This is a genomic window from Mucilaginibacter polytrichastri, from assembly GCF_001911425.1.
In the GTDB taxonomy this organism is placed as follows: domain Bacteria; phylum Bacteroidota; class Bacteroidia; order Sphingobacteriales; family Sphingobacteriaceae; genus Mucilaginibacter; species Mucilaginibacter polytrichastri.
The window spans coordinates 2,684,794-2,742,464 of sequence record NZ_MPPL01000001.1 but is presented as its reverse complement, the minus strand read 5'-3'; the positions used below and the strand labels follow the sequence as shown (position 1 = coordinate 2,742,464).

40 protein-coding genes (1 of these 40 running past the window's edge) are annotated in these 57,671 nt (G+C 39.5%); 29 read left to right on the top strand and 11 right to left on the bottom strand.

Features of this window, described 5'->3' with window-relative positions; all coding sequences use genetic code 11:
* Nucleotides 1-2,023, bottom strand: the 5' portion of a protein-coding gene (locus tag RG47T_RS11690) for a SusC/RagA family TonB-linked outer membrane protein (protein ID WP_074489637.1). Its footprint begins 1,223 nt before the window's first position; only the first 2,023 of its 3,246 coding nucleotides appear in the window; its start codon is at nt 2,021-2,023; its stop codon lies off the left edge, out of view.
* Nucleotides 2,024-2,420: 397 nt separating this feature from the next.
* On the opposite strand from RG47T_RS11690, the gene RG47T_RS11685 reads away from it, so the two are divergent.
* From RG47T_RS11685 to RG47T_RS11655, 7 genes are all read left to right on the top strand, one after another.
* Nucleotides 2,421-3,455 carry a LacI family DNA-binding transcriptional regulator gene (locus RG47T_RS11685; RefSeq protein ID WP_074489636.1) on the top strand — a complete coding sequence of 345 codons (1,035 nt, stop codon included), beginning with the start codon at nt 2,421-2,423 and terminating at the stop codon, nt 3,453-3,455.
* 148 nt (nt 3,456-3,603) lie between these two features.
* Nucleotides 3,604-6,507 (top strand): triple tyrosine motif-containing protein, encoded by a 2,904-nt coding sequence (locus tag RG47T_RS11680; protein ID WP_074489635.1) that lies wholly within the window; start codon nt 3,604-3,606, stop codon nt 6,505-6,507.
* Nucleotides 6,508-6,752: 245 nt separating this feature from the next.
* On the top strand, nt 6,753-9,779 hold the full coding sequence (locus RG47T_RS11675) for a SusC/RagA family TonB-linked outer membrane protein (RefSeq protein WP_074489634.1): 3,027 nt from the start codon (nt 6,753-6,755) through the stop codon (nt 9,777-9,779).
* Between the two features lie 19 nt (nt 9,780-9,798).
* Entirely contained in the window at nt 9,799-11,268 is a 1,470-nt protein-coding gene (locus RG47T_RS11670) for a RagB/SusD family nutrient uptake outer membrane protein (RefSeq protein WP_074489633.1), read from the top strand.
* Between the two features lie 69 nt (nt 11,269-11,337).
* Nucleotides 11,338-12,693, top strand: a complete 1,356-nt coding sequence (locus tag RG47T_RS11665; protein ID WP_083627388.1) for a glucoamylase family protein — start codon at nt 11,338-11,340, stop codon at nt 12,691-12,693.
* Nucleotides 12,694-12,729: 36 nt separating this feature from the next.
* Nucleotides 12,730-15,003 (top strand): beta-glucosidase BglX, encoded by a 2,274-nt coding sequence (gene bglX / locus RG47T_RS11660; RefSeq protein WP_074489632.1) that lies wholly within the window; start codon nt 12,730-12,732, stop codon nt 15,001-15,003.
* An 18-nt stretch (nt 15,004-15,021) separates the two neighbouring features.
* Nucleotides 15,022-15,843 (top strand): alpha/beta fold hydrolase, encoded by an 822-nt coding sequence (locus RG47T_RS11655; protein WP_074489631.1) that lies wholly within the window; start codon nt 15,022-15,024, stop codon nt 15,841-15,843.
* Between the two features lie 13 nt (nt 15,844-15,856).
* Here RG47T_RS11655 and RG47T_RS11650 read toward each other — a convergent pair whose 3' ends face one another.
* Nucleotides 15,857-18,661 (bottom strand): S8 family peptidase, encoded by a 2,805-nt coding sequence (locus tag RG47T_RS11650; RefSeq protein WP_074489630.1) that lies wholly within the window; start codon nt 18,659-18,661, stop codon nt 15,857-15,859.
* An 89-nt stretch (nt 18,662-18,750) separates the two neighbouring features.
* Nucleotides 18,751-19,581 (bottom strand): M57 family metalloprotease, encoded by an 831-nt coding sequence (locus tag RG47T_RS11645; RefSeq protein ID WP_074489629.1) that lies wholly within the window; start codon nt 19,579-19,581, stop codon nt 18,751-18,753.
* 978 nt (nt 19,582-20,559) lie between these two features.
* On the opposite strand from RG47T_RS11645, the gene RG47T_RS11640 reads away from it, so the two are divergent.
* The 20 genes from RG47T_RS11640 to RG47T_RS11540 all read left to right on the top strand — a co-directional run bounded on the left by RG47T_RS11640 (nt 20,560) and on the right by RG47T_RS11540 (nt 44,892).
* Entirely contained in the window at nt 20,560-23,175 is a 2,616-nt protein-coding gene (locus RG47T_RS11640; RefSeq protein WP_074489628.1) for an SLBB domain-containing protein, read from the top strand.
* Nucleotides 23,176-23,213: 38 nt separating this feature from the next.
* On the top strand, nt 23,214-24,338 hold the full coding sequence (locus tag RG47T_RS11635) for a Wzz/FepE/Etk N-terminal domain-containing protein (protein ID WP_074489627.1): 1,125 nt from the start codon (nt 23,214-23,216) through the stop codon (nt 24,336-24,338).
* A 34-nt stretch (nt 24,339-24,372) separates the two neighbouring features.
* Nucleotides 24,373-25,731 (top strand): lipopolysaccharide biosynthesis protein, encoded by a 1,359-nt coding sequence (locus RG47T_RS11630; RefSeq protein WP_171972521.1) that lies wholly within the window; start codon nt 24,373-24,375, stop codon nt 25,729-25,731.
* A gap of 10 nt (nt 25,732-25,741) precedes the next feature.
* Nucleotides 25,742-26,368: an acyltransferase gene (locus RG47T_RS26715; protein ID WP_083627386.1), complete on the top strand. Its 627-nt coding sequence runs from the start codon at nt 25,742-25,744 to the stop codon at nt 26,366-26,368.
* 14 nt (nt 26,369-26,382) lie between these two features.
* Nucleotides 26,383-27,135, top strand: a complete 753-nt coding sequence (locus tag RG47T_RS11620; protein WP_074489625.1) for a glycosyltransferase family 2 protein — start codon at nt 26,383-26,385, stop codon at nt 27,133-27,135.
* Nucleotides 27,136-27,369: 234 nt separating this feature from the next.
* Nucleotides 27,370-28,434: an O-antigen polymerase gene (locus tag RG47T_RS11610; protein ID WP_074489623.1), complete on the top strand. Its 1,065-nt coding sequence runs from the start codon at nt 27,370-27,372 to the stop codon at nt 28,432-28,434.
* 14 nt (nt 28,435-28,448) lie between these two features.
* The gene (locus RG47T_RS11605) at nt 28,449-29,276 is read left to right on the top strand and encodes a glycosyltransferase family 2 protein (RefSeq protein WP_074489622.1); all 828 of its coding nucleotides are present in this window, start codon (nt 28,449-28,451) and stop codon (nt 29,274-29,276) included.
* 78 nt (nt 29,277-29,354) lie between these two features.
* Nucleotides 29,355-30,548, top strand: a complete 1,194-nt coding sequence (locus RG47T_RS11600) for a glycosyltransferase family 9 protein (protein WP_074489621.1) — start codon at nt 29,355-29,357, stop codon at nt 30,546-30,548.
* Complete coding sequence (locus tag RG47T_RS11595) at nt 30,514-31,113, top strand: acyltransferase (protein ID WP_216351046.1); 600 nt, start codon at nt 30,514-30,516, stop codon at nt 31,111-31,113. The genes RG47T_RS11600 and RG47T_RS11595 overlap by 35 nt, the downstream gene beginning before the upstream one ends.
* Nucleotides 31,110-32,243 (top strand): NAD-dependent epimerase/dehydratase family protein, encoded by a 1,134-nt coding sequence (locus tag RG47T_RS11590; protein ID WP_074489620.1) that lies wholly within the window; start codon nt 31,110-31,112, stop codon nt 32,241-32,243. The genes RG47T_RS11595 and RG47T_RS11590 overlap by 4 nt, the downstream gene beginning before the upstream one ends.
* Nucleotides 32,243-33,244: a WaaS/CpsH family glycosyltransferase gene (locus RG47T_RS11585; protein WP_074489619.1), complete on the top strand. Its 1,002-nt coding sequence runs from the start codon at nt 32,243-32,245 to the stop codon at nt 33,242-33,244. Before RG47T_RS11590 ends, RG47T_RS11585 begins: the two co-directional genes overlap by 1 nt.
* A 97-nt stretch (nt 33,245-33,341) precedes the next feature.
* Nucleotides 33,342-34,301: a D-glycero-beta-D-manno-heptose-7-phosphate kinase gene (rfaE1, locus tag RG47T_RS11580; protein WP_074489618.1), complete on the top strand. Its 960-nt coding sequence runs from the start codon at nt 33,342-33,344 to the stop codon at nt 34,299-34,301.
* 19 nt (nt 34,302-34,320) lie between these two features.
* Entirely contained in the window at nt 34,321-34,884 is a 564-nt protein-coding gene (locus RG47T_RS11575) for a D-sedoheptulose 7-phosphate isomerase (RefSeq protein WP_074489617.1), read from the top strand.
* A 176-nt stretch (nt 34,885-35,060) separates the two neighbouring features.
* Nucleotides 35,061-36,410, top strand: coding sequence for a sugar transferase (locus RG47T_RS11570; protein ID WP_074489616.1), 1,350 nt, complete (start codon nt 35,061-35,063; stop codon nt 36,408-36,410).
* A gap of 164 nt (nt 36,411-36,574) precedes the next feature.
* Complete coding sequence (locus tag RG47T_RS11565) at nt 36,575-37,264, top strand: hypothetical protein (RefSeq protein ID WP_074489615.1); 690 nt, start codon at nt 36,575-36,577, stop codon at nt 37,262-37,264.
* Nucleotides 37,261-38,955: a capsule assembly Wzi family protein gene (locus RG47T_RS11560; protein WP_074489612.1), complete on the top strand. Its 1,695-nt coding sequence runs from the start codon at nt 37,261-37,263 to the stop codon at nt 38,953-38,955. Before RG47T_RS11565 ends, RG47T_RS11560 begins: the two co-directional genes overlap by 4 nt.
* A 7-nt stretch (nt 38,956-38,962) precedes the next feature.
* Complete coding sequence (locus RG47T_RS11555; RefSeq protein ID WP_074489614.1) at nt 38,963-40,678, top strand: capsule assembly Wzi family protein; 1,716 nt, start codon at nt 38,963-38,965, stop codon at nt 40,676-40,678.
* A gap of 269 nt (nt 40,679-40,947) precedes the next feature.
* On the top strand, nt 40,948-41,487 hold the full coding sequence (locus RG47T_RS11550) for a hypothetical protein (protein WP_171972519.1): 540 nt from the start codon (nt 40,948-40,950) through the stop codon (nt 41,485-41,487).
* On the top strand, nt 41,484-43,178 hold the full coding sequence (locus tag RG47T_RS11545; protein WP_074489612.1) for a capsule assembly Wzi family protein: 1,695 nt from the start codon (nt 41,484-41,486) through the stop codon (nt 43,176-43,178). The genes RG47T_RS11550 and RG47T_RS11545 overlap by 4 nt, the downstream gene beginning before the upstream one ends.
* Nucleotides 43,179-43,185: 7 nt before the next feature.
* Nucleotides 43,186-44,892, top strand: a complete 1,707-nt coding sequence (locus RG47T_RS11540) for a capsule assembly Wzi family protein (protein WP_074489611.1) — start codon at nt 43,186-43,188, stop codon at nt 44,890-44,892.
* Here RG47T_RS11540 and RG47T_RS11535 read toward each other — a convergent pair.
* The 4 genes from RG47T_RS11535 to RG47T_RS11520 all read right to left on the bottom strand — a co-directional run bounded on the left by RG47T_RS11535 (nt 44,882) and on the right by RG47T_RS11520 (nt 51,206).
* Nucleotides 44,882-45,955: a hypothetical protein gene (locus tag RG47T_RS11535; RefSeq protein ID WP_074489610.1), complete on the bottom strand. Its 1,074-nt coding sequence runs from the start codon at nt 45,953-45,955 to the stop codon at nt 44,882-44,884. The genes RG47T_RS11540 and RG47T_RS11535 overlap by 11 nt on opposite strands.
* 2 nt (nt 45,956-45,957) lie before the next feature.
* Nucleotides 45,958-48,282, bottom strand: a complete 2,325-nt coding sequence (locus RG47T_RS11530; RefSeq protein ID WP_074489609.1) for an SLBB domain-containing protein — start codon at nt 48,280-48,282, stop codon at nt 45,958-45,960.
* Between the two features lie 52 nt (nt 48,283-48,334).
* Nucleotides 48,335-49,984, bottom strand: coding sequence for a capsule assembly Wzi family protein (locus tag RG47T_RS11525; RefSeq protein ID WP_074489608.1), 1,650 nt, complete (start codon nt 49,982-49,984; stop codon nt 48,335-48,337).
* Nucleotides 49,985-50,111: 127 nt separating this feature from the next.
* Nucleotides 50,112-51,206: a glycosyltransferase family 4 protein gene (locus RG47T_RS11520; RefSeq protein WP_074489607.1), complete on the bottom strand. Its 1,095-nt coding sequence runs from the start codon at nt 51,204-51,206 to the stop codon at nt 50,112-50,114.
* A gap of 383 nt (nt 51,207-51,589) precedes the next feature.
* Here RG47T_RS11520 and RG47T_RS11515 point away from each other — a divergent pair, with 383 nt between their 5' ends.
* Together RG47T_RS11515 and RG47T_RS11510 are read left to right on the top strand one after the other, a co-directional pair.
* Complete coding sequence (locus RG47T_RS11515; protein ID WP_074489606.1) at nt 51,590-52,543, top strand: SDR family oxidoreductase; 954 nt, start codon at nt 51,590-51,592, stop codon at nt 52,541-52,543.
* Between the two features lies 1 nt (nt 52,544).
* Complete coding sequence (locus RG47T_RS11510) at nt 52,545-53,645, top strand: glycosyltransferase (RefSeq protein WP_074489605.1); 1,101 nt, start codon at nt 52,545-52,547, stop codon at nt 53,643-53,645.
* A 1-nt stretch (nt 53,646) separates the two neighbouring features.
* Here RG47T_RS11510 and RG47T_RS11505 read toward each other — a convergent pair whose 3' ends face one another.
* From RG47T_RS11505 to RG47T_RS11490, 4 genes are all read right to left on the bottom strand, one after another.
* Complete coding sequence (locus tag RG47T_RS11505) at nt 53,647-54,774, bottom strand: glycosyltransferase family 4 protein (RefSeq protein WP_074489604.1); 1,128 nt, start codon at nt 54,772-54,774, stop codon at nt 53,647-53,649.
* Nucleotides 54,774-55,475, bottom strand: a complete 702-nt coding sequence (locus RG47T_RS11500; RefSeq protein WP_074489603.1) for an acyltransferase — start codon at nt 55,473-55,475, stop codon at nt 54,774-54,776. The genes RG47T_RS11505 and RG47T_RS11500 overlap by 1 nt, the downstream gene beginning before the upstream one ends.
* Nucleotides 55,465-56,775, bottom strand: coding sequence for an O-antigen ligase family protein (locus tag RG47T_RS11495; protein ID WP_139235753.1), 1,311 nt, complete (start codon nt 56,773-56,775; stop codon nt 55,465-55,467). The genes RG47T_RS11500 and RG47T_RS11495 overlap by 11 nt, the downstream gene beginning before the upstream one ends.
* 99 nt (nt 56,776-56,874) lie before the next feature.
* Nucleotides 56,875-57,671, bottom strand: a 797-nt coding sequence (locus tag RG47T_RS11490; protein ID WP_171972601.1) for a glycosyltransferase, incomplete at its 5' end; no start/stop codon positions are given.

The window sequence follows — 57,671 nt, the reverse complement described above, 5'->3', positions numbered from 1 at the left end:
ATAAAGCATTAGCGTTAAAAGCAGGTTCGAACAGGTAATCATTGATGCGGTTATTACCAGATGTACCATAGCTTAACCGTAATTTCAGATCAGACAGAGCCTTGAACTCTTTCATAAAGTTTTCGTCTGAGATACGCCATGCCAGTGATCCCGAAGGGAAGTACCCCCATTGGCGGCCGGGTGCAAATTTCGATGAACCGTCTGCACGTAAGGTAAATGATGCATAATATTTTTTATCGAAATCGTAATTAGCCCTGCCAAAGAACGATAGTAAGTGGCTGGTTGCATAGGTTTGCAGCGGGTAGGTTGGCACAATGGTACCCAGGTTAAACTGGTTTAAAGCCGTAACCGGGTCGATACCAATCGGGAATAATTTAAACTGGTTGTTAGTGCTTTCGGTGTGCAGGTTATAAAATTCGTTTCCTAAAATTACATTAATGCTATGATGCTTTGAGTTTGCAGCAGCGTTGTTAAATGTGATTACATTAGATAGATCTAGCGTATTGGTATTGCTGGTTACCGTACCTGCCAGGGGCTGGCCGCTGCCGTTAATGCGCGAGTTAAAGGTGATCACATCATCAAACGCATTTTGTTTCTGGTTATTAAAATCTAGACCGAGGGTTGTTTTAAAAGCAAAGTACTTGTTAAAGGTATAATTTAAGTAACCGTTAAAATTGGTTACGTTTTGGTAGTTTTTGCGGTACTGCGCATTGGCATTGGCAATAGGGTTAAGTATCCCCAGGTTATTGCCGGCCTGGTTGGTTTCATCGAGGTAGGCAGGGTCAATGCCGTCATCCGGTACACCGGGAAGGTTGAAGGGCCTGTACTTTACACTGTTACGCAGGTTGTTGTAAGAGGAGCTTCCTGCGTTTGATGTACCTGCCCCGTCAACAATCTGTGCGCTATAGCGGGCATTGAAGCCTATTTTAAGATGGTCTGATGCGGTATGATCGAACCTGAAATTAATGAGGTTACGGGTATAGTTAGAGTTAAGTACGGTACCCTCGTGCTGGTCGTTGGTAAAGCTTACGTTAAACTGGGTAGTTGCCGAGCCGCCTGTAATACTTATGTTATGTTGCTGTTGTATGGCGTTGCGGCCCAGCGCTTTCTTTTGCCAATCTACAAACGGGACGCTTTTAAAGCGCGAAAGCGAATCAAAGCTACGGCCATAATCTTTTATAAACTGGGTACTATCGGCACTTGGGCTAAAGCGGTTACGCTCGTACTGGTAAACCACAAAATCATAAGGGTTCATTACCTTTAGTTCGTTAGCCAACTGGCTAACCCCAAAATAGCCATTGTAGTTAACCACGGTACGTTGCTGATGGCCACCTTTTGTTGAAATAATAACAACACCATTGGCACCACGGGCTCCATAGATAGCGGTAGAGGCTGCATCTTTTAAAACATCGATAGATTCGATATCCTGCGGCGAAATGCTGTTGAGGCCGTTTTCAACCTGTACGCCATCAATAATATAAAGCGGGGAGTTATCTTGTGTAATAGAACCGCCGCCACGTACGCGGATCCGGATATCAGCATCCGGCGAACCTTCAGATTGTGTAATTTGTACGCCTGCTAAACGGCCTGCAAGCGCCTGGCCGGCAGAAGCCACCGGGATATCTTTTAATTGTTTGGCTGTTACTGACGATACAGAACCGGTAAGGTCGCGGCGTTTAACGGTAGCAAATCCTACGGCAACAACTTCGTTAAGTTGTTGTGAGTCTGACGACAGCGGCACACTTATATTAGTTTGGGTAGCACTAACTGTAATTTCGCGTGTTTTGTAACCAACGTAGCGGATAATAAGTATCGTGTTACCTTCTGATGGTACGTTTAATTTAAATTTACCGTTCACATCAGTTTGTCCCCCTTGCGAAGTGCCTTTGATTAAAACGGTAGCACCAACAATTGGGTCGTTACCTTCTTTATCAAGCACTTGCCCGGTTATTTGCCGGTTTTGAGCCAATGCCGTTGCCGAGAGCAACAACATAAAGCAAATCTGGAGTAAAGTTTTAGTCATAATTTGGTTTTAGTTGGCGGTTAATTTAGGTTTTACTAGGCTGCATAACAGTCCATTACGAATTGATTTGGCATAGCCATTACAAAGCGTGCAGATGCTGGTATTTTATAATTGGTTTCGGGGCAAATAAACTCCTTGGGAGTTATTTTCTTTTGCCTGTTATTGGTTTTATAGAAACAAGATTAACTACTACCATTAAATAAAAAAAGGATATTGGAGATAAAAACTATGCAATCGTTCCCGGAAACGATTGCATAAAAAAATGGAGCATGCTATTTTGATAATTTCTTTGAGCCTAAGGATTTAAGATGCTAGAAGGTTTGCTGATTTTATGCATATACAACCTGGAGCTATAATTCAAATATTAGTAAATTAGAACTACATTAGCCCTCAAATTATGTTTCAATCTTATACCATTAAGGATATTGCAAAAGCGCTTGGCCTGTCAACATCAACAGTATCAAGGGCTTTAAACGGCAGTTATGAAATTGGCACCGAAACCAAGAAACTGGTTTTAGAGTATGCCGAAAAAATAAACTACCGGCCTAATCCTATTGCGCTAAGCCTGAAAGATCAAAAAAGCCACTCGTTGGGTGTAGTAGTTGCAGAGGTAGCCAATACTTATTTTTCGCAAGCCATAAATGGTATCGAGTCAATTGCTTATAACAGGGGCTATCATGTAATTATTACCCAAACGCATGAGTCGGCCGCGCGCGAAACAGCTAACGTACAACACTTACTGTCGCGCCATGTGGATGGGCTGCTGGTTTCGCTCTCGTCAGAAACAACAGATCTTACCCAATATAAATACCTGCATGAAAAAGGTTTCCCTATTGTGTTTTTTGATAGGGTGGCTGCAGATATTGATACCCATAAGGTAACTGCTGATAACTATAAAGGATCATTTGAAGCTACGGTGCATTTAATTGAGGCTGGCTTTACCCAAATAGCGCATCTTACCAATTCGGCAAACCTTATTATTAGCCAAAAAAGGTTGGAGGGTTATAAAGATGCGCTGGAAAAGCACAACATCGTTTATCGCCCCGAACTGATTAAACATTGCAACCACGGCGGTATGATACAGGATGAGGTAGAATGTGCTGTTAAGGAATTGATTGCTTTACAAGATCGCCCTGACGCCATTTTTATTGCTAGCGACAGGTTAACAACCAGTTGTTTAGCCATATTGAAAAAGCTAAAACTAAAGGTGCCCAAAGATATTGCTATATCGGGCTTTACAAATTCGGACGTGGCCGAGCTGTTTGACCCGCCTTTGACGGTGGTGCGCCAACCGGCGTTTCAGATAGGCCAAATTGCAACCGAGATGCTCATTAAGGTAATAGAAAGCAAAAGGCCTGTAACCGAATTTATTACCGAAACTATTGATACCGAACTCATCAAAAGAGCTTCAACCGTGAAGCATCAATCCTAATATTAAGTAAGGGTTAAATATCAATCCATTAGTTAACTGGCACTGGCCTTATTAAGGTTTGTATGCTATATTATTACGCTATGTTATCCGTTATAACTTATAGTTTTTAATTTTGCTGGTAATAACTAACTACTGATACCCCCGATCTATGCTTAATAAAGCACTTTTGTTTTACAGCTTTGTACTGCTTATAATTTTACCTGCATCTCTTAAAGCCGCCAACATCAAGATAAAAAGTGTTGGGGCGGCATATGTACAAAACTATTATAAAAGCAGCTACCAGGCAGGTAACCAAAATTGGTCTGTAACCAAAGACGAGCATGGCATTATGTATTTTGGTAACTCGGAGGGACTGCTCTCTTACGACGGGCGCTCATGGCAGCTTTATCATATGCCCAACCGGCTTATTGTACGCTCGGTTTCTGCTGATGGCAAAGGCAGGGTATACGTAGGGGGCTTTGGCGAATTTGGCTATTGGCAAAACAATACCAAAGGCTTTTTAACCTATAATTCCCTCATTAAACTGCTTCCTAAAAATCTTATCCCAACAGAAGAGATCTGGAAAATATATGTGGATGGTAACCGGGTTATTTTTCAAGGCTTTGGTGCTATTTATATTTACGCTGATGGTAAAATTACAATTATAAAAGCTCCTCACCAATCATACCTGTTTCTATTTAAAATAAATCACAGGTTTATTGTAGAACAGTCTGGCTACGGGTTGTTTGAGTTGAAGGGAAATCAACTTATTTATTTACCCAACAGTAGTAGCATAGGCAAAAGCGGCGTGCTTTCTATATTACCATATCAACAAAACAGCCTTTTAATAGGTACCGCTAAAGACGGTTTGTTTATGTACAATGGTGTAACAGCTACGCCGTTTAAAAGTGATGCCAACGATTTCCTGAAAACCTACCAGCTTAATAATGGCAGCCTTATTCAAAATAAATACTATGCCTATGGTACTATATTAAATGGTGTAATTATTATTGATAGCAACGGCAAAATTGTACAGCATATTAATAAGCTCAGCGGTTTACAAAATAATACGGTATTGGGTTTGTATACCGATAGCGACCAAAACCTGTGGGCCAGTTTAGATAACGGGATTGACCGTATTGAACTAAACTCCCCCTTGTATTTTTACGAGGATAAAACCGGCAAATTCGGTACTGTATATTCCAGCATTATATTTGATAACAAGATTTACCTGGGCACCAATCAGGGCCTTTTTTACAGCGATTGGAACTCGGCACCCAATAACCCTTTTAAAACATTTGATTTTAAAATGATAGCAGGCTCGCAAGGGCAGGTTTGGGATCTTTCATTGATAGATGGCCGCTTGCTTTGCGGGCATAATAATGGCACTTATGAAGTTAGCGGTAATACCATAAAACGTATCTCAAGCGAAAGCGGCGGCTGGACCATTAAGAAACTGGGGAAAGACTATTTAATACAGGGCACCTACACCGGTTTGGCTATTTACAAAAAGGATGCAGCCAATAATTGGGTATTTGATCATAAGATAGAGAACTACAACCAGCCATCAACTTATGTTGAACAGGACAGCGAAGGTTATCTGTGGATCAGCCATGCTTATAAAGGGGTTTATAAGATTAAACTGAGCGACGATTTAAAAAAGGCTGTAACGGTTAAATATTATGATACCCGTTACGGGTTGCCAAGCAGTTATCATGTAAATATCTTCAGTCTCAACAAAAGCATTGTATTTTCGTCAGACTCGGGTTTTTATTATTATGATAATATTGCCGACCGATTTTACAAATATGACCGGCTAAACAAATTGCTGGGATCATTTGCAACCTCTAACAAAATTATACCCGCATTTGGTAAAAAATACTGGTTTATTAACCACGGGCATGTTGCTCTTACAGATTTTTCTATTTCCGGTAAATTAAAGATAGACTCGAGCCGCTTTAGCATCCTTAACGGGCAAATGGTGCAGCATTACGAAAACATCAGCCGGATTAATGACCTGTTGTATTTAATAAGTATTGATAATGGGTTTGTGATATTTAATGCAGAGGATGCTGAGACACCATCAAAAACAGAACTGCCCAAAGTGGTAATCCGCCAGTTAGAGAATATCAGCAGCAACATAATAATGCTGACAGAGAATGCCTACCTGCTGAAGAATATAGAGATCCCATATAATGATAACAGTATCCGGATCAATTATAGTATTCCGTTTTATAAGCAGGCCAACGTTAGGTTTCAATATTATTTAGAAGGCTATTCTGCTAAATGGTCGGCTTGGAGCAGCGAAAGTCAGAAAGATTTTACCAACCTGGGGGCGGGTACTTATACATTTAAAGTAAGGGCTTTAATTAACGGTACCGATATTTCAGAAATCACTTCGGCCAAAATTACTATTCTGGCTCCATGGTATGCCACCGGGATTGCCTACGTATGTTATTTGCTATTGCTGATACCGGCTTACTATATAGTGCGCTATATCTACCGGCAAAAGTTAAGACGGCACCAAAACCATATTCAGCAAATTTATATCAGGGACAAGCAAGAAGCCATTAAACAGGAAACCCTGCTTAAGGAACAGGAGATTATACGGATTAAAAATGAGCAATTGCAGACCGACCTGGAAAGTAAAAACCGGGAGTTGTCTAACTCTACCATGAACATTGTTTATAAAAATGAATTGCTTCAAAAAATTAGTGAAGAGATTGCAGAATTAAAAGATGATAAAGGCCGGAAATTATCGCCCGAGCAGATGCGGAAAATTCAAAAGGTTATTGATGAAGGCATGAATGACGAGCGCGACTGGAATCTTTTTGAGAACAGTTTTAACGAGGCTCACGAAAATTTCTTTAAGAAAATTAAGACCCAATATCCCGATCTGGTACCCAATGATCTGAAGCTTTGTGCCTACTTAAGGATGAATATGAGCAGTAAGGAAATTGCTTCTTTACTCAATATTTCTTTAAGGGGAGTAGAGATTCGACGCTACAGATTGCGCAAAAAGCTCTCCATAGAACATGATAAGAACCTCTCAGAATTTTTAATAGAGCTTTAATACTACATCATTACCTCTCATAGGTGCCAAACCATCTTGCTCAGTCAAAAGCCATAGTGTAGTATTTACATTAAGTTAACATTGGCTTTAATGTATTGATATTTAGAAACTTAATATGAATTTAATTTTGCTTTGAGCAAGTTTAAATAAGTGATGTAGTAATGTAGCATACAAGAATTGGTTGAAATCAAATTTTCCTTCACAAGTTTGTTACCTAAATCCAATACATACACTTAATAAAACTTATGAAGAGAATTTTTACAATCTCAAGGTTGGTATTACTGTGTTTACTTTTTTCAACTGTGGCATTTGCACAAAATGTAACAGTAAAAGGTAAAGTAACAGATGCAACCACTGGCGAAACCTTGCCAGGTGTAAGTGTTGCCATTCAGGGAACGACAACAGGAGCACAAACAGATGCTAACGGTGCCTATACTATTAGTGTACCGGGCAACGCTACTTTAACATTTACATTTATTGGTTATGCCAAGCAACAGATAGCTGTTGCAGGTAAACCTGTTATTGATGTTAAAATGGCTACACAAATAAACGAGCTGCAACAAGTAATAGTTGTTGGTTACGGTACACAAAGAAAACTGGATGTTACCGGCTCTGTAGCACAGGTAAAAGGCGAGGAGCTTTCTAAACAGCCAGACCCTAACCCGGTAAGTGCATTACAGGGTAAAGTTGCCGGTGTACAAATTACCAACTCGGGTACGCCGGGGGCATCTCCGCAAATTACCATTCGTGGCCTGGGTACTATATATGGCAGCACAAGCCCATTATATGTGGTTGATGGCGTATGGTTTGATGATATCAATTTCTTAAACTCAAGTGATATTGAGAGCATGAGCATTTTAAAAGATGCTTCGAGTGAAGCTATTTACGGTATCAGGGCTGCAAATGGCGTAGTGCTAATCACTACCAAAAAAGGTAAAGGCAAAACCACTGTTAATTACAATGGCTATGTGGGGGTGCAAAAAGCAACCAACCTGGTAAAAATGGCAGATGCATCGCAATATGCGCAATTAGTTAACGAATTAAACGGTACAAATACATTTACAGATCCGGCTAGCCTGGGTAAAGGTACAGATTGGTTTAAAGTAATTTTGCGAAATGCTATAACCTACAACAATAACGTATCTATCAGCGGAAGTACAGAAAAATCATCATACAATCTTTCTATAGGTTACCTTAATCAAGCCGGAACGGTAAAAACGAATTCTTATGATCGTTTAACAGTTCGTTTGCAACAAGATTTACAGGCTTACAAGTTTTTAAAAATTGGTTACAACACGATATTCCAGGGTAGTAATTCTAAAGATGTACCTACGGATATTATTTATAAAGCTTATGCGGCAGCACCGGTAGTGCCTGTATATAATGCAGATGGCACCTACGGCGACCCGGCTAATTACCCAATTGGTAACTCGCCAACCAACCCACAGGCGCAATTGGATAACTTTAACCAGCGCACACAGGATTATCGTTTTAACGGTAATATGTTTGGTGAGTTAAAATTTAATGATCACCTTACTTTCCGCACCAGCTTTGGTGGTGATGTAGAACAAAATGAGGTACGTACCTACATACCACAATATGCGGCTACGCAATTCCAATACAATACCACAAGCGATTTAACTTTAACTAAAACCCAAACCCGCAACTGGATCTGGGAAAACACGCTGACTTACGATCAAACCTTTAACAAGGATCATAAATTAACCTTTTTATTAGGCCAAACTGCACAGCACAACTATAATTACTACCAAACTTCAACCGTGCAAAACGCGCCAAATGCAACCGCCAATTATTATATAGCATCTGGTACGTCATCAACAGCAACAGTTACTGATAACGGTGCCATTACAAATTCCAGCTCTTACTTTGCACGGGCTAATTACTCGTTCAAGAGTAAATACTTACTAAACGCTTCATTGCGTGCCGATGGTTCTTCTGCATTCAGCAGCGATCAGCGTTGGGGATATTTTCCATCATTGGGTGCCGGTTGGGTAATCAGCAATGAGGACTTTATGAAAAACCAGCACGTATTTGATAACTTAAAATTGCGTGGCAGCTGGGGTAAAATAGGAAATGCTTCAATTCCTGCCAATATTTACACCGGTACTGTTTCACGTACAGGCGATTTAACCGGCGTTTATGGACAATCTAATGGCGTATATGGTTCTGGCGCTAATATTACTACCATTACTAACCCTACCCTGTACTGGGAAAAGGGTGTAGGTACAGATTTTGGACTTGAAGGAGGGTTGTTTGATAACAGGCTGACTTTTGAAGTTGATTATTATAGCCGTAAAACCGAAAAGGCAATTTTTAACGTACCTGTTTTAGCTTCATTAGGTACTACCAATGGTGCTATTATTACCAATCAGGGAACTTTTAGAAACCAGGGATGGGAATTTTCTGCAGGCTGGAAAGGCAATACCGGTAAAGATTTTTCATACAGCATTAACGGTAACTTCAGCATAAACAATAATAAAGTACTTGGTGTATTAACCGGCAATAATATTGTTTACGCAGGTAATGGTGCTACAGGTGGTGCTACTACCAGCATCATTCAGGCTGGCTTACCAATGGGGGTATTTTATGGTTATAAAGTAACAGGCATATTCCAAAATGCGGCACAGGTTGCTTCATCGGCACAGAAAGACGCCAGCCCGGGCGACTTTATTTATAAAGACGTAAACGGTGATGGTGCCATTGACGGTAAAGACCGCGTAGTACTGGGCAACCCTAACCCCAAATTTATGTTTGGTTTAAATACCACATTTAGCTACAAGGCTTTTGATTTAACGGTAGATATCCAGGGGCAGGCTAAGGCAAGCGTTTACAACGCAAACAAAGGTTTGCGCTATGGTTCCGAAAATTATACAGAAAATTTTTACAATAACCGCTGGCATGGCGAAGGTACTTCAAATACTTACCCATCTGCCAATATAGGTGGTGGCAGCAACTACTATCCAAACAGCTGGTATGTAGAAAATGCAAGCTATGTACGGTTACGTAACCTGCAATTAGGTTATAACCTGCCGGCATCTGTAATTAACAAATTGCATGTACAACGTTTCAGAATTTATGCTAACGCACAAAATGCTGTTAACATATTCGGCTACAAAGGGTTCAATCCGGAGATTGGCAGAACTGCCAGTTCTGTATCATCAAACTCGGCTAACCCAACTACCGCAGGTATTGATAATGGCGTATACCCGCTGTATGCAACTTACAACCTTGGCGTAAACGTTACATTTTAACATAAAAAATATTTGAGTTATGTTTAATAACACTTACAGTAAAACGATAACCGCAGCGTTGCTTGTGGTGCTTATATCAGCGCAAAGCTGTAAAAAAAGCTTTTTAGAAGTGCCGGTTCAGGGCCAAACAACAAGTTCAACCTTTTTCACTACAGAGGCTGATGCTACTGCAGCAGTTAACTCTATTTATGGCGGCCTGCGTTCATTCGGCCAGGTTGCATTTTCTCCGCTTGCCTTAGAGAGCATACCATCAGACGATGCTGAAAAGGGCAGTACAGTTGGTGATGCCACTTTCATGAACCTGTACGATACTTACACCGTAACCGCAACCGAAGGTCAGCTGGATGGTTTTTGGTCGGCACTATATATCCAGATTAACCTGAGTAACCAGGTATTGGATAATGTGCCTAAGATCACCATGGATGCTACACTTAAATCACGCTACCTGGCAGAAGCTAAATTTGTACGTGCTTATTGCTACTTTAGGTTAGTACGTGCATTTGGTGGTGTTGTATTGCGTTTACATGTACCAACCAGCAGCGATCAGTACAATGTGCAAAGAAGCACAGCTGCACAGGTGTACACAGCTATTGAGCAGGATTTGACCGATGCTGCTGCTATATTACCTGCTACTTATAGTGGTTCTGATATTGGCCGTGCTACCAAAGGTGCAGCGTTATCATTACATGCTAAGGTAGCTATGTACCAAAAAAAATGGACTGATGTTTTTGCATACACTAACCAGGTAATGGCTTTGGGTTATTCACTATTCCCAAATTTTGAGCAGGAGTTCAGAATAGCTAATGAAAACAGCAGCGAATCTGTTTTTGAAATCCAGTGTGCAAGTATCTCTTCTATTGCGGATGCTTCAAACAGCCAGTTTTCACAAGTGCAAGGTGCACGCCAAACAGGCGGTGGCTGGGGCTTCAATGTGCCAACCAGCGACCTGTCTAACGCTTTTGAAGCAGGTGACCCACGCAGGGATGCAACTATTTTGTACCGTGGCGAAACTACGCCCGAAGGAGACCTTGTACTTACCAGTAACCCTAACCCTATGTATAACCAAAAATCGTATGTGCCTTTTACCGTGCCGTTTATTAGTAACGAAGGTGAGGCGCAAAATATAAGGGTGATTCGTTATGCTGATGTTTTGTTAATGAATGCCGAAGCTGCTAACGAGCTGGGCAACACTGCACAGGCATTAGCATCATTAGAGGTAGTAAGGGCGCGTGCAAGAGCTGGCAATCCGGCAATTCTTCCAAAGGTTACTACCACAGATCAAACGGCATTACGTACTGCTATCTGGAACGAAAGGAGATATGAGTTGGCTATGGAGTCTGACCGTTATTTCGATGTTATTCGCCAGGGACGTGGTACTGCTGTTTTCGGGCCTAAAGGCTGGAAAGCAAACAAGAATGAAGTTTGGCCGATCCCTCAGGACGAGATTGATTTAAGCCAGGGTCTTTTAACCCAAAACCCGGGTTATTAATAAGGTTTTTTATAGAGCCGGAAGTCTGAGTTTCAGCTTCCGGCTTTTTTATTAAAACGGGAACATCGTATGAAAAAAATATTCTTTGGAGGGCTGGTGCTCGCTGTTGCTTTAAGCAGCTACAGTCAGGCACAAAAAAAAGCACAGTCTATCCAATCAGATGCCATTAAGCCGGTAGGGGTTGTTAAAAACCTGTCAGACAGTGCCCTGCTTGATGTGGTGCAGCGCCAAACATTCCGTTACTTCTGGGATTTTGGCCACCCGGTTAGCGGGCTTGCGCGCGAGCGTAGTAATGATGCCTTTGAAACAGGGGGCAATGTAGTCACCATTGGTGGTTCCGGCTTTGGTGTGATGGGTATTGTGGTAGCTACCGAAAGAAAATGGATCACCCGCGAACAGGCGGTTGATCGTATGCTTAAGATAGTAAACTTTTTGTACAAGGCCGATGCTTTCCATGGGGCTTTCCCGCATTGGCTGGATGGTGCAACCGGTAAGGTAATCCGTTTTGGGCGTAAAGATGATGGGGCCGACCTGGTTGAAACATCATACCTGTTTCAGGGATTATTAACCGCCCGACAATATTACTCGGGCAATACGCCTAAAGAAACAGACCTGCGGAACAAGATCAACTGGATGTGGAACGACATTGAGTGGAACTGGTTTACCCGTGATGGCCGCGATGCTATCTACTGGCACTGGTCGCCCAATAATGGCTGGGCCATGAACTTCCCAATCCACGGATTTAATGAGTGTTTGATAACTTATATCCTTGCAGCATCCGGCGAGAGATACCCGGTTACAGCCGATGTTTATCACCGGGGCTGGGCGCAGAGCGATTTCTTTAAAAACGGTAAAACGTTTTATGGGTATAAACTGCCCCTGGGGTTTGATTATGGGGGGCCATTATTTTATTCACAGTACTCTTTCCTGGGCTTAAATCCTAAAGGATTAAAAGATCGTTATGCCAATTATTGGGAGCAAAACCTCAATCAAACATTAATAAACCATGCCTATTGCCTGGATAACCCCAAACACTTTAAAGGTTATGGTGCCGATTCATGGGGATTAACTGCCAGTGACATTAAGGATGGCTACGACGCGGCTTCGCCTACTAACGACAGGGGTTTTATTGCACCAACTGCAGCCATATCAGCATTTCCATACACCCCCGAATTTTCTATGAAAGCCTTACGCCATTTTTATTATGACCTGGGCGATAAAATGTGGGGCGAATATGGTTTTGTTGATGCCTTTAGCGAAAGCGAGAACTGGTACGCCAAATCATATCTGGCTATAGATCAGGGGCCCGAAATTGTAATGATCGAAAACTACCGCAGCGGTTTGTTATGGAAACTATTTATGAGCTGCCCCGAAGTACAAGGCGGGCTCAAAAAACTTGATTTTGAATATACCGGAAGCCGTTAGCCTGCTTCTGAATAAACTACTATATCGCATACTATTATGAAATTATCTAAAGCTATTGCAGTATCGTGTTTGGTGGCTTTTGCTTTTACAGCAACAGCACAAAAGCCACATGATCCTAAAATGGATGCCTACGTCAGTAACCTGATGAGCAAAATGACCATCGATGAAAAGATTGGTCAGTTAAACCTGCCCGCTATCGGGTTTGATATTACCGGCCCGGTGTTAAGTCAGGGTGTGGAAGAGAAGATCCAGCAGGGCCTGGTTGGCGGTGTATTTAATACCTACACGCCGGCAGCTGTACGTAAGTTACAGGCTTATGCCATTACCAAAACGCGTTTAAAAATTCCTTTGTTGTTTGGCTATGATGTAATACATGGCCATAAAACCATATTCCCAATTCCGCTTGGCTTATCATCAAGCTGGGATCTGCCATTGATAGAGCAAACAGCCCGTGCCGCTGCTGATGAAGCTTCGGCAGATGGTTTAAACTGGGTGTTTTCGCCAATGGTTGATATCACCCGCGATCCGCGCTGGGGCCGTGTGTCTGAAGGTGGGGGCGAGGATACCTGGCTGGGTTCGCAAATAGCTAAAGCAATGGTTAAAGGTTATCAGGGTAAGAGCTTTGATACCAATGATGTGGTAATGGCATGCGTTAAGCACTTTGCCCTATACGGAGCTGTCGAGGCTGGCCGCGACTATAACGTGGTTGATATGAGCGACCGCAGAATGTTTGAAACTTATTTGCCAACCTACAAAGCCGCTGTTGATGCAGGGGCTGCCACGGTAATGAGTTCGTTTAATGAAATTAACGGCGTACCTGCCGCTGCCAACAGGTGGTTATTAACCGATGTTTTACGCAAACAATGGGGTTTTGATGGTATGGTAGCTACAGATTATACCGCCATTATGGAACTGATGCAGCACGGCGTAGGTAATGAAGAGCAGGTTGCTAAACTGGCCCTCGAAGCCGGTAACGATATGGATATGGTAAGCGAAATTTTCCTGAAACGTCTGAAACAACTGGTGGACGAAAAGAAGATGAATGTAAGCTATATCGACCAGGCTTGCCGCCGGGTACTGGAGGCCAAGTATAAGCTGGGTTTATTTGCAAACCCCTATAAGTTTGTGAGTGAGCAACGCGCCAAAACACAAATTATGAATGCGGATAAACTGCAATTGGCTAAAGAAGCTGCAGAAAAAAGCATGGTGTTGCTAAAAAATCAGAACAATGTATTGCCGCTTAAGCAAGGTAGTAACATTGCCTTTATTGGGCCCTTGGTAAAAGATCAGCGCGATTTGATTGGTAACTGGAGCGGTGCCGGTGATTGGAAAAAAGCCATCAGCGTTTGGGATGCACTGCAAAAGCAATATCCGTCTAACACTTTTACTTATGCTAAGGGTTGTAATATCTTAGATAATCAGGCGCTTATAGATAAACTAAACCCGCATGATGCTCAAATTGTACTGGATAGCAAAACACCCCAGCAATTAATAGACGAAGCAGTGAGTGCTGCCAACAAAGCCAATGTAGCAGTTGTGTTTTTAGGCGAAGCATTCGGGATGACGGGTGAAGCGGCAAGCCGTAGTGATATCAGCCTGCCAGCCAATCAGGTTGCTTTACTAAAAGCGTTAAAAGCTACCGGTAAACCAATTGTGTTGGTGCTGATGAATGGTCGCCCGCTTACCTTACCTTGGGAGGATGCCAATATGGATGCCATATTGGAAACCTGGTATGGTGGTACCAAAGCAGGCGATGCTATTGCTGATGTATTGTTCGGTAAATACAACCCTTCTGGTAAATTGAGTATGACTTTCCCACGCAGCGTAGGGCAGATCCCGATTTATTACAGTGCTAAAAATACCGGCCGCCCAATTGATGAGCAGCAAAAGTATACGTCTAAATACCTGGACATTCCAAATACGCCCTTGTATCCTTTTGGTTATGGTTTAAGTTATACTACCTTTAGCTATAGTGCTGTAAAGCTGGATAAAACCACTATAAATGCTGATAGCAAATTAACTGCAACTGTTACCATAACCAATACAGGTAAAATGGCCGGGCAGGAAACTGTAGAATTATACGTACGGGATATGATAGGTTCGGTAACCCGCCCGCTTAAAGAGTTAAAGGGTTTTCAAAAGGTATTTTTACAGCCTGGAGAATCTAAAACTATCAGCTTTAACATCGGTACAGATGATCTGAAGTTTTACGACATCAATATGAAGTATACTTACGAACCAGGCGACTTTAAACTGTTTATCGGTACAAGTTCGCAAGATGTTAAGGAAGCCGATTTTAAGGTGGAATAATCTCATTTATTAGCGCATATGGAGTTCAAAAAACTTATTTCATTTAGTATTTTGTTGCTTATTGCTGGTTTTGCTTTTGGGCAGGATACAACTACAATTAATTATGGCAATAATATCAGTGCTGGTAAGTACTATCAGATTCGCGGCATTAAAATGTATGCTGAAGTTTATGGTAAAGGCAAACCGCTATTAATGATTCACGGTAATGGCGGCAGTATTAATGCGTTTGCTAAAAATATCCCATACTTTGCTCAAAAATACAAGGTTATTGTTGCCGATAGCCGGGCACATGGAAACTCGGCGGATCTTCGTGATTCGCTGAGTTTTGAAATGATGGCTGATGATTATGCGGCACTATTAACCGCTATGCATATTGATTCGGCTTATGTAATCGGCTGGAGCGATGGCGGCATCAATGCTTTGTTGTTAGCGATGCGCCACCCGGATAAGGTGATTAAACTGGCCTCGACCGGCGCCAACCTATGGCCGGATTCTACCGCGCTAATACCTTCCTTATGGAAAGAAGAGCAACAGGAATACCTGGCTAAAAAAGACGCGGTATTTAAAACAGCCAAAGAAAAAAACGACCGTAAAATTTTTATGCTCGACTGGCTGCAACCTAATGTCGACTTAAAAGCATTAAAAGCCATCAAATGCCCGGCACTCATTATATCAGGAGATCATGATGTAATTACTTTGCAGCATACTGTACTCATATACCAAAACATTACCAAAGCGTATTTATGGGTATTACCCAACTCTGGTCATGGTACCTTGGTTGAGCATACCGACGATTTTAATACAAAGGTGGATGCCTTTTTTAAGGCGAACCAGTTTTAACAGGGCTAATAACTCAGATCTTAATCAATTTGCCCTTGTAAAGTATTTTTCCGTTTAAAGAGATCACATAAACATATACCCCTGGCATCACATTTAGGGGTATTTTGTTTTGCAGCTCGGTGATGCTTTTATCAAAACTTACCCGGCCATTTATATCATAAAGCTTAAAATCGTAATTATTAATATCGCCGCTAAGTATGGTAAGTTGTGTACTAACCGGGTTAGGATAAACAGTAAACTGGCTGCTTTGTAAAAATATAATACTGGCTATATCCGAGTATATGATCTGGTTGTCGCCGGTAGTAAGTGTGGCCCGGTAATACTGGATACCTTTTTTAGGGTTAGCATCTGTAAAATTGTAAGCAAGGGCAGTACTTGTTATTGGGGTTGTGCCCAATGTGGTGTATAAATCTGGTCCGGTCATTTTTTCCCATGCAATGCTTTTTAAGTTTACTATGCTGCCTATTTGTAAATTGAGCAATATGGTATTGTTTGCCAAATTGGCCAGCAATGTTTTAATGTAACAGCCCACGCCCTGGTTATTGGCATCAATTGTATAACTTTTAATGCCTTCAAAGCCATCGCCTATTGCACTAACAGCAAAGTATGAAGTTGATTGCTGCTGAATGGGGATAATAACAGTTGTGTCTGTAGTTGTGGTTAGTTGTTGTAGTGAGTTATTTTTTATAGTGTAAATGTTATAACCTTTGCTGCCCGGCTGCAGGGCCCAGTGGAGCAAAGTACCCGTAGTGCAGTTATAGCCAACATTTAGGTTTAACGGCTTTGACAGGCTAAATTCTTTACTCATCTGCGGCTGCCCGTTAATATCCATTTTAAGTATAGCGGTGGTAAAAACATCGGGCGTGGTCCATGTATAATAATTGTTCTTCAGGGTAATATCACTTACCGGCTTCCAGGTAGCACCATGATCGTAGCTTACACTTAACTTGCCAGATGAGGTATTGAATGAGTTTTGCCAGCGGATATAATTATCATCATCTGCAAATAGAGCGTTGTTGCCCGATGGATAAATCCATTCAAAATGATCGGCAATAATTGCCTGATATGCTGCGTAGAATGTTTGTGTACCTGCAGGGATATTACTCCCTTTTACATGTAAAATATAATTACCGGCAATTGGGTTTTGCAGGGTTATTTGTTCGGTATTGTTTATGGCATCTCTTTGCCTTTGTGCCGGTTTGGCTAAGGAGTCTGCTGCCGGGTAAATGCTTAATGCCCATGGTAATACTATTTCGCCTGCCGGTGTGGTAACGGTAAGGTCGAGATCGTTAATTAATGCTGTGGGCGCATTTAGTGCAGCAGGTAAATCATTCCAGGCCAGGGATATTTTAAACGTACTGCAACCGGCAGGCACAGTTATGGTATAATCCATTTGTTGCTGGTTGCTCACCGTGCCTTTTACAAACCGCACCTCATTGATGGTACGTAATGCTTCCAGCGCATTTAATTTGCCGTATCCTGTTTTATAATCAACATTAGGGGCACCAATATCATCGGCAGAATTAATTAGTACACTTTTTATGAGTGCAGCAGAAGGTAGTTGATGAAATTGTTTTTGATAAGACTGTTGCAATAGCGCCACCGTGCCCGATACCAGGGCAGCAGCCCCCGAAGTACCGTCTTCGCCATCGGCAACCAGTTCTGGTTTAATACGCCCGTCATAGGCAGGGCCTGCCGAGCTAAGGTCCTCGGGCAGGTTAGTGCGGCCTGTACCGCCTACAACCAATACATTTTTGGCCTGTTTAAAGCTGCCCGAAAGATTGGCAAAGCCGGCAATGCCATTGTACAAACCTGTTTCGGGTGTCGAAGTCCCCACGTTTCCGGATGAAAATACATGGATGATAGAATCATTTTCGTTAATCTGCTTATCGTAAGCAACGGCTTCGGTGCCATAATAATTTTCGATGCCGGTGCCGTACGAATGGTTTTGTACGCTGATGTGATAGGATTTAAAGGTAGCAATACTATCGGGCATCAGGTTTGCAAAATTTGATGAAGTGAACCTTGCTTTGGGTGCCGCGCCTGATCCTTTAATATAGGAGTTGCCGTTGCCGCCTATTAAAGTAGCCATAGTAGTGGCATGGCCTGATGTTATGCCCGCTGTGGGGAACGAGTTAAATGAGCGGCCCAGCAAGTCGAGGTCATCATCATATTTATCTTCTTTAACGCTTACATTAATACCGGTTCCATTAATATCGGCATAGCTGTCTGCTATAGCCCCAATGTTATTTGCACCGAGGTCAATATCACTAATGGCTAGTTCTTCGTGTGGTTTACGTGCGGTATTTGCAAAAGTAATGTAAGGTTGCTGTAGCAAACCGGCTAAATTTTGGAACCCTATATTTATTGTAATTACATTACCCGCCTGTGTGGTAATGTTGCCATATATTTTAATATCGTTTATAACAGAATCTGTTTTTGTGTTTACTGCCACTTCAATAATGGCATTGCTACCGGGGTGTTTTTGCCAAAGCTGCAATAGGTTATCACTTGCTTTCCATGATGCATTTGCGGGTGCTATACTTATTGTATTTTCATTTGGTAAAATAGCATTGGTAGATGAAACTATGTAATGATTGTACGATATCCTTTTTACCAGATGCGCGTTTTTAACATTGAAATATTTAGGCTCTTTAAATTTAACCAGGTAATAATTGAGTTTATTACTGCTTTGCAGTTTGTTAATAGATGTAGCTTGATAAATATTGCTAATTATCTTATCAGAAATAACTTTTTGCGCCCAGGCGAGCTTACAATAGCATATGAAAATAATAAGGAATAGTATTTTTTTAATCATATATCGCTATTCATAAATAAAGGGGAGTATGTAACTCCCCTTTATGGTATAACTACTTAATTTGATCAATAGGAAGTAGCAAGTACAATTTAGTATAAATAATTTAATGCAATTTTATCATTGGCATTAAATGTGCGGTCGCTGCCATTAGAGCAGGCTAACATCCATGAACCAGAATCTGCAGTTGAAGGAGTGCCCGGAATTAGCACTGCACCAACATTTGAAGCACCTTCGTTAGTAGCAGTACCACCACAGCTAAACGCCCGGTTCATGTAATCAGTGTGTCGGAAACCAATGCAGTGGCCCATTTCGTGTTGAATAACCGAGGTTACATAACCCAGGTTTGGATTGCTGCCATAGGCTTGCGCATTAGTATTCATTTGGATTTGGCTATAAGGGTTACCAGCCGAAGTAGGGAAGCCAGATGAACCTAATGTAATGTAGCCACCGCTTGGCCCCTCATTAAAACCAATGATCTGGATATTGCCACCGCTGCTAACTATCTGAAATTTAAGTGTTAAGTTAAGCGCATTGTAACGGGCAACGGCGTTGGCTGCTGCAGTTGCATATACAGTAGGTAAATTTGATACCGAAACAGTAACGGTTCGGGGGAGGCTTTTTACCACATTGGTGGTTCGGTACTGTTCTGTTTCGGCAATTCTTAAATTGGGGCTTGTACTAGCTTCTGCGAAATTTGCCGGGGTTAATAAGATGTCATCTTCTACGAGGTAGTTATCACCTTGTTTATGAACATCTGTAGTGCTAAAACCCAAATCAGAGATACTTTTCAATACGTCTGCAGAGATAGGATCTGCTGTGGCTGCTTTTTCGGCAGTTTGATTACTTTTTGTACAGGCGAACAAGATAGAGGTTACACATACTGCGCATAACCCAACTTTGAGTAATAATTGTTTTTTCATGCTAAAGTTTAGTTTGTATTTAATATTATTAATTAATAAATATTAGCTGGCCAGCTTCATTATTTATTAATTTTTACGAAAGTTGTAAAGGGAATGTTACATAATTATTTAGCAAAAATTAATTTTACTAAATAATAGGCAATAATGATAGTTGTAATTAATAAAGCTCGAAATAATAGTTTTTTATACCTGTTAATTACCAGAGGTGTGTTTAAGAAAAAAATTAAATGAAAGAGTTGTTATCAAGTACATTTCTAGCTATTTATCTGTTTACCATGACCAGCTTTATAACTCTGGTACTAAGTATGAAATGGTTATGTTTAGCGCAATTAAACTGCCCGATATAACTGGGCTTTATAAGAAAGATATACATGCAATTTCATTGAGTAGTCTGGTTCCATAATTAATTTCGCTGAAAATTATAGCAGTTCTTCTTTTAAGTGTGGCTTAATCTAAGGTTGACCAAAACTGATAAATATTAAATTAAAAGAAAAATGTCTCGAGCACATTTTGCTCTGTAAAATCGGGCATCAGCACATCTTTTATCCTTAACGATAAATCATTTGTACTCAAATTATAAAATGCATGTAATGAACAATTAAGCTGTAAGGATTAACAATAACAGACTTATAAAAATGCTGTTTAATATGCTTTATTTAATGCATTATAGTACAGCAGCATCTTATCCACCACGCACCTTTGTGTATTTGAATATAAATATTTCTGTATATTCGCCTCTAATATCAATAATGAAATTGCCTAAATGAAAATCAAAATAGCTGGAGATATTGCTGGGACGGATAAATTACTTTGCTTTAAAACCAATATTAAATTTGGTACAAAACACATACCTGCTTTTACTGTTGTGAGTCAGCATTAATAATTAACAATCGTTTTTTTTTGAATAATTTTAACAACTATTTAGCTGTTGGCGAATAGCTTAATAAATTTTAACAGCATATAAGCACATCTTAATATATGAATTTTAAAAGAGCCATTACAGCGCTTGTATTTTTCCTGGCAATAATAATTTCTCAAACTGCTTTTTCTCAAACCAACATGGCTGATGTTAAGGTTGATGATTTAACAGATGCACAAGTACGGCAGCTGATGCAAAAGGCCAACTCGGTAGGTTACACAGATGATGCGCAAATTGCCCAAATGGCCATTGCACAAGGTATGAGCCCAGATGAAGCCCAAAAGTTAACGGTGCGAATTGATAAAATTAAAAAGGATGACGGCAATAAGGATAATGGCACATCATCCAAAAATAATAACAATAAACAGCTTCAGAATAGTAATTACAGCACTCGTTCTTATAATAACTATGCAGATTCAACAGATACTTCGGGCGTAAGCAAACGGAATTATGATGATGACCGCAAAAAGCAAATGCGTGATGCATTTGGAAATTTGATCCCCAAAATATTTGGTGAGGACTTATTTAAAAACAGCAAAGTAAGCTTTGAGCCGAATTTAAGGATGGCTACACCTAAAAGTTATGTTATTGGGCCAGATGATGAGCTGCTGATAGATTTAACCGGAGATAATGAAGCTAATTATACTTTAAAAGTAACACCCGAAGGTACTATCCGTTTGCAATATGTTGGTTTAGTATCTGTTGGCGGGTTAACCATTGAAGACGCTACTGCAAAAATTAGAGCAGCGATGTCTAAAACCTATCCGGGATTAAGAAGCGGCAGGAGTAATATTTCGGTAAATCTTGGAAATATCAGGAGCATAAAGGTTACCATAATCGGCGAATCTTTAAGGCCTGGTTCATACACTTTATCTTCATTGTCAACAGTTTTCAACGCGCTTTATGCATCTGGCGGCCCTAACAAAAATGGTTCGTTCAGAAAAATACAGGTGATTAGAAACAGTAAGGTAGTAGCAAACGTAGATGTTTACGATTTTCTTTTAAAGGGTATCCAAAAAAATATAAGGTTACAAGACCAGGATGTTATTAATATACCGGTTTATGATGTACGTGTAGAAGCCAGCGGAGAAGTTAAACGGCCGGCTTTATACGAAGCTTTAAAAACAGAATCGTTACAAGATATCATCAATTTTGCAGGCGGCTTTACCAGCCAGGCATATACTGCTAATGTTAAGGTGTTACAAAACACAAGTAAAGAACGTAAGATAGTTGATGTTAATGCAGATCAATTTACTACTTATAAGCCTGTGAACGGAGATAAATATCTGGTTGAAAAAATTCTGGACCGTTTTGCAAACCGGGTAGAAATTTCGGGCGCTGTATTTCGTCCCGGGCGATATGAGTTGGAAAAGGGCATGACTTTGAGAAAGCTGATTGAAAAAGCAGACGGTTTAAAGGAAGATGCATTTTTAAACAGGGGCTATGTATCAAGGCTTAACCTTGATAATTCACCAGCCCTGCTTTCTTTCGATGTAGATAAGGTTGTAAAAGGCACCCAGGCAGATATCCCTTTGCAAAGAGAAGATAAGGTTACTATCTCTTCAATATTTGATCTGCGCGATGAATACCAGGTAGAAATTAAGGGAGAAGTTAGAAACCCGGGCACATTTAAATACGGCGAGAATATGAATCTCGAAGCACTTATACAGATGGCTGGTGGGTTAAACGAAGGCGCTACACCAAACAGGATCGAGATTTCACGCAGGATTAAGAATAGCGATGCCATGTCGGTATCAGCCATTACAGCACAGATATTTACAGTTAACGTAGATCAGAACCTGAAATTAGTTGGTGAGCCATTTATACTTCAGCCTTTTGATATTGTATCTGTAAGAGGCTCTGAAGGGTACCAGGTGCAAAAAATAGTTAAAATAGAAGGCGAAGTATTATATCCGGGTACTTATACCATACAGCGTAAAGATGAAAAGATATCTGACATTTTAAAAAGAGCAGGTGGGCTAACTGCAATGGCTTTTCCGGCGGGAGGATCTTTAAGACGGCCTGGGCGAGAAATACCTAAAGAGAAAAGGAATAGAGACGATAACAACGGGTATAATAACAACAATAATAACGTTATCGGGAATTATACCAGCAATAATAAAGACAGGAATGGGGTTGACAAATCCAGAGAAGATCAGGAAAAATTACTAAATCTTAGGCGTTTACAAGAGGCCCAGGGGGTGAAGGATACAACAACTCTGCAACAAGATTCTTTAACTTTAAAAAGTGATTTCGTAGGTATTGATCTTGTTCGGATCTTAGAAAAACCAGCATCAAGATATAATTTATTGGTAGAAGATGGCGATGTTATTACCGTACCTAAAGAACTTCAAACGATAAGGGTATCTGGTGAGATTTTAAAGCCTATTAATATCGTTTACAAATCCGGCAAAAGCATGGGTGAGTATATCAATGAATCTGGTGGGTTTACATATAATGCCAGTAAAAAAGATGCCTATGTAGTTTATGCTAATGGGGCTATAAAATCAACAAAGAAGTTTTTGTTTTTTTATGACTATCCGACTATTAAACCAGGTGCGGAAATTTTTGTACCCAAGCACGCCCCAAGAGAAAAGGTTGGTATTCAGGGTATCGTAGGTATATCATCGGCATTGGCTTCCCTGGCTGTTATCATTGTAACGTTGCTTAAGTAATTTAATAGGTATAATTTTTTGCTGTAAAGCATAACCACATGAGTTCAGAAAATTCATTAAATAAAAATTTGCAAGTACCTAATAATGAGCCCAATGAGGTGTCATTAAAAGATATATTTTTAAAGGTAAGGCAGTTCAATAAATATTTATTATCAAAATGGAAAATCTTGATCCTTGCTATTATTATAGGGTGTGTATTAGGATTTGTTTATTCACAAGTTAAAAAGCCTATATATACTGCAACCACTACTTTTGTTTTAGAAGAGGGAGAAAAAGGTGGAGGTTTGTTGAGCCAATATGGAGGTTTGGCGTCAATGGTAGGGATGGGCAGTGCCGACGGAAGTGGAGGGATTTTTCAGGGTGACAATATTATTCAACTATACCAATCCCGCTCCATGGTTCAGAAAGCTTTGTTGAGTAACATTTCGATCAATGGTAAAACGCAATTGTTGATTGATCGATATATTGATATGAAACGATTAAGGGATGAATGGGCCAATTCCTCTATTCGAGAGCTTAAAAATATAAATTTTAATATCGGGACTGGAAACTTAACGCGCCTTCAAGATAGTATTCTGGGTGATGCGGTAAAGGAAATTAACAAAAATCATCTGTTTGTAAATAAGCCAGATAAAAAGTTAAGTATTATAATCGTTCAGGTTAAAGCAATTGACGAAATATTTGCAGCACAGTTTAATAATCAAATTGTAAAAACAGTAAATGATTTTTACATTCAAACTAAATCAGGGAAGGCGTTACAAAATCTAGCCATTTTACAGCACCAAACAGATTCGGTAAAAGCTGTATTAAATTCGGCTATTTACCAGGCTGCAGCTATTAATGATGCTACTCCTAATTTAAATATTACGAGACAGGTGTTGAGAACTCCGGTTCAGCGTTCACAATTCAATGCAGATGCCAATAAAGCCATATTAAGTCAATTAGTACAAAATCTGGAGCTTGCCAAAATTTCCTTAAGAAAGGATACGCCATTAATACAGGTAATTGATACCCCTATATATCCATTAGATAAAGAAAAGCTGGGTAAAATAAAAGCAATTGTATTAGGTGGTTTTTTTGGATGCTTTATTGTAGTAATGGTTTTATTATTGGCTAAGCTTTATAAAAAAATTAAAGTCTTAACCGATACAAAGCAAAACTAACGATACCTTTTTTTATGTTAAGTGTAAAAGCATTGTGAATATTATAGTAAAAATAAAATCTTATTTTTCGGAAGGTCACGAACGATCTATCATAGCTAAAAAAAATATTGCATTTTCATTTTTATTAAAAGGCATTGGTATTATTATAGGGTTGGTTTTAATACCAATGACTATTAAATACGTTAACGAGAGTCAGTACGGAATATGGCTTACTTTAAGTTCGTTAGTAAATTGGATGAATTTCTTTGATGTTGGCTTGGGTAATGGTCTTAAAAATAAAATTTCTCAAACAAACGCTTTGGGGCAATACAAAGCTTCAAGAATTTATATAAGTTCTACTTATGCATTACTGGCAATAATATCAATATTAATTTTCTTGATGTTTTTGTTTATTAATCAGTTTATCAATTGGAATCTAATATTAAATGTCTCCATAAACTCGGTTAAAAATTTAAATCAGATTATTGTCTTCATAGTCGGTTTTTTTTGTATCCAATTTATTTTACAAATTGTAAATGTTGTTTTAACAGCAGTTCATGCAACCTCAAAAGTTTCGCTTATTACTTTAATCTCACAAATAGTGAGTTTAATAATTATATTCTTGCTTACCAAGTACACACAAGGCTCTTTATTATACCTTATAATTGCTTTGAGTGGTGTGCCGTTATTGGTACAAATTATAGCCAGCATTTGGTATTATAATCATAAGTACAAATACATAGCGCCGAGTATCAAACTGATAAACATTAGCTTGGCCAAAGATATATTAACAATTGGAGGATACTTTTTTTTAATACAAATAGGTGCACTTATATTGTTTGAAACAGATAATATAGTAATTACACAATTATTTGGCCCTAAAGAGGTTACAACTTTTAATATTGCTTATAAATTGTTTGCAATATTGGTTAATGTTTTTACGATAGTAATTACGCCTTTTTGGAGTTCTTTTACAGATGCCTATACAATAAATGATTTCGTTTGGATTAAGGGGATATTTAGAAAAATGTATATTTATTGGGGTATAACCGTAGTTATAGCCATCGTTTTATGGATAGTATCTCCATTTTTATACAAATTATGGCTTGGTAGTACATTAGTAAATATTCCATTTATCCTTTCGGCATCTATGGTGTTGTATGTAGCAGGTTTTTGTTGGTTAATGATACATTGTTATTTGCTAAACGGTATTGGTAAAATTAAGCTGCAATTATATTTATATATAATAAGTACAATTGTAAACATACCATTAGCTATATTTTTAGGTAAAACTATTGGCATTGCCGGCGTTACATTATCTAATGTTTTTGTTTTCTTTTACATGGATATTATTTTATACGTTCAATGCAAAAAGATATTAAATAATTCCGCCTCAGGAATCTGGGCTAAGTAATTTTTTTGCAATGAAAAGAATATACAAAATATGTAGAAAAATATATCTGGATATTGAAACCTGGTGTACATATAAAATAAGAAGCCTTTGCAAAAAAATTTACTATCCTTTTATTTTTAATGCGCAAGAGATCGAATACATAACAATACCTATAATAAGAGGTAAATTAAAGATTAATAATTATGGCAGATGTGTATTAGGTACAAATTTGGTGTTTAATAGTTCTTTCGTTTCTAACCCAATGGGGCTGAGTAAGCAATGTACTATATATGTTTCAAAAACTGGTTATTTGTCAATTGATAATGGTTCTGGTTTTTCTGGCGTGTCTATATATTGTTCCAATAAAATAATAATAGGAAAAAATTTATTTTGTGGTGGCAACGTTAGTATTTGGGACACTGATTTTCATTCGTTAAATTATAAATTAAGAAGAGAACACGATGAAAACTCTATTATATCATTACCAATTGAAATTGGTAATGATGTTTTTATAGGTGCTAATTCCATTATATTAAAAGGTGTAATTATTGGAGACAAAAGCATCATTGGCGCGGGTAGCGTGGTAACCAAAAAAATACCTGCCTATGAAATATGGGCAGGTAACCCTGCAAAATTTATTAAAAAGATAATTGATTGATATAAAAAAACGAAATGGCCAACATTAATAAACAGGATTTTTTACCTGACATGCCTGTAATTAGTATTATTTCAGTAGTGTATAATGCTGAAGAATTTTTAGAGCAAACACTTTTAAGTATTGTTAAGCAAACGTACCGGAATATTGAATTAATTATTATCGACGGTGGCTCAACTGATGGTACCCTTGATATTATAAAGCGGTATGAGAAACATATTTCTTATTGGGTTAGTGAGCCGGATAAAGGTATATATGATGCTATGAATAAGGCTACTGAAGTAGTGACCGGCGATTGGGTGAATTTTGTTGGAGCCGGTGATATTTTATTAAATGTATTACACAAGGTTGTAGAAAGACTAAAAGATAATAATAAAATATATTATGGAGATGTTTACAGAAATGATATTCTGAAAGTTTTTAATGGCAGGTTTACCGGTTTTAGATTTAGCCGAGTAGCTATTTGCCATCAGGCAATATTATATCCAGCTAAAGTTTATAAAAAATATAAATATGATCTTCTGTATCGCAGTAATAGCGACCATCACTTAAATATCTTGTTATACGGCGATAAAGATTACAAATGGGAGTATTTTCCAATAGTAATTTGTGTTTACGAAGGCGGTGGCTATTCTGCCATAAACAAAGATTTTCACTTTATTAAAAACAGAATAAAAATTGTGAAAGAGAACATGCCCTTTATTGTTTACTTGTATGCGTATGCGAGAAATTTAGTGTTTAAATTACGGAACAAGCAGTATTATAAGTAAATGGATTGGTTAAGTTTTGGATTATTATTAAATGATAATATCGGCTTGTACCTTTGGTCATTATTAGGGTCGGCTATATTATACTTTTTAGTTTTCCGAAGAATGATATTATCCATTTTGGATCCTATTGTGTTTAGTATAATTTTTTCTTCATTCGGATTTTCTGTAGTTATATTTTTGTATTTCACTCATAGTATAGAATCCAAATATCTAATTAACTACATTCTCACCCAATTGGCATTTATAGGAGGATTCTTCACTTTTAAACAGTTAAAAAAGGATAAAATAGTAGCACCTTACCAGACAATTGTATTCGAAGGTGAAAAACTTTTTTTAAGAATAACTTTTTTTGTTTGTTCATTGCTATATATTATAATCCAGTTGATCAGTTATAAAGTAATTGGCGTGCCATTATTATTGGGTACCCATATTGATCTTTACAACAATGCAGGCGGCTGGGGGGTGTTAGGGAGGATAATTGATGTTTTTAAGCCATTATCTATTTTTCTTTTGATTTACTTTTTATTTGAAAAAAGCACTTCTTCTCTTCTTTACGTGTATAAATATTTTTTTCTAGTAATTCTGATTGTATTTTTTGCATTATCAGGTAGTAGAAGCGAGTTTATGCTGTTAGGCTTTATACTGTTTTGCTATATTATGCTTAATGGTAGTGAATTAAAAAAATACTTTACGGGTATTCGTAAATACGAGGTTATTTTACTTGGTTTTGGGATGTGTTTTGTTTTTTTTACTATTGTTTTTCAAAAAAATAGTGGCGATGCAGACGCAGGTAGTAGCATAGGCATTTTCTTATTTAGGTTAGTTGCATCGGGCGATGTTTATTACTTTGCTTATCCAAACAATAACATTGAGCATATCAACCATTCACAACCTTTTTTGGCATTATTTGGTGATATCTTCTACACACTAAGAATTATCCCGCGTAATAATCAACCTGTTGTAATAGGCTTTCAGTTATTTAACATGTTTGGCGTTTCGGATACTATTGCCGGTCCTAACGCGCGTCATAATGTATTTGGATATATTTACTACGGTTTTTGGGGCAGTATTGTTTTTTCTTATCTGGTGGGTTTATTTTTAAGCTTTACCAGAAATAATTTGTTTTTTATTCTTCGCAAAAACAAATTAGGGCAAGCCTTATTTACCTTATTATATCTTCAAATTACGGTGATTGAGACAGACCCCCCAATGGTTGTTTCAAATCTGGAGACTCTTTTTTTAATGCTTTCTCTGTTGTTTGTGATATGTATTAGTAGTTTTATATTAATAAAAAGTTAGTTATTGTTGCGTTTATGTTGAACAGAGTTTGTGTTTTAATAAGAGTTTACAATAGGGTTGAAGACTTGGTAAATTGTGTCAACATCATTAGGGATACCTGGACATTGAATGATTATTTTATTTTACTTGTAACAAATGGTGAAAATGATGGGTATTTAATTCCCGAATCATGTATGGCCAAATGCAATAAAGTTATATCAGTAAAAGAAAACATAGGTCATTTTAATGGTAATTCTCAATTGCTACATGCAGGGATGGAGTATATGCCTGATGATTGCGATTATACCGTAATTTTAGAAGCAGATACATGGATGTACGGAGATCAGCTAATTAGAAAATACATTAAAAGGTTAACAGATGAAAATGCTGTTTGGGCAAGTGCTCAATTTTTTAGATATGTTAGCAATTTAGCCACAGACATTGCAATTATAAAAACATCATTTATTAAGCAGAACAGAGATATATTTACATTTGTAAGCACGCCAGAATATTATGTAGCAAACTATCTTACTGGTAAAAATTATAATTTTATTTACATTACAGAAAATATGCCTATAAGCCTGCCAAGATATGTTAGGCGTTTCCCATTTGCACCAACAGGAAGGTTTTTTACATTTGAAAATAGCAAAATGGTAACCCACCATATTGAAAGTTTAAAGGGAGGTATGGATGAGAAAAAAAGAGATTTTAATATGGTAAGCAAAACAGATTATTTTAAAAATCATTATCCTAATAATGGCTCTCTTAAAATCTTAGTTCTCCGTACCGTAAAATTAATATCGTATTTATTACCGTACAAAGGTTGGTTTTTTAAAACTAAACATAGTTACCAGGAAGTTTAATTATAAAGTATTATTTATTTTATCTATCGTCTCTTTGTTGAGATATGTTAACTTAATTTAGAGAGTCTACATTAATTTATGCCAAAATTTAATGATTTAAAAATAAGTAAATTAAGAAAAGTTAACAAGCTATTCAGTAAGCTTTACTTGTTTCCTAAAAATAATAAAAGATATCCGGCAATAATAAAAGAAGATGTTAAGGATATTATAATAATAGCATTTTTACTAATCGGTGATACAATTATGTATACACCTGCAATAAAAGCATTAAAGAGAAATTTTCCTAATGCTAGGATAACATTGGTAGGCGGTAATCTGGTTAAAACAATATTGCATGATCAAAATGTATTTGATGATTTTGTAATCGCGAATTGCCCGTGGATATCTCCTTTTGATAAATCTATAAAAAACATATTATCTTTTTTTTATAGTCTGGTAAGTGCTAATAGAAAGAAATATGACCTGGCCATCGATTTTAGAGGTGACTGGCGGAACATATTTTATATGAACTTTATTAACGCAAGCAGGAAGGCAAGTTTTAATTTTAGCGGTGGAGAATATATGCTTACGGATGTAATTGCACCGATTAAAGATTATGATCATTTAATTGATGAATCCTTTGCTTTATTGGAAGGTTTAGACTGTCAATTTGTTGATGACGATAAATATCCCGAATTAAATCTAACTTCAGCCGACGGGATTTATACGGCCGATTTTGTAACTCAAAAAAAATTAAATGATAAAATAGTTATTGGCATTCATCCGGGAGCAAGCCTTGAAGAAAGAAAATGGGATGAAACCAAATACGCGGAGGTTATTAACAGGCTATCGGCAGTATATTCAAATTGTGTTTTTTTACTTTTCGAAGGGCCTAATGAAGGGCCTACCATACAAAAGATTAAAAATGAAATTGATGAAGAGGGCGTACAATATTTAATTATATCAAAAACCCTGCATGAGTATATGATATTAATGTCTGTTTGCGATGTTATAATATGTAATGATAGCGGAGCTGCGCATATTGCTGGTGCGTACAATATTCCAGAGGTTGTAATTTTTGGCAAAGGAGACCCTAAGTCTGTAAAACCTTTTACCCGTAATGCATTGTCTGTTGTATCACATCCGCTAGAATGTAAGCCATGTCATTTAATAAATTGTAAATTTGGAACGAATTTATGCATGAATATGGTAAGTGTTCATGAAGTTTATGAACAAGCTTCAATACTTATTGAGCGTTATGGAAAAATTAACACCGATAAAAATGTTTTATAAGTTAAAGTGGCTATTAACAACATTCTTTTTGCGGTTAAGACTCAATAAAATAGGACTTATTTCGTACGTTGCAAATCCCATATTTATACTTAATGGTAAAAACATTCAAATAGGTAACAAAGTCCGGATATTTCCACATTCCAGAATGGAAACACATAATAATGGAAAAATTATTATTGAGGATAATATCTCAATAGGCCAAAATTTACATTTAATCAGTTCGTCTGACATTTTAGTAATTGGTAAGGATACAACAATATCTGGTAATGTTTTTATTACAAATGTTGATCACGATTATACAGAAATTGGGGTGCATATTTTAAAGCAGAAATATTTAATAAAGAAGACAGAGATAGGTGAAAATTGCTTCATCGGTTATGGGGCGGCTATTCAAGCTGGCACAATTCTAGGTAAACATTGTGTAATTGGCGCCAACTCTGTTGTAAAGGGGCAATTCCCAGACTATTGCGTAATAGTAGGATCGCCAGCCAGAATTGTAAAACGTTATAATGTAGAAACAGGTTCTTGGGAAAGAACTGATGATAAGGGAAACTTTCTTAAATGAATATTTTAATAACAGGCGGAGCCGGCTTTATAGGTTCAAATTTAGCCCTCAAATTAATTAGCAGAGGGCATGTGGTTACAGTTTTAGATAATTTATCAAAGCAAATACACGGTAGTGATCCTCAAAATACATCTCCGCTATATCTTTCTATTGCTGAAAAGGTAAGATTTATAGGGGCGTCTGTTACCGATAATGATGCTTTAATTAAAGCTATAAAAGATCAGGATGTTATTGTGCATTTGGCCGCAGAAACTGGTACGGGCCAGTCAATGTATCAAATTAAACGTTACACAGATGTTAATATTGGCGGCACAGCCTTATTGCTTGATATATTGGCCAATAACGATCATAAGGTCAAAAAAATTGTAATAGCATCATCAAGATCAATATACGGCGAAGGGAAGTATTGGAGTGATGAACTTGGATATGTTTATCCTGAGCACCGGGATGATATTTATATGCAAGCCGGGGATTTTGAAGTAAAGTACCAGGGCTGTGAAAAACCATTGAAATTGGTAGCTACCGACGAGGACTCTAAAATTCACCCCTCATCGGTTTACGGTATAACCAAGCAAAATCAGGAACAAATGATCATGACAGTTTGCCCAACAATTGGTATCACACCAGTGGCTTTCCGTTATCAAAATGTTTATGGGCCCGGGCAGTCGTTATCAAACCCATATACAGGTATTTTGTCTATATTTTCTACACTCATTAAAAACAATAAGGCGATAAATGTTTTTGAGGACGGAAAAGAAACGCGGGACTTTGTATTTATTGACGATGTAGTTGATGCCACAATACTAGGGATAGAGAAAGATGAAGCTCAAAATAATGTATTCAATGTAGGTACCGGTGTACCAACAGAAGTAAATACTGTTGTTGAAGAATTGATGGCAAACTATAATAAAATAGTTCCGGTTACAGTATCTGGTAATTATAGATTAGGCGACATTCGACATAACTTTGCCGACCTTACCAAAATTAAAACTGTTTTAGGTTTTACACCTAAAGTTGATTTTAAACAAGGTATAAAAGAATTTGCCGGATGGGTAAATACGCAGGAAATTAAAGCAGATAAATATCAACAATCAATTGATGAAATGAAACAAAAGGGATTATTTAAGTAATGGATTCAGAAAAAAGAAAAATATTATTTATTTGCCCCGCATTTTTTGGATATGAAATATCAATAAAAGATGCACTTATTTTCAATGGATATGAGGTTGATTATTTTGATGAAAGAACCTCAAACAAATCATATTATAAAGCCATATTCAGGGTTCGAAAAAGCTTGTTGAGTAAAATTATTGATAAATATTACAGGCAGATATTTGAAAAAATAAAAGATAAAAGCTACAACTATTTTTTTTTAATAAAAGGAGAAGTTGTACCCGAGTGGTTTATTACTTCCTTCATGCAGTTAAACCCAACAGCTAAGCTTATCTACTATACATATGATTCATTCAATAACAACAATAAGAATTCTTTATATATCCTAAAGTATTTTGATAGCTGTTACAGTTTCGATTTTGAAGACGTAAAGAAGAATAAGGAACTTAAATTAAAGCATCTATTTTTTACTAACGATTATCAAAACAAAACAAATATTGCAATAGAAAGGAAGTATGATATGTCATTTGTTGGCACACTGCATTCAAATCGTTATTGCATTATAAAAAAAATAGCTTCGCAACTGGGTAACACATTTGTGTTTTATTTTATGCCGGCCAAATGGTTTTTTTATGCAAATAAAATATTGAAAAAAGACTACCGGAAAATAAAGGCAGATGAAGTTAGTTTTAATAAAATTTCAAAAATGCAGGTGGCAGAAATTTTTAGGTCCTCAAAAAGCGTATTAGACATTCAGCGTTTTGGGCAAACGGGTTTAACAATGCGTACTTTTGAGGTATTGGCTTCGGGAAGTATATTAATTACTACTAACGCATACATTAAAGAAGCAGATTTTTACGACACTGAAAAAATCATTGTACTTGAGGATATTGACCGGCTTGATAATGGAGAAATAATTAAACAAAAAATCAATAATGCGGATAATTATTTAAAACCTATAGATCCAAATTTTAATAAATACTTTATTAATAATTGGGTTAAAGAATTTTTTGAATAAGTTTTACACTACGTGTTTATTAATTGTTAGCAATTTAAAAATGCTAACAGTGATACTTGCGTATAGCAAGTTAACTATTCATTTACATTTAATATACATGAACTACAGTATAAATAACAATATCAAAATACTTGTAATAGGTGATCTAATGCTTGATCACTATATATATGGTAATTGCAACCGGATATCCCCCGAGGCCCCAGTACAAGTTGTTGAAGTTAAAAAAGATGAGTACACCTTGGGCGGCGCCGGTAACGTGATTAAAAATCTTAAAGTTTTAGGATGTGATACTAACATAATTTCAATAGTTGGAGAAGACGATTATGCCAATGTAATTAATACGCAATTAGAGGCTGCCGGTGTAAATGCTAATGGAATTTTAAGAGATAAATCACGGTGTACCACGCTCAAATCGAGAGTATTGGTAGCAAATCACCAACTTATCCGTTTAGATCGTGAAGACACACAGCCTGTAGAAAAAGCCACCGCAGATAAACTCATTGATATATTAAAAAAAGAAATAAATAATTATAATCTTGTGCTGGTTTCTGATTATAATAAAGGTTTGTTGTCAGACTATTTATTAAATCAGATTTTTTCTATTTGCCGCGAAGCGTCTGTAAAAACCCTAATTGATCCCAAAGGAAATAATTATACCAAGTACAGGGGCTGCAATATGGTAAAGCCTAATAAGAAGGAAGCAATTCAAGCGTCAGGGATACAAATTACAGACAAAGATAGCCTCGCAGCAGCGTGCAAAAAAATAAAAGAAATTACAGGGTGTGATGATGTTGTTGTAACCATGTCTGAAGAGGGTATGGCTATGTATGTTAGTGATGAATTAACAGTAATACCTACAAAAGCATTAAGTGTTATTGACGTAACAGGCGCTGGTGATACGGTATTGGCATCTTTGGGGGTAGCTATATCCTCAGGATATAATTTATTTGAAGCATGCGATTTTGCTAATCATGCGGCGGCGGTAGTTGTGAGTAAAGTAGGTAGTGCTACTGCAACCATTGGTGAAATTAGCCATCAGTTCTTAGCAATGTTCTAAATTAAATTAAACCTTTTGAATGAAAAATATAATTGATCAATCTTTTAAAGATCATATTGAAACGGCCACAATCTCTGAACAAAAGCTCAAAGATGTAATTAACCAAGCCTGTCAAATAGTAATTAACTGTATTAATAATGGCCGTAAAGTATTACTTTTCGGTAATGGGGGAAGTGCAGCAGATGCGCAACATATTGCTGCCGAATTTACCGGGCGTTTTGTAAAAGAGCGGCGTTCATTGCCGGCTATTGCCTTAACTACAGATACCTCTGCATTAACTGCAATAGGTAATGATTATGGTTTTGAGCGTGTTTTTGAACGGCAGGTAGAAGGATTATCTGTTGCAGGGGACGTTTTAATTGGCATATCAACAAGTGGAAATAGCCCTAACGTTGTTAGAGCATTAGAATTGGGCCGTATTTTAGGTTGTAAAACAATAGGTTTTTCGGGCCGGGATGGTGGTGCGATGAATTCTTGTTGCGATATAAACATAGTTGTACCCTCATTAGTTACAGCACGTATTCAAGAATTGCATATTTTAATAGGGCATATAATCTGCGAAGCAGTAGATGCTGTAGTCTGATTTTTAAGTTTTTACTTTTGCAAGTAACAAATTGTTGATAAAATTTAAAAATAATAAAAACTTTATCTTAAATTTTAGGTATTTGTAAATAATCTACTTGTAAATTACAAATACGATATTTTTTAAATTTAAAGTCTTAAAATAAAACTGTATTATTGCTGTAAATATACCTACCTATGTCTATACGTTACTCCAAATATCTACCCGGATTCATATTTATAACAGATCTCCTATTGTTGAATTTGGCCATAAACATAGCTAACTATATTCAATTTGGCACTTATCAAACAAATAGGTCTTCTTCTTTTGTACTTATACTAATTAACCTTTCATGGGTATTAGTTTCTGCTTTATCTGGTAGCTTTAAAATTAAACGTCCGCTTTCTCTTAGAGATAATCTTAACAGGTTTATCTTAACACTTATCTATCATTTGCTTATCATATTTGCCGTATTCTATTTCTTTAAACTTTTTGATTTTTCCAGATTACTGATGCTGATTGGATATGGATTGTTCTTTGGCTTTGTTATAGTGCATAGATCTGCGGTATTCTTCTGCCTTGACTATATCAGAAAAAAAGGTTACAACCATAGGCAAATTGTTATAATAGGTGATGAAAAGATAGCTGAAAGGTTATTATTATCATTTTCTCATCACCCCGAATATGGGTATGATCTGTCAGATTTTATATCAGAAGAGCACGTGCATGCTATGGATGAGAATAGCCTTACACAAAGATTGCTTAATTTACAGCCTAACGAAATCTTTATATGTTACAAGCAATTAGACAATAAGCTTTTAAGTAAACTGATTAAGTTTGGAGAAGATAATTTTATAAAGATCAAAGTAGTATCCGATCTTATATTAAATAACAATGCTGCAGAATTGGTTAATTACAGCGATTTGCCTGTTTTGCAAATTACATCTCATCCTGAGATTGCAATGAAAATTAGAATATTAAAACGTGGTTTTGATGTTTTATTTTCAACAGGTGTTATGATAGCAGGTGCACCGGTTTTTGTAGTGCTTTATATAGCTACTAAAGTTAGCTCAAAAGGCCCTGTTTTTTACAGGCAAGAACGTATTGGCCGCAACTTAAGGCCTTTTTATATTTATAAATTTCGTAGCATGTATATCGATGCCGAGAAATTTGGCCCTCAGCTTTCTTCGGATCATGATCCACGTATCACAAAGTGGGGCCGTATAATACGCAGAACTAGGCTTGATGAATTACCGCAGTTTTGGAATGTATTTAAAGGCGAAATGTCTGTTGTGGGTCCACGACCGGAAAGGCAACACTACATTGAACAATTAGTAAAAAGAACTCCGAATTACAAAAAATTACTGCGTGTAAAGCCAGGCATAACCTCCATTGGCCAGGTTTATTATGGTTATGCAGAAAACGTAGATCAGATGCGCGATCGCTGCCGTTATGATCTTTTATATCTTGAAAATATTAGTTTAAACTCCGACATTAACATTATTTTCAAAACAGTGAAAGTAATGGTGCAGGCGAAGGGTAAATAAAAACGGATATAATATAATCATTTCTTCTCTTAACAGCTCATTTGCAGCTTATTTTAACGATCACAAGAATAAAGGGTTCTTAGCAATTATTATTTATTGATAACGCTGTAATGTTGCTCTCTTTTTAATAATATTGTGGTTTTGTTGTTGAAATCCATTTATTCATGATTTACAAGTTCGCCAAATTTATAAAGGCAATAAATCCGCAAGGGATATTAGCATTAATTGTTCTTTTGAGCCTGTTTTTTACTTCCTGCAAGAAGGAAGTAAAGGGCAATATCTCGGTGTATAGCAATGACTTCGAGAGCGGGAATTTGGCAGGAATTACGAGCGGTACTATCGCCTTATTTAACGGTACGCATGTGCTGGGGCGTTATAATTCTGGGGGCTTTAACTTAACGGTGCCGAACTTACCTAAGCACGACCTGGTTGAGATCACGTTCGACTTGTATATCCACGATACCTGGGACGGGAACAACCTTGATAGCGGGTATTCTGGCCCAGACCTTTGGAGCATGCTGGTAGATGGTAATAGTTATATCCATACGTCTTTTTCCAATTCAGATTGTGGTGTAGGTGTTTTCTGCCCGCCGCAATCCTACCCTGACAATTATTTGAACAGTAACCATAACCCTAAGGCAGGGGCGTTTCGTACGGACCTTCCAGGTGCCTGTTATTTATCCGGCAGCCCAAACGGGACTACGGAATATAAGATCAGCAAAACGATCAGCCATAGCTCGGCCACACTGCTGCTGCAATGTATCGGTGATCTGGTACAGAAGAATGTAAGCGATCCATTATGCGACGAAAGCTGGTCGGTAGATAATATAAATATAAAGGCGATCACTTTATGATGAGATTAAGAAGAGGCGGATTACTGCTGGTGTTGCTGACGTTGCTGCAGTTTACAGTTAAGGCGCAGTCGATCCCTGTTGGCTCCACTGCGCTGGAAGATTATTACCGCCGGCAGCAACTGCTGGGCAAAGGTGATTCGCTGCTGTCGTTTACGGTACGGCCGTTGTTACCGGATGCGAAGAATAAGAATGTGTTTTACCCTGATTCTACAGAAGCGGGCTATAACAAGCGCGACCCCGGCACGTCGTGGCAGAACAAGGATGGCTTTAACGGGTATTTATTGCCATTGAATATCCAGACGCAATATAACTCGAACCATCCCTACGGCTGGAACGACGGAGCGATGATCCCTGCGAAGGGCCTTCAAACCTTATTAAGCGCAGGGATCTATGCGCGCTACGGGATGTTAACGATCCAGTTGCGGCCTGAACTGGTAGTGGCAGCGAATAATAACTTCGATAACCTGAACCGGAACAACTACTCAACGATAGATGCGCGTTACTACGATGTATATAACAATATTGACCTTCCGGTACAGTTTGGCACAGGTACGTATACCAAAGCGTACTGGGGTCAAAGCAGCATCCGGTTAAACTATAAGTCGCTGTCGGTCGGTCTGTCTACAGAAAACCTGTGGTGGGGGCCCGGCATGCGCAACTCGCTGCTGATGAGCAACAGCGCGCCGGGCTTTAAGCACTTTACGTTTAACACCACAAAGCCCATCCGTACGGCGATCGGCTCATTTGAAGGGCAGTTTATCATCGGGCAGCTGGAAGGCTCGGGATACGGGCCCCTAACGCCCGACCGGAACTACTTTAACAACCCGCTGTACCTGCCCAAGCCTACAGACTGGCGCTACCTGACTGGCTTTGTGCTGAGCTGGCAGCCTAAATGGGTGAAAGGCTTATTTCTGGGGATGACGCGGAGTGCGCAGACTTACAGCAAGGACCTTGGGAGCCTGGGCAGCTACCTGCCTTTCTTTTCACCTTTCAAATCAGTAACGGCAGACCAGGCGCTGAACCAGCGTGATACGCGAAGCTCGCTTTTTATGCGCTGGTTATGGCCGGAAGAACAGGCGGAGGTCTATTTCGAATACGGGATCAACAACAATACGAACACGGTACGGAACAGCCTGCTGGAACCGAATGACGGGCGTGCGTATATCTTCGGCTTGCGGAAGATGCTGCCGTTCAATTCCAGCCGTGACGAACATATTATGATCAGCATCGAGGCCACACAGATGGCGGGAACTTCTTACAATAAAGTACTGGGCCTGTCATCGTGGTATGTGAACCCCTACATCCGGCAGGGCTACACGAACCGTGGCGAAGTACTGGGGGCGGGGATAGGTCCTGGTGCCAACCTGCAAACGTTTGATGTAAGCTGGGTAAAGGGTTTAAAACGGATCGGTCTACAACTGGAGCGTTATTTGCATAATGATGACTTTTATTATTATGCGTTTCATGATACAGGTGACTGGCGCCGTCACTGGGTAGATTTGAGCGGGGCCTTAACAGGGGAGTGGAACTATGGCCACTTCATCTTTAATGCCAAACTGATGGAGATCTACTCGTTAAATTACCAGTGGTACCTGGACCCTGCGTTAGAAAAAGCAGGAGCGCCTTATTATGTACCGGGTGTAACCAAGTTTAACTTCCAGGCGCAGGCCGGGTTAACGTATCGATTTTAAATAGCAGATGAGAAAGATCCTGATCACCCTGAGCATAGTGGCGTTGTGCCTATCCTTAACTAACGGATTACAGGCCCAGTCGTTACCGGTTGGTACGCCGGTGCTGGAAGACTATTACCGGCGCTTACAGTTAAGCGGGGGCGTAGATTCGACGGCCTCGTTTACGGTACGTCCGTATTACCCTTCAAGGTCGAAGATAAAGCCGCTGAACGTATACGACCCGGACAGCAGTTTAGAAAAAGACCACTGGATAAACCCGAACAGCGGGCTGACGTTTGGCAAGGGTCGAGGTTTATTCCAGATCTTGCCATTAACGATCCAGCAGCAATATAACTCAGACCATCCTTATGGCTGGAATGATGGTGCGATGATCCCTGCGAAGGGCTACCAGACAATGATGAGCGGTGGTTTTTACCTAAAGTACGGTCCGCTGAGCATCCAGCTTCGTCCCGAGTATGTGTATGCAGCCAACCCGGCATTCAATGGCTTTGCTTCGGGACACGGCGATGCCGATTTAACGAGTTATTATAGCCAGCGGAATTTAATAGATTGGCCTGAGCGGTTTGGTACAAGCGCATACAACAAAGCATTTTTAGGTCAAAGTAGTATCCGTTTAACATTCGGGCCGATGTCTGTAGGTGTTTCTAGTGAGAACCTATGGTGGGGGCCGGGAATACAAAACTCTTTAGTTCTCACCAATAATGCGCCTGGTTTTAATCATATAACCATCAATACAGTACGCCCCATTAATACTTTTTTGGGAAGTTTTGAAGGACAGGTAATTGCAGGGAGATTAGAGAATTCCGGTTATCCTGCTTTATTGACAACTAGTTTATCTAATGGAACAAATTTAGCCGTTCAAAAGAGAGATGATTGGCGCTATTTTACAGGATTTAATATTAATTATCATCCTAAATGGGTTCCTGGATTTACTTTAGGTTTAATTAGAACATTCAACTCCTATTATGACGATGTAAAAACTGGTGGTTTTAGTGCTTATGTGCCATTTTTTATACCTTATCAAAAAAAGGATTCAAATAACGGAGTGGGAGATCTTTTTCCGCGCGACCAGATCACCTCTCTTTATGCCAGGTGGTTATTTACCAAAGCTGAAGCTGAAGTTTACTTTGAATATGGCCTAGAAGATAATTCTTATAATCTTGCAGATTTTGTTGGCTCGCCCGAACATTCAAGAGCTTATGTGTTTGGTTTTAGAAAACTGATTCCAGTGAATGTAGATAAAAATCAACGTGTTCTGATTAGCTCTGAAATAACGCAAACGTCACAGCCAGTTGATAGGTTTCTTAGAGAAACAGCTTTATGGTATTCAAATTATCAGTTACTTCAAGGACACACTCATGAGGGGCAAATTTTGGGTGCCGGCACAGGGCCGGGTAGTAATATTCAATATTTTGATATTAGTTGGGTTTCTGGCTTGAAGAAATTAGGGCTAGAGTTTCAACGTTATGAACATGATGTAGATTATTCCAGTTTATACCTTCCCGCTATTAATGGTAACAGCCGCAAATGGGTAGACCTTGCATTTGGCTTACATGGCGACTGGAGTTATAAAAATCTATTATTTAACGCCAAATTGCAAGGTGTTAAATCGCTGAATTACGAATGGATACTGAAAGATTATGATTCTGCCAATACTTATTACATCCCGCATAACGATGTGTTTAACCTACATACAGAACTGGGTGTAACGTATAGATTTTAAATTCCTAGATGGCACATAGGCAGCTGTTTTTAATAATATCGGCTTCAGTGTAATTGGCTATAACAGATTTGCAATAAATTGCTTATCCCGCATTAGTTCTAATTATTATATTTAAAAGCCATATTTAAATTTGAAGGATTGCCACGATGGTTAAAAATTTACTAAAAGTCTGCCTCTTATTTCTTGTTAGTATAATGTTTTTTACTTCCTGCAAGAAGGAAGTAAAGGGCAATGTCTCGGTGTATAGCAATGACTTCGAGAGCGGGAATTTGGCAGGAATTACGAGCGGTACTATCGCCTTATTTAACGGTACGCATGTGCTGGGGCGTTATAATTCTGGGGGCTTTAACTTAACGGTGCCGAACTTACCTAAGCACGACCTGGTTGAGATCACGTTCGACTTGTATATCCACGATACCTGGGACGGGAACAACCTTGATAGCGGGTATTCTGGCCCAGACCTTTGGAGCATGCTGGTAGATGGTAATAGTTATATCCATACGTCTTTTTCCAATTCAGATTGTGGTGTAGGTGTTTTCTGCCCGCCGCAATCCTACCCTGACAATTATTTGAACAGTAACCATAACCCTAAGGCAGGGGCGTTTCGTACGGACCTTCCAGGTGCCTGTTATTTATCCGGCAGCCCAAACGGGACTACGGAATATAAGATCAGCAAAACGATCAGCCATAGCTCGGCCACACTGCTGCTGCAATGTATCGGTGATCTGGTACAGAAGAATGTAAGCGATCCATTATGCGACGAAAGCTGGTCGGTAGATAATATAAATATAAAGGCGATCACTTTATGATGAGATTAAGAAGAGGCGGATTACTGCTGGTGTTGCTGACGTTGCTGCAGTTTACAGTTAAGGCGCAGTCGATCCCTGTTGGCTCCACTGCGCTGGAAGATTATTACCGCCGGCAGCAACTGCTGGGCAAAGGTGATTCGCTGCTGTCGTTTACGGTACGGCCGTTGTTACCGGATGCGAAGAATAAGAATGTGTTTTACCCTGATTCTACAGAAGCGGGCTATAACAAGCGCGACCCCGGCACGTCGTGGCAGAACAAGGATGGCTTTAACGGGTATTTATTGCCATTGAATATCCAGACGCAATATAACTCGAACCATCCCTACGGCTGGAACGACGGAGCGATGATCCCTGCGAAGGGCCTTCAAACCTTATTAAGCGCAGGGATCTATGCGCGCTACGGGATGTTAACGATCCAGTTGCGGCCTGAACTGGTAGTGGCAGCGAATAATAACTTCGATAACCTGAACCGGAACAACTACTCAACGATAGATGCGCGTTACTACGATGTATATAACAATATTGACCTTCCGGTACAGTTTGGCACAGGTACGTATACCAAAGCGTACTGGGGTCAAAGCAGCATCCGGTTAAACTATAAGTCGCTGTCGGTCGGTCTGTCTACAGAAAACCTGTGGTGGGGGCCCGGCATGCGCAACTCGCTGCTGATGAGCAACAGCGCGCCGGGCTTTAAGCACTTTACGTTTAACACCACAAAGCCCATCCGTACGGCGATCGGCTCATTTGAAGGGCAGTTTATCATCGGGCAGCTGGAAGGCTCGGGATACGGGCCCCTAACGCCCGACCGGAACTACTTTAACAACCCGCTGTACCTGCCCAAGCCTACAGACTGGCGCTACCTGACTGGCTTTGTGCTGAGCTGGCAGCCTAAATGGGTGAAAGGCTTATTTCTGGGGATGACGCGGAGTGCGCAGACTTACAGCAAGGACCTTGGGAGCCTGGGCAGCTACCTGCCTTTCTTTTCACCTTTCAAATCAGTAACGGCAGACCAGGCGCTGAACCAGCGTGATACGCGAAGCTCGCTTTTTATGCGCTGGTTATGGCCGGAAGAACAGGCGGAGGTCTATTTCGAATACGGGATCAACAACAATACGAACACGGTACGGAACAGCCTGCTGGAACCGAATGACGGGCGTGCGTATATCTTCGGCTTGCGGAAGATGCTGCCGTTCAATTCCAGCCGTGACGAACATATTATGATCAGCATCGAGGCCACACAGATGGCGGGAACTTCTTACAATAAAGTACTGGGCCTGTCATCGTGGTATGTGAACCCCTACATCCGGCAGGGCTACACGAACCGTGGCGAAGTACTGGGGGCGGGGATAGGTCCTGGTGCCAACCTGCAAACGTTTGATGTAAGCTGGGTAAAGGGTTTAAAACGGATCGGTCTACAACTGGAGCGTTATTTGCATAATGATGACTTTTATTATTATGCGTTTCATGATACAGGTGACTGGCGCCGTCACTGGGTAGATTTGAGCGGGGCCTTAACAGGGGAGTGGAACTATGGCCACTTCATCTTTAATGCCAAACTGATGGAGATCTACTCGTTAAATTACCAGTGGTACCTGGACCCTGCGTTAGAAAAAGCAGGAGCGCCTTATTATGTACCGGGTGTAACCAAGTTTAACTTCCAGGCGCAGGCCGGGTTAACGTATCGATTTTAAATAGCAGATGAGAAAGATCCTGATCACCCTGAGCATAGTGGCGTTGTGCCTATCCTTAACTAACGGATTACAGGCCCAGTCGTTACCGGTTGGTACGCCGGTGCTGGAAGACTATTACCGGCGCTTACAGTTAAGCGGGGGCGTAGATTCGACGGCCTCGTTTACGGTACGTCCGTATTACCCTTCAAGGTCGAAGATAAAGCCGCTGAACGTATACGACCCGGACAGCAGTTTAGAAAAAGACCACTGGATAAACCCGAACAGCGGGCTGACGTTTGGCAAGGGTCGCGGTTTATTCCAGATCTTGCCGTTAACGATCCAGCAGCAATATAACTCAGACCATCCTTATGGCTGGAATGATGGTGCGATGATCCCTGCGAAGGGCTACCAGACAATGATGAGCGGTGGTTTTTACCTAAAGTACGGTCCGCTGAGCATCCAGCTTCGTCCCGAGTATGTGTATGCAGCCAACCCGGCATTCAATGGCTTTGCTTCGGGACACGGCGATGCCGATTTAACGAGTTATTATACATACCATAACAATATAGATCAGCCAGAACATTTTGGCACGGGTAGCTATACTAAAGCTACATGGGGGCAAAGCAGTATCCGTTTAACATTCGGGCCAGTATCTGCAGGTTTGTCTAATGAAAACCTTTGGTGGGGGCCGGGGATTAGTAATGCGCTTGTTATCAGTAATAATGCAGCAGGGTTTAAGCATGCAACCATAAATACGGTACGGCCTATACATACTTTTTTAGGGAGTTTTGAAGGCCAGATTATTGCAGGAAAATTGGATGCAACAGGCCAATCTAACCTCGATGTTACGAAAACATCTACTGGTAAAAACTTATATGTGCCTAAAAGAGATGATTGGCGCTATTACACCGGCTATAATATTAGTTATCAACCACGTTGGATACCTGGCTTGTTTTTGGGTTGGATAAGAACTTTTAATGCCTATAAGTCAGATGTTAAGGGCTTTAGCGGTTATGTACCCTTCTTTTTTCCGCTCCAAAAGGCTGATACCAAGGGGGGGAACGGAGATGCTTTTAATCGTGATCAAATTACCTCACTCTATGCCAGGTGGGTGTTGCCCAAAGCAAATGCCGAGGTGTATTTTGAATATGGTATTAATGATAATGCTTATAATTATAAAGATTTCCTGGCTTCGCCAGAGCATGCCAGAGCTTACATATTTGGGATTAGAAAATTAATACCATTGGCTGCAAAAGGCCAGGGAATATTAGTTAGCACAGAAATAGACCAGCTTTCTCAATCAACAGATCGCATCATAAGGCCGGCTGGTGGCTGGTATGTCCATTCTTCGATAAGAGATGGCCAGACCAACGAAGGGCAAATACTAGGGGCCGGTACCGGCTCTGGCGGCAACCTACAATCTATGGATATAAGTTGGGTAATGGGGCTTAAAAAATTAGGCGTTACTTTTCAAAGATATGAGCACGATGTTGACTTTCAACAGCAATATTTAACGCCTATTAATGGTAACAGCCGCAAGTGGGTTGATTTTGCTTTTGGATTGCAGGGCGACTGGAGCTACAAGAACTTATTGTTTAACGCCAAATTACAGGAAGTTAAATCGCTGAATTACGAATGGATATTGAAAGATTATAATCCTGCCAATACCTATTACATCCCCCATAATGATGTGTTTAACCTGCATGCAGAACTGGGCGTAAGCTTTAGATTTTAGATCTCTTCCTGAATACAATCAGGTAAAAAGCAAACGCAATTTCTGCTAAAATAACACCTGTTAATATAGAAACCGAATATTTGAGGCGGTTTTTCTTTAAAGGAAGTTCGGGCTCATCAACTATCTGTACAGTAGGTGTTTCTTGCGCAAGCATGGTTTTGCTGGCTTCAAGGTTCTTTACAGTTTCAGAGAAAATGGCATTTAAAACAATCTTATCGCGTTCCTTAACCTCTACATTGGCATTAGCCATAGTGTAGGCCGGGTTAAGATCTAACAGTGTTTGATTGGCTGATGACAGCGCGTAAGTTTTATGGTTTAAGATATTACCAATACTATCTGCACGGTGCTGCAAACGGTTTACATTATTGCGTAAACGGCTGGTTTTGGTTCTGATATAAAAGTCTGTGGCTTGCTTAATCATTCGTGTACAAAACAGCTGGGCAAGCCTTTCATCTTTCATGGTGGTATTTACTTCAAAAAAGCCTAGTTTTTTGTCTGTTTTTGCAATACCGAATTCGCCCGCTAAAATTAGTGAGGTCATTTCGTGCATTAAACTATCCTGTAACCGGCTGTAATGGGCTGTATCTATCGGGAAACGGGTTATTTTTCCGTCCTTACTATATTTTAACCACTTTTTGTTGAGCTTGTAAACGGCTGCATAATGGTCTGCAAGCGATTCTGTTCCATTAGCATTATAAGGTGACAGTAATGTCCCTTTTATTAACCTCTGGCTTTTTAAAAGCTCTTGTACGTTATCGCCGGCTAACACACCACTACTACCACCCAAGCCGTCTAAACTAAAGCCAAACTGACCGGCCAAAGCACTTAAACCGCCGCCACCGCCACTTGATTTAGAATCATCTATAACAAAAGTTAGCCGGGCTGTATAAGTAGGAGCAGACATCCATGCTGCCAGGGCACCTAGCAATGCGCCGCCCACAAAAAATAGTGCAAGCCCTTTTTTAAACTGAAAAACATATTTAACATCGTCTGCACGATCGCTGATTAACTTTTTAAAAGAAAACTCAGGTTCGTATGGATGTGATGGCTGTTCGGGATTCATTATTAATTTCTCAGTATGGCAATTAAACTAATCACTGCAGTAAGTGCCGAAGCTATACCGGCAAAATCACCAATACCAAGCCTAAACCTTGATTCGGGATCTTTTTCCGGAACAATGATCTTACTACCTGGTTTAACCGTTGGATAGTTACGGAAAAACAAGAAGTGACGTATGGGTTGGTTTAAACCATTAGGGTATTTAATATAAGCACCCTTGAGGCGCGCATGCGAGGTTTTACCACCTGCCGCATTTACATAATACATAAAGCGATGGCCATTATAGTTAATAAGCTGCGGATTATTAACTGCACCGGCAACTTCCACAAAAGCAATAACCCTTGGTACGTAAATACTATCGCCTGATAAAAGCATCATACTTGCGCGTGTAAGCGAGTCTTTGCTGGTATTGGTAAGATCGAGGTTTACGCGTACGCCTTTTCTGTAAATCTGTGCATTTTGGATAGAGCCGTAAGGTGTAAGCCCGCCTGCGCGCTGTAAAAAGTCTTGTGCGGTTTCGTCCCTGCGTTGTACCGGGTAATCTCCCGGAAACAATACTTCGCCTTTTACACTTACGTTACCTAATGATTTATAGTTAACCAGGCGTTGTACATAAACGTAATCCAGTGGTTCGAGCTCAAGATCGTTACCGGTGCCATTGCTCATGTCGACAGTAAAAGTTTTAGCCACCTGGTTAGCCACGCTATCCTGTGTGTTTTTAATAATGCGCGAAACCTCCACATGGTGCTCTGCAGCCTGGTCATCAAAACCGCCGGCCATTGCAATCACATCGGCCAGTTTCATGCCCTTACGAAATATAAATTTCGATGGGTTTCTTACATGCCCGGCAACAGTTACTGCTTGCTGCGATATAAAAGTGCTTTCTTCTTGTATAGTAACGGTGTCTTCGCGTAGAAGGGGAATATCATTTTTACCGGATAAGATATCTATCGGTTTAAAAGAAATAAACTGGCGTTCGAGGTTTGGCAAGGTTCTTTTAATATAACCACGTTCGGTATAAGCCTCTGGTTTTATACCCTGGGCCAGTTTTAATAACGCACCTAAACTTAAGCCCGCAGTAAGTTCATACGGCCCGGGGCGAAAAACTGCTCCCTCTAATACCACACGATTGGCATATCTGTTAGTAATAGCGCCCAGCGTTACCATATCGCCATTGCGGGGGGTAAAGTTGGCAAACAGATTTGCAGGTACATCTTTTACTTCGCGTTCCAGGTCGTTTATTTGTTCAACTTTGGCAATGCCTTTGTAGGCAACATCTGTAAAGCCACCTGCATATTTTATCAGGTCGTCTAACTGCTCGCCTTCTTTAAGTTCATATATGGCGGGTCTTTTTACCTCGCCGCGTATGGCAACTCGTTTTTTGTATACAGGTATGCGTATCACGTCCTGATCTTCAAGCCGTACATTACCCTCTAATATGGCATGTTGCAGAAAATTATAAAAGTCTACCGTTTTATAAACCTTGTTATTCCTTATCAATTCTATATAACGTAACGACCCATTTGCATTAGGGCCGCCTGAGTTATAAAGGGCATTATATAAGGTAGATAATGACGAGAGGGTATAAGAGCCCGGTGTTTTAACCTCGCCCACTATGGTAATTTTAATACTGCGTGTATTACCCAGGTTAACGCTTAGCTGGGTTTGGCCGCTACGCAGGCCGGGATAAATTTTTGTCATTTTACCACGAATGAGGTTGGTAGCCTGTTCTATGGTGAAGCCATTAACATAAACTATACCTGCATAAGGGATCTGTAAGTTTCCTTCGGGGGTTACTTTAGTGCGTACGGTGCTTTCGTTTAAGCCCGTTACCAGCACAATTAACTCATCGCCAGGGCCAACTACGTAACCTTTTGGTGTAGCTAAATTTGAGTTAGGCTCAAACTTGATAGCGTTTTGCGAGAAAAAGTCCATGCCGTAAACATTTAACGGAGCTACAGGCGGGGCTGCTAGTACAGGTTTAACCACAACATTGTTGCTATCTCTCGAAAAGTCAATCTTATTTTTTTCCGGCTGGCTGGTAACTTTTTTAGTATTGCTTTTGGAGTTTAATCCCAGCAGGGTTACACGGTCTTTAAGCGCATCTACCTGGTCTTGGGGTACACCTTTTTGTATCATTAGCTTGTACGCGTCGGTTTCAGACAAGCCAGAATCTTGTATTTTTTTCCAGAGTTGGGTTATCTGGTCATCACTAAGCTGATTTATTTTAACATTCTGTATATCGTTCATGGACACACTTTGGGCATTACTTTGCCTGTAAGTTGCTGTTAAAAGAATTAACAGTATAAAGAGTACGTATTTTATGCGCATTGAAGATTATAATAGAAAAACCTATTGTACAAATATAAATTATTAAATTGGTCTAAAAGCCATAAGAAACACCAAGACTAACCTGGTTGGGCACAGCCGATGTTTGCACTTGCGGGTCTATTACACCTTTTTGGTGCTGATAGGCTAAACGGCAATACAGTCGGTGTATTAATTCGTACCGGGCCTCCAGTGATATTTGTGTTTGCGATTGTACCGGCCCTTGTTGTAAAAACTTAGGCTGAGGCTCTGCAAAATACTGATCAACCAGGCTGCCTTCAACTCCTTTTCTAACATACATGAGCTGTGCGGTTGTAATTAAGCGTGGTAACGGGTTGTAAGATAGCCAGGCAATTACTTTATCGGCATTCTGGCCTATCCAGTCGCCAATTAAATAGGTTTGGCTGGTGTAGCTTTGGGCGGGTATCAGGTTTTGGTAAACAAACGGATTAATGCGGGTATACTCCAGGCCGGCAGTTAAATAAGGTATAAACAGATCTGTAGTTGATGCGCCAATGTTAAAGCCAAGCTGATTGCGGCTTTTTGCTGCATCAAAAGCAGTTTCTAAACGGATCTCATCAATAAATAGCGTAGCGTACAAATGCGTTTTAGGGATATGATTACGTGAGCTTACCTGGAAAAAGAATTGCCCGTTAGAGCCTGTTGTAATTTTATAGCGGCTGGCATATTGGTCATACGCTTTAAAAAATAATACAGGTACCAGGTAGGCCGGGTCAAACTGATCGCTGCTGATCATGGATTCGCCCACGCTTACTTCTAAGCCTTTAACAGGCAAAAAGTTTAAGCTGTGTGAGGCCATATATTTAGAAACATATATTTCGCGGTTATTGCCATACAGCGCATTGCCTTTATTGTAACTGCGGGCCGAATCAATCACTGCCGATTGCAATGAAGCGAGGCTGTAGTTAAAGTGCAGCCATTTTAAAGGCGCATAATCGAGCCTGATATAAGGGTAGGATGGAGCCTTGTCTGATAATATTAATCTTCCTTCCTGGCCGTAACCATATAAAAGTTGATCTTTACCAATGCTGATAGCGCCATTATTCCAGGCGTAGGTAATATTACCGCGCACATCACTATAATTTACCGCGGTTGATTTGTTATTAAGATTAGCGGTTCGCTGAATACCGGTTTCGGGGCTAAAGCGTTTTAAGCTATCCACACCTTTGCCACTCTCATTAATATCCTGAAAGTAAGCCTGAAAGCTCCAATGCTTGCCTACCTGGCCCCAAAATGCCATGCCTGTAGCTTGTTTATATACCCCTTTATTTTGTCCGCCGGTGTATTCATAGGTAAGGGCAGGGTCGGCACGTAATATAAAATCATCCTTTTTTACGTTCAATAAGGCCCGGTTATTATATTGGTCTTTACCCCATAGGTAATGGGTGTTCTCCTTGTAGTCGCTGTCAAATTCGCTGTACTCGCCCAGGTAAAAGGTAATTTCTTTTTTTTCTGTTATCGAAAGTGTGGTTACAGAGTCTCGTAAATAGTGTAGCAGGCTGGAAATCTCTTTCCGGCTTATGGGTTGTATCAGATCGTCGTAATTAATCTTACCCTTTTGTGCCTGCCTGGCCAAAAACTGGTATACGGGGTGGTTGGGGTTTTCATACACAACCTGCGCTTCGCTTTTTAAATCGCAGGTAAGTAAGATTAATAATATTGGTACAAGGTAAATGTATTTCATTATTTATTGGGTAGAGGTAAAGCTTTACAAAGCTGGTATAAGTTTATTAATTAGCAATGTATTTTAGATGCTGGTTAATGGATAATTTATCAATATGATTTATGCTAAAACGGCTTTTTTATCAAAATTATATCGTAGCACCAATATTTGGTTCTGCTAATAAACGATATGCTTCCAGCGTTTGTTGTGCGGCCATTTTCCAGGTGTGTGATATTACTATTTTTTCTGCAAGGGCTTCATTAAATGTTGCCTTACCAGCCTTTTCAACAGCTGCTCTGATACTTTCGGGATTTTCCGGATCGCAATAAAAAGCATCATCTCCAAAATATTCGCGTGTATCGCCTTTTTCGGTTATTACAATATTGCACCGCATAATAGCTGCCTCCAGCGAACTCAATCCTGTGGTCTCAAACCAACTTGCCAGTACATGTGTTTTAGCTAATTGATAATAATTTACCAATTCGTCATGCGGTATCCTGTTTAAGAAGGTTACGTTAGGGCCCGCCGCTTCGCGACACTGTTGATAATAATCATTTTGATTGGCCGACGGAGCACCAATTAAAACAAGTTTAAATGTTGTGTTATTTAAGGCCTTAATAAGGTTAAGCTGGTTTTTGCGGTTCTCAATACGGCCGACACAAATTACCAGGTTATCATCTTTCTGTATAGCAGGATTGTAAGGAAACTTTTCAGGGTTAATGCCATTGGTAACAATTACCGATTTAACTTTATCGGTATAAATCTCCTTCAACCTATCCAGTTCTGATTGCGAATTAGGTAGAATAAAGTCTGCAGTTTTTAAAACTTCGATGATACTTCTGCGTTGGCCGGTTAAAAAGTAATTGAGGCTGGGGCGATGATCTTTACCTACAAGCCACCGGGCTATCGTTTTAAAATACTCCATACTATCTGCAGACAGGTTTGCAAAAATAGCTCCCAGTCCTTTTCTGTTGTACTTATAATATTCGCCGTAGGTGCAATGTATCGTAGATACCACAAATGGCTTATTAGCCAATTTGCTGTGATGTACCATATCGCCGGGGCGTGGTATGCCAAAAAAATGAAGCAGATCGTATTTCTCGTAAGGTATTACATCTATAGATCGAAGAATGTCAACTTCAACGCCAAGGTTTATTAACTGTCGTGCTGTTTGTTCAATTTGTACGGTATCTCCTCCGGCTATAGTATATAAGTTTAGTCTTGTAATAAATGCTACTCTCATTTTATTAATAATACCTGTCTCCTAAAATTAAAGTAGGAAAAAGGCCAAAGTTAAATATTTAAATTTTATTACCTCAAATTGAAAATGACGATAATGAATTAATGCACTAAGTTGAAAAATGGCACAATTTCTGCTTATTATTGTTGTATTAATATGTGCAAAGATGCCAGTATTAAACCAAACTTTTTGAATTCTATAATGTTTTAGTATTATAATAGATCAATATTGCATATTTTGTATTTTAAGCTCTGAAATTCAATTGATAAATAATTTGTCATTGTTTATGAACTTAAAAAGGCTATTTTTGGATTTTGTTCTAAAGTATAACTACAATACTACCCGCCGTTAGATGTAAATTTAATTTGACGGCATGAAAATACATAATGAAGAAAAAAATTTATATCGCCGGTGCCGGTGGGATGCTTGGTGAAGCCTTTTACCGAATTTTTAAAAATGAATATGAGATCAGATGTACAGATAAGGATGTAAACGAAGAGTGGATAGATTTTCTGGACTTTCGCGATTTTGAAAGGTACAAGAGTGATGTAGAGAACTTTAAACCGGATTATCTTTTTCATTTAGGTGCACTTACAGATCTCGAAGAGTGCGAGATGAATGTAGATGACACTTATCTAACCAACACCACGTCGGTAGAAAACGCTGTATTACTGGCCAATAATTTAAATATACCTATGCTATATATTAGTACAGCAGGTATTTTTGATGGCAAAAAAGATTACTATGATGACTGGGATGAACCCAATCCACTTGGTCATTATGCGCGCTCTAAATACATGGGAGAGCGTTATGTGCGCGAAAACGCTAAAAAATACATCATTTGCCGTGCCGGCTGGATGATGGGTGGCGGCCCCAAAAAAGATAAGAAATTTATCAGCAAGATTATTAAACAATTAGTAAGTGGTAAAAGAGACTTACACATTGTAAATGATAAAGATGGTACACCAACCTTTACAGTAGATTTTGCTAAAAATGTAAAACTGCTGATAGAAAAAGAATACTGGGGACTTTATAACCTGGTTTGCAGGGGCGAAACCAGCAGACGCGATGTTGCAGAACATATTGTAAACATACTTGGCATGCAGGATGAAGTAACTTTTCATGAAGTATCATCTGATTACTTTAAGGATACTTATTTTGCACCACGCCCGCCTTCAGAACGCCTGATCAATAAAAAACTTGAGCTTAGGAAAATGAATATTATGCGCGACTGGAAGGTAGCGTTAGAAGAATATATTGCAGATTACTACACAGATTATTTGGCCGAAAATATTTACACAGTTAAAGAAGACGGAATAACGCTTAAGCCTGCTGTATAAAATGCGCATTGCTGCTTTTGGATTTCGTACCATCCCGCCTACAAAAGGGGCTGCCGGTGCTGATAAGTTTGCAATGGAACTTTTTCCGCGATTAGTAAAATTAGGACATAGTGTTGTTGCTTATAACAGACGATACCCGGATGTATTTGTTGATATAGACAATTATAAAGGTGTAAAAATTAAAAATATTAAAACTGTTCGTAAGGCTGGCTTTGATACTTTACTACATTCTTTTAAATGCACCTGTGATATCATCTTTAAAAATACGGCCGATATTGTTCACATCCAAAATGGTGGTAACAGTATCTGGGCATTGCCACTTCGCTTATTCGGCAAAAAGGTGTTTATTAGCCAGGATGGTGTAGACTGGAAGCGTGATAAATGGCCATGGTATGGTAAATTATATCTTAAAATTTCGGCCTATATAACTGCCCATGTACCCAACCAGATTATATTTGATAATGTAATAGCCAAAAAGCTGTTTGAAGACCGCTTTAAAAAAGAATATCGCTTTATTCCCTTTGGCAGCGAGGTAGAACCCGGAAATGGTAGTACTGATGTGTTGGACAGGCTTAAACTTAAAAAAGGCGATTACTATTTATTTGTAGGCCGCTTTATCCCCGATAAAGGCCTGCATTATTTAATCCCCGGATTCAAAAAATCCCATTCTGATAAAAAACTGGTATTAATAGGTGGTTCACCCAATCCATCGCCATACGAGCAGCAGATCTTTGACTTGGGAGACGACAGCATCATTTTTCCCGGTTACATTTATGGCGATGAGGTAAATACCCTGATGTTAAATGCCTATTGCTATATCCAGCCATCTGATGTGGAAGGGCTATCGCCTGTGGTTTTAACCGTAATGGGCCTTAATGTGCCATTGATTGTGAGCGATATTGAAGAGAATATCTACGTAGTGCAGGATACCGCACGCGCCTTTAAAAAGGGCAATATCCAATCGCTTACAGAAGAGATCAATTACTGTGAAACGCACTATCCGGAAATGCTGGCCCTGGCAGAGAAAGCACAGTACCGTGCATTAAGTGTTTTTAACTGGGACATGGTTGCCGAAGAGCACGTCCGCATTTTTTCAGAATAGATTATACCGCTTTTTTAAATAGTTCAACCAATTGTTCGGCTGCGCTTTTCCACGAGAATAGTTGCAGCCTTTTGCGTCCTTTGGCTATCATTTGTTGTTGAAGCTCTTTGTCATTAAGTACCATTTTAATTTGATTGGCTATGTCATCAAGGTTAAAAGGATCGAAAGTTATAACCGCATCGCCGCCAACTTCGGGCAGGCAGGTATTATTGGCTACAAGTACCGGCACATCATATTTAAAGGCCTCTAGTACCGGTATGCCAAAGCCTTCGTTTACAGAAGGAAAAACATAAAGCAGTGCGTGGTGATAAATTTCGGCCAGTTCGGTATCAGATAAATAGCCTGTAAATACAATATCATGTTTTAGCCCAGTTTCTTCAACCGCTTGCTGAATGATGTCAAAATCATTACCCAGTGTTTTTGACGGGGGAGAACCTGCCAGTACCAATTTAAGATCGGGATACCCTGTATCTTTAACTTTACGAAACGCGCGGATCAGTGCCGGGATATTTTTGCGCTTATACATAGAGCCTACATGCAACAGGTAATTGCCACCCGTTAGTTCAAAACGATCTGTTATTGCTGATGAATGGCCTGCTTCAATCTTAACTAATGACTTAGGCCCCTCTGGGATAACCACCAGTTTATTTAAAGAAATGTGCGTGTAATGGTTAATTTGCTTTTGGGAATATGCAGTAGGTGTAACCACAAAAGCCGCCCGTTTTGCCGCCGGGATAGCTGTTTGGTGGTATAACCATAGCCAAAGTTTGCCGTAATGTTCCGGGTTTTCAAAAAAGAAAGCATCGTGAAATACCGGGATAGTTTGGTATCCTAAATGAATGATGGGTGCAAAATTATCGGTACAGAATAAAACGTCACACCCTTTGAGGGCTGCTTTTACCGGTAAAATTAGCTGTTTCCACAATTGGTATCTGAAATGCTCTATCCACTTTAATAGTTTCTGTTTACCGGTATATACAGGGATGGAAACATCTAAAAAATGAAATTTTAGATCTGCACTTTCCATACGTTTAAACTCTGCGCATAACTCTTCAAGGTAAGTTTTGGTACCTGTTTGGGCCACCCTAAGGTCGCGGATATCAATACCTATAATTAGCGGTTTAGCCATTACACCTGGTCTGCTCTGTTACGTATTACCTTGGCCGGTACGCCGGCTACAATTGAATTATCGGGTACAGATTTGGTTATCACGCTGCCTGCGGCTATTACGCAGCCATTGCCAATGGTAACGCCATCTAAAATGGTTACCCCACCGCCAATCCAGCAGTTGTTGCCAATACTAACGCCTATGCGCGTTAGTGGTTGCTCCTTAATAATCTGGTGCAGATCTGCAAAAACGTGGTTCTCTGAAAAAATTTGCAGGTTGGGGCCTGTTATTACATCGTCGCCGATGGTAATACCGCCCTGGCCGGCCAGGTAGGCCCCGGTATTGATGCCCGTGCGGTTACCTATTCTAATTCCTTTGCCTTTGTTTGATATAATGCCGGTACCAAATAAGGTAGAGTTTCTGCCGATAGATACATGGTCGCCAAAATGTACGCCATCAAATGATAAGGCGTTGAGGCTTACATTATCTTCCAGTATCAGGTTTTTACCTGCTGTGATCTGGTAGGCATGGCGTACTTTTACCCGGCTGCCAATAAATAATAAACCAGCCGATTGCTTAAAAAATAACTTGAGCCATAAGCCGCGTATAACCTGCATTGCCCTGATGGAGGTTATAACAGCGAGATCTCTTACTGAGTAGGCGCTGTCCCACTTATAATCGGGGTTGCCCTTTAACTTTCTTATGATGTTCTCAATGATCATGGGCCAAAGTAGTTTCGGGTGCAGTGTGCTGCATAATGGTTGCAATAAATAAACCGGATAAAAACCAGTTCATATATGAAATATAAGAAGATGATTCAACTTCTGATGTAAACATGGGAATTAAAAAGCCAATCTTCATTAATAATACGGCCAGGCATATTTTTCGCTCTTTGCCTTTTAATAGGTTTAGCCATTTAAGGCCTTGTTTAATAAAGGTAATATAGATAGCCAGGTACAACGTAAGTGCTATTATGCCGCCCTGTACACCTATAATAATAAACTGGTTTTCGCCACCAACGGTTTCGCCCAATGTACCTGCAACACGGCCCGATGCACCAAGGCCAAGCCCAAAGGGATGTTGTATCATGGCATTAATACCATCTACCCATGCCACCAGGTGCCCAATGCTTGATGGGTTACTAAAATCTATCGTGTTAATAATTACCTCCATAATACCATCTACTTTATTGCCCCAGGTGCTAATAATGTAGGCTACATAGCAAACGCCGGCTAAAATAGTGTAGTGGATGGTTTTTGTAATAAATGTTTTTTTAGTGATGAGGGCGTAAATATATATTACAAAAAAATAGCTAATAAAGGGAGCCCGCGAAAACGCAAACGTAATAGAGAGTAATGATGCGCCCAAAGCCAGCAGGCCGGTGGTGTTGGGTTTAAACTTATTATCGTCGCGCGTATAAAGGGCTATAATTACAGATAAGGCTAATAGGGTAGCGGCTGCATGCTCCAGTGGGTTATCAAAGAAACTGCCGAAACGTTTGTATCCGCCTTCAGATTCAAACGTCCAGCTTAGCCCATAATTGCCGCTGGGTTCAAAATTAAAGAAGTAGTAAACATAGTCGGCATAGCCGCTGATGGATTGCAGGTTTAGGTTAAACAACCTTTCGAAAAAAGTGATAGCGCCCGCAGCTATAGTTAGTAAAGCAATGTAATTAAAGTATTTGTTAACGTATATTTTACGGATGTCAAACAACCGGCCCGTAAAGTATACCACAATGTAAAACGCCATACTTTTCAGCGCAATAAGGCGTTCAAAAAAACTTTGCTCGCCAATGGGCAGTATGGCATATAGCATGGTGTAAGCCAGGTAGCCAAATATCAAATAATCAATTAAGCCAAATTTGGGGCGGGCCTTTAAAGTATATATGCTGATGCCAAGCAGGCTTAAAACCAGCGCTTCTTTAAAAAACTGGAAAACATGGATCACATCTTTCAACCCATATAAAAAGGATACCGACATGGCCGTGGTATAAATAGACATGCCGAATATGAGAAACAGCATGAAGCCCTGTTTATTTCCCTTAATGATTTCTTTTATAGCTATAATAAAAGAAGAAAGAAATATGAGTGGAAAAATAAACATCGTTAAATATAGCTCGCTTTAGTTATTAGGCCAAATTAAGGTTTGAGGCGTTAAAAGTCCTTCTTTTATTCCCTTTAATAATAACGATACCTTTTTGTTGCGGCCACGCAGTTTAAGGTAGCTAAGCAATGCTACATAATAGCCTGCATTATAAATAAAGTTAATCGGATAAAATAAAGGTTTGCCATATCGCCTTAAAAACCAGATATGATTTCGGCTGGTATAATAGTGTATAAAAGGATTCAGAAAGCCTTCCTCATTTTCAACTTTAGCCTTGCCCGACATGCCTGCCTCGTGATACATTTTACTGGCAGGCAGGTAATGTACTTCGTAACCACAACCGCGTAAACGGTACGATAGTTCTACATCCTCGTAGTACAAAAAAAACTTCTTGTTAAACAAGCCTGCATTTTTTAGCGCACTGTTTCTAAAAAGGGTACAGCAACCGGTAACCCAGTCTACCTTTAAAAAGCCGGTGAGCTCTTGTACACTATCCTGCGTTTTGGAGTAGGTAATGCCCATTAAGGCATTAAAACCACATGGGCCATTCCACAATTTTTCGCGGTTGTGCATCCAGAAAATGGCAGGTTGTACGGCCGCGGCCTGGGGGTGCCCGTTAAGGTGATTGGTTAGCGCAGTAATTATGTCGTCATCAACCAATGTATCTGTATTAATAACCAAAGAATACTCATGTCCTTTTTCAATGCTATACCGTAAGCCACGGTTATTCCCTTCGGCAAAACCCAGGTTCTCTTTATTATCGAGGTAAATAACATCAGGAAATTGAGCCGTCAGAGTCTGTAAAGAGTTGTCGG

Excerpts from the sequence above, each read along its gene's own strand:
- RG47T_RS11565 (WP_074489615.1), top strand. The coding sequence starts at position 36,575 with ATGATTTACAAGTTCGCCAAATTTATAAAGGCAATAAATCCGCAAGGG.
- RG47T_RS11575 (WP_074489617.1), top strand. The coding sequence starts at position 34,321 with ATGAAAAATATAATTGATCAATCTTTTAAAGATCATATTGAAACGGCC.
- RG47T_RS11670 (WP_074489633.1), top strand. The coding sequence starts at position 9,799 with ATGTTTAATAACACTTACAGTAAAACGATAACCGCAGCGTTGCTTGTG.
- RG47T_RS11605 (WP_074489622.1), top strand. The coding sequence starts at position 28,449 with ATGTTGAACAGAGTTTGTGTTTTAATAAGAGTTTACAATAGGGTTGAA.
- RG47T_RS11595 (WP_216351046.1), top strand. The coding sequence starts at position 30,514 with ATGGAAAAATTAACACCGATAAAAATGTTTTATAAGTTAAAGTGGCTA.
- RG47T_RS11520 (WP_074489607.1), bottom strand. The coding sequence starts at position 51,206 with ATGAGAGTAGCATTTATTACAAGACTAAACTTATATACTATAGCCGGA.
- RG47T_RS11665 (WP_083627388.1), top strand. The coding sequence starts at position 11,338 with ATGAAAAAAATATTCTTTGGAGGGCTGGTGCTCGCTGTTGCTTTAAGC.
- RG47T_RS11685 (WP_074489636.1), top strand. The coding sequence starts at position 2,421 with ATGTTTCAATCTTATACCATTAAGGATATTGCAAAAGCGCTTGGCCTG.
- RG47T_RS11655 (WP_074489631.1), top strand. The coding sequence starts at position 15,022 with ATGGAGTTCAAAAAACTTATTTCATTTAGTATTTTGTTGCTTATTGCT.
- RG47T_RS11640 (WP_074489628.1), top strand. The coding sequence starts at position 20,560 with ATGAATTTTAAAAGAGCCATTACAGCGCTTGTATTTTTCCTGGCAATA.
- RG47T_RS11525 (WP_074489608.1), bottom strand. The coding sequence starts at position 49,984 with ATGAAATACATTTACCTTGTACCAATATTATTAATCTTACTTACCTGC.
- RG47T_RS11590 (WP_074489620.1), top strand. The coding sequence starts at position 31,110 with ATGAATATTTTAATAACAGGCGGAGCCGGCTTTATAGGTTCAAATTTA.
- RG47T_RS11535 (WP_074489610.1), bottom strand. The coding sequence starts at position 45,955 with ATGAATCCCGAACAGCCATCACATCCATACGAACCTGAGTTTTCTTTT.
- RG47T_RS26715 (WP_083627386.1), top strand. The coding sequence starts at position 25,742 with ATGAAAAGAATATACAAAATATGTAGAAAAATATATCTGGATATTGAA.
- RG47T_RS11505 (WP_074489604.1), bottom strand. The coding sequence starts at position 54,774 with ATGGCTAAACCGCTAATTATAGGTATTGATATCCGCGACCTTAGGGTG.
- RG47T_RS11620 (WP_074489625.1), top strand. The coding sequence starts at position 26,383 with ATGGCCAACATTAATAAACAGGATTTTTTACCTGACATGCCTGTAATT.
- RG47T_RS11675 (WP_074489634.1), top strand. The coding sequence starts at position 6,753 with ATGAAGAGAATTTTTACAATCTCAAGGTTGGTATTACTGTGTTTACTT.
- RG47T_RS11585 (WP_074489619.1), top strand. The coding sequence starts at position 32,243 with ATGGATTCAGAAAAAAGAAAAATATTATTTATTTGCCCCGCATTTTTT.
- RG47T_RS11680 (WP_074489635.1), top strand. The coding sequence starts at position 3,604 with ATGCTTAATAAAGCACTTTTGTTTTACAGCTTTGTACTGCTTATAATT.
- RG47T_RS11510 (WP_074489605.1), top strand. The coding sequence starts at position 52,545 with ATGCGCATTGCTGCTTTTGGATTTCGTACCATCCCGCCTACAAAAGGG.
- RG47T_RS11495 (WP_139235753.1), bottom strand. The coding sequence starts at position 56,775 with ATGCTGTTTCTCATATTCGGCATGTCTATTTATACCACGGCCATGTCG.
- RG47T_RS11600 (WP_074489621.1), top strand. The coding sequence starts at position 29,355 with ATGCCAAAATTTAATGATTTAAAAATAAGTAAATTAAGAAAAGTTAAC.
- rfaE1 (WP_074489618.1), top strand. The coding sequence starts at position 33,342 with ATGAACTACAGTATAAATAACAATATCAAAATACTTGTAATAGGTGAT.
- RG47T_RS11635 (WP_074489627.1), top strand. The coding sequence starts at position 23,214 with ATGAGTTCAGAAAATTCATTAAATAAAAATTTGCAAGTACCTAATAAT.
- bglX (WP_074489632.1), top strand. The coding sequence starts at position 12,730 with ATGAAATTATCTAAAGCTATTGCAGTATCGTGTTTGGTGGCTTTTGCT.
- RG47T_RS11500 (WP_074489603.1), bottom strand. The coding sequence starts at position 55,475 with ATGATCATTGAGAACATCATAAGAAAGTTAAAGGGCAACCCCGATTAT.
- RG47T_RS11650 (WP_074489630.1), bottom strand. The coding sequence starts at position 18,661 with ATGATTAAAAAAATACTATTCCTTATTATTTTCATATGCTATTGTAAG.
- RG47T_RS11645 (WP_074489629.1), bottom strand. The coding sequence starts at position 19,581 with ATGAAAAAACAATTATTACTCAAAGTTGGGTTATGCGCAGTATGTGTA.
- RG47T_RS11545 (WP_074489612.1), top strand. The coding sequence starts at position 41,484 with ATGATGAGATTAAGAAGAGGCGGATTACTGCTGGTGTTGCTGACGTTG.
- RG47T_RS11560 (WP_074489612.1), top strand. The coding sequence starts at position 37,261 with ATGATGAGATTAAGAAGAGGCGGATTACTGCTGGTGTTGCTGACGTTG.
- RG47T_RS11555 (WP_074489614.1), top strand. The coding sequence starts at position 38,963 with ATGAGAAAGATCCTGATCACCCTGAGCATAGTGGCGTTGTGCCTATCC.
- RG47T_RS11540 (WP_074489611.1), top strand. The coding sequence starts at position 43,186 with ATGAGAAAGATCCTGATCACCCTGAGCATAGTGGCGTTGTGCCTATCC.
- RG47T_RS11530 (WP_074489609.1), bottom strand. The coding sequence starts at position 48,282 with ATGCGCATAAAATACGTACTCTTTATACTGTTAATTCTTTTAACAGCA.
- RG47T_RS11570 (WP_074489616.1), top strand. The coding sequence starts at position 35,061 with ATGTCTATACGTTACTCCAAATATCTACCCGGATTCATATTTATAACA.
- RG47T_RS11515 (WP_074489606.1), top strand. The coding sequence starts at position 51,590 with ATGAAGAAAAAAATTTATATCGCCGGTGCCGGTGGGATGCTTGGTGAA.